Raw genomic sequence first — 56,801 nt, 5'->3', positions numbered from 1 at the left:
GATCTGCTGGCGGTGTCCTATTTCCACGCCCTGCGCTATCGGCCAGAAGACCCGGAATGGGAAGGCAGAGATCGCTTTTATCTGTCCATCGGTCACTACGCGATTGCGCTGTATGCGGCATTGATCGAAGCCGAAATCATTCCGCTGGAAGAACTGGAAACCTACGGATCGGACGACAGCCGCCTACCCATGTCGGGCATGGCCACCTACACCCCGGGAATGGAAATCACCGGAGGCTCACTCGGCCAGGGCTTGGGCATCGCGGTAGGTGCCTGCCTGGGCCTGAAGCGGAAAGGATCGCCCTCCTTCGTCTACAACCTGCTATCGGACGGCGAACTGAATGAAGGTTCGACCTGGGAAGCGGTGATGTCGGCGTCTCACTGGAAGCTCGACAACCTGATCGCGATTGTCGACGTCAACAACCAGCAAGCCGATGGTTACTCAAGTGAAATTCTGTCGTTCGAGCCGATCGTGGATCGCTGGCAGGCATTCGGTTGGTTCACCCAGCGTGTCGATGGCAATGACCTTGATGCATTGGTCAGCGCATTCGACGCCGCCCGCAGCCACCCTGGAACCCAACCACGCGTCATCATCTGCGATACCCGCATGGGCAAGGGCGTGCCGTTTCTGGAAACCCGCGAAAAGACACATTTCATCCGCGTGGAAGAACACGAATGGGATCTGGCGCTGAACAACCTTGAAGAAGGAAAAAACCAATGAGTAACGCAGCCAACACTCCGACCTCGACGGGCGAACCGGCAAAAAAACGCCTCACCACCTCGGCGATGATCGCCTCGATCGCCTCCGAAGGCCAAGCCACCAAGTCGGCACCTTTCGGGCATGCGTTAGCCGCGCTGGCGGATCAGCGTCCGGATATCGTCGGCATGTCCGCCGACTTGTCCAAGTACACCGACCTGCACATCTTCGCCAAGGCACATCCAGATCGCTTCTATCAAATGGGCATGGCTGAGCAACTGCTGATGAGTGCGGCGGCGGGGATGGCTCGGGAGGGCTTCGTTCCCTTCGCCACAACCTACGCGGTTTTCGCCTCCCGTCGCGCCTACGACTTCATCTGCATGGCGATTGCCGAGGAAAACCTCAACGTCAAAATCGTCTGTGGATTGCCTGGCCTCACGACCGGCTATGGCCCAAGCCACCAAGCCACAGACGACTTGGCGATCTTCCGTGCCATGCCCAACCTGATGATCGTCGACCCGTGCGATGCATTGGAAATCGAACAGGCAGTGCCGGCCATTGCCGCGCATCAAGGGCCCGTCTACATGCGTTTGTTACGCGGGAATGTGCCGCTGGTGCTGGATGAATACGGCTACAAATTCGAGATCGGCAAGGCCAAGACCCTTCGCACCGGCAACGATGTTTTGATCATATCCACGGGCTTGATGACGATGCGCGCACTGGAAGCTGCCAAGCAGCTGCAGGCCGACGGAATTGATGTCGCCGTGTTGCACGTGCCGACAATCAAACCACTGGATGAACAGACCATTCTTGCCGAAGCGAGAAAAACCGGTCGATTGGTAGTGACCGCAGAGAACCACTCCATTATCGGTGGGCTAGGTGAAGCCGTTGCCGGGGTATTACTGCGCAATGGGGTGACACCAACCTTCAGGCAAATCGCCTTGCCCGATGCGTTTCTGGATGCGGGTGCATTACCGACGCTGCATGATCGCTACGGCATTTCGACTCAGGCTGTCAGCGCCCAAATCAAAGCCTGGCTTTGACCGCAGACACCGGCAGCACCCACAACATAAGACTCAATCGAACAGTTTGAAAACTTGAATCTGCCCCCAGATAGCGGCCTATGGAGACAGCGGTCGCTATTCATATACGTGCAAGTCCCCTGCCCCGCGAGCATCGACACCGCAGCATCGGTTCCGAGGCCAAGCCTTTAACGGCTGGTAGCGCCCTGCAGAAAAAACTGCATAACCTGCGTCGCCATACCCACCCGGGCAACCCGCCCACGCCGTTCTGCATCGACAAATCCGTAAATGATCGAGGCAAACATCTCCGTCAGCACCTGGGCACTGATGTCGATGCGAAACACCCCTTCGTGCTGACCGCGCAGGAAGAAATTGTCCAGCGCGTCCGAATAAGGCTTCCAGCGACTGCCGCCTGCGCATTCATCCAGCGAATCAGGCCGCCACTGGAAGGCCAGGAAAGTCAGTAGTTCACGATGGGTCAAATGATTTTCGATAAGGCGCTGGAGGGCCTCAAGAGGCGGTGCCTCCTGCAGGTTCGCGTTATCCATGACCTGATTGATCACAATAGAGCCGTAATTGAACAGCATCTCAATGAGATTGTTACGCGTGCCACAGAAGCGATTCAACGTGGCCTTGCTCACGCCTGCGGCTTCGGCGATGTCTTTGAACGTCCCTGCCGGGTGATCGACCATGGCAATCGCCAGGGCCTTCAACAGTTTCTCGTTCGCTGCGGATAAATCCATTAGGTGTTTCTTCGATTATCAGAATGACGTGCGGGCCATTGTCCAGAAATAGCCCAGCTTCTCAAGCACAACGACGAATCCGATCACAAAAGAACCAAATGAGTCAATATTGACTCATTTGACAAAACAAACAATCATTCGCATCTTTAGCAGCTAACGGGCCTGGCCCAGGTGAAAGATGAGTACGTCGCGCAGATGGCAAGTGGTTCCGGTACTCCCTTTATTGGCCGCATTGAGCCTGGCAGGTTGTGAACAGCCGCCGCAGGGTTGGGGCGGACCCGGGGGGCCGCGTGAAGTCGAAGCCATGACAGTTAGCAGCGAACCACTGACCCTGATCGCACAATTGCCGGGACGTGTAGAGCCGGTGCGCGTTGCTGAAGTGCGCGCACGGGTAGCGGGCATCGTGCTGGCTCGGCATTTCGAGGAGGGCGCGGATGTCAAAGCCGGTGATCTGCTGTTTCAGATCGACCCGGCGCCGTTCAAGGCTGCACTCTCGCGGGCTCAGGGCGAGCTGGCCAAGACCGATGCGGCGCTCTTCCAGGCCCAGGCGACCGTCAAGCGTTACGAACCGCTGGTCAAGATCGAGGCGGTAAGCCAGCAGGACTTCGATACCGCCAAAGCGGCCCTGCAAAGCGCCCTGGCGGCCAAGCGCTCGGCCCAGGCCGATATCGAAACAGCCAGGCTGAATCTGAGCTACTCCACAGTCAAAGCCCCGATCACCGGGCGCATCGGCCGAGCCCTGGTCACCGAGGGTGCATTGGTCGGTCAAGGCGACGCGACCATGATGGCGCGCATCCAGCAGCTGGACCCGATCTATGTCGACTTCACCCAACCCGTGGCCGATGCATTGCGCATGCGCGCCGCCATCGAACAGGGAAGCCTTACCGGTAACGCTGAAACCCCGCTGACCCTGAGTGTCGAAGGCTCAGAGCACCAGAGCCAGGGCGAGCTGCTGTTCTCCGATATCGCCGTGGACCGCACCACCAGCCAGATTTCCCTGCGCGGGCGCTTCGCCAACCCGGGAACGGTGCTGCTGCCGGGCATGTACGTGCGCGTCAGTGCGCCACAAGGCCTGGACAAGGCCGCCATCCTGATACCGCAACGTGCCGTGCAGCGCTCCGCGGATGGTCAGGCACGAGTGCTGGTCATCGGCCAGGACCAGACAGTCGAAGCCAAACCGGTGAACACCGGCGCCATGCAGGGCTCCCGCTGGCAGATCACCAAGGGACTGGCCGTGGGCGACCAGATCATCACCGGTGCAATGAACGGCATCAATCCTGGCGACAAAGTCATTGCCAAATCGCTGACTACCCAGCAGGCCAAGGTCCAGTAAGGGCGTAGCGCTCGAGGAAACGACATGTCTCAGTTTTTTATCCGACGCCCGAATTTTGCCTGGGTCGTCGCGTTGTTCATCATGCTCGCCGGTCTGCTAGTCAATCCTTTGCTTCCGGTAGCCCAGTATCCGGTCGTGGCACCACCACAGATCACCATTACCGCCAACTACCCAGGGGCCTCGGCCAAGGTCTTGGTGGACTCGGTCACCAGCGTCATCGAGGAAGAACTCAATGGCGCCAAGGGCCTGCTCTACTACGAGTCCACCAGCAACTCCAACGGTACCGGCGAGATCGTCGTAACCTTCGAGCCCGGAACCAGCCCACCGCTGGCCCAGGTCGACGTCCAGAACCGGATCAAGAAAGCCGAGGCCCGTCTGCCCAAAGCGGTGCTCGATCTGGGCCTGCAGGTCGAGCAAGCCAGTTCCGGCTTCCTGATGATTTACACCCTGAGTTACAAAGGCGACAGCGCAGGCAAAGACACCGTGGCCCTCGCCGACTACGCCGCGCGCAACGTCAACAATGAAATCAGTCGCGTCAACGGTGTCGGTCGGCTGCAGTTTTTCGCGGCTGAAGCCGCCATGCGGGTCTGGATCGACCCGCAGAAACTGATCGGTTACGGGCTGTCCATCGACGATGTGAATGCGGCGATCCGCACGCAGAACGTCCAGGTGCCGGCCGGCAGTTTCGGCAGCACCCCCGGCTCGTCACAACAGGAGCTGACCGCGACCCTGGCGGTCAAGGGCACCCTGGACAACCCGCAGGAGTTCGGCCGTATCGTCCTGCGAGCCAAACAGGACGGCTCGACTGTGCGCCTGGCCGATGTGGCACGCATCGCCGTGGGCAGTCAAAGCTACAACTTCGAGTCGCGCCTCAACGGCAAGCCTGCCGTTGCCGCCGCGGTGCAACTCGCCCCCGGCGCCAATGCCATTGCAACCGTGGCGGCAGTCAAACAACGCCTGAACGAACTGTCAGTCAACCTGCCCAGCGATGCCGAGTTCTCCGTTCCCTACGACACCTCGCGCTTCGTCGACGTGGCCATCGAAAAAGTGATCTACACCCTGATCGAAGCCATGGTCCTGGTGTTTCTGGTGATGTTCCTGTTTCTGCAGAACATCCGCTACACGTTGATCCCGGGCATCGTGGTGCCGGTCTGTCTGCTGGGCACGCTGACCTTCATGTACTTGCTGGGTTTCTCGGTGAACATGATGACCATGTTCGGCATGGTGCTGGCCATCGGCATCCTGGTGGACGACGCCATAGTGGTCGTAGAGAACGTCGAGCGGATCATGGCCGAGGAAGGACTCAGCCCCGCTGCGGCGACGGTCAAGGCGATGGGCCAGGTGTCGGGCGCAATCATCGGTATCACCCTGGTCCTGTCGGCGGTGTTCATGCCGCTGGCCTTCATGTCCGGCTCGGTGGGCGTGATCTACCAGCAGTTTTCATTGTCGCTGGCGGTGTCCATTCTGTTTTCAGGCTTCCTGGCCCTCACCTTCACCCCTGCGCTGTGCGCCACTTTGCTCAAACCCGTTCCGACTGGTCATCACGAAAAGCGCGGTTTCTTCGGCGCGTTCAACCGTGGCTTCAATCGCCTCGCGCAGCGCTATGAGCGGCTCAACACCACGCTGGTCAAACGCACCGGGCGCTACATGTTGATCTATGCGGGCATCGTCGCCCTGCTGGGCTTTTTCTACCTGCGCCTGCCGGAATCCTTCGTCCCGGTGGAGGATCAGGGCTACCTGATCATTGATGTCCAGCTCCCTCCTGGCGCCACTCGAAACCGCACCGACCTGACGGCCCGAGAACTGGAACGCTACATGATGTCCCGGGACACCACAGCCTCGATGACCATGTTGCTGGGTTTCAGCTTTTCCGGTCAGGGCGAAAACGCCGGCATCGCCTTCCCGACGTTGAAGGATTGGTCGGAACGCGGAAAGGGGCAGTCAGCAGCGGATGAGGCGGCAGCCTTCAACCAACGGTTTGCCAGCCTGAATGACGGCACCGTCATGGCCGTGAGCCCGCCGCCGATCGAGGGTATGGGCACTTCCGGCGGATTCGCCCTGCGCCTGCAGGATCGCGCCGGACTCGGCCGAGAAGCCCTGCTGGCAGCGCGTGACCAGTTGCTGGGCAAGGCCAACGGCAATCCGAAGATTCTCTACACGATTATGGAAGGCCTGGCAGAAGCACCGCAGTTGCGCCTGGATATCGATCGGGAGAAGGCCCGAGCGCTAGGAGTGAGTTTCGATTCGATCAACAACGCTCTGTCAACGGCATTCGGCTCCACGGTGATCAATGACTTCGCCAATGCCGGGCGGCTGCAACGCGTGGTGGTGCAAGCCGAACAGGCCGCCCGCATGACGCCCGAAAGCGTGCTCAAGCTGTATGTCCCCAACGACAGCAACGCCTTGGTGCCGCTGAGCGCGTTTGTTTCTACCCGTTGGGAGGAAGGCGCGGTACAGATCGCACGCTACAACGGCTATCCGGCCATCAAGATCGCCGGGGATGCGGCGCCCGGGGTCAGCACCGGTGAAGCCATGGCCGAGCTGGAGCGTCTGGCCGCCGAACTGCCAGCCGGCATAGGTTACGAATGGACGGGCCTGTCCTATCAGGAGAAGGTCGCCAGCGGCCAGGCCTTGATGGTCTTCGCTCTGGCCTTCCTGGTGGTGTTTCTGTTGCTGGTGGCGCTCTATGAGAGTTGGGCCATCCCGTTGACAGTAATGCTGATCGTGCCTGTCGGCGCCCTGGGCGCCGTGCTGGCCGTGACCGCCGTCGGCATGCCCAATGACGTCTACTTCAAGGTCGGCCTGATCACCATCATCGGCCTGGCGGCGAAAAACGCGATCTTGATTGTCGAGTTTGCCAAAGAACTGTGGGAGCAAGGCATGCCCGTACGCGAGGCGGCGATTCAGGCCGCGCGCCTGCGCTTTCGCCCCATCGTGATGACCTCCATGGCCTTTATCCTCGGTGTCGTGCCGCTGACCCTGGCCACCGGAGCCGGCGCTGCCAGTCAGCGGGCCATCGGCACCGGGGTGATTGGCGGCATGCTCAGCGCCACCTTGCTGGGGGTGATTTTCGTCCCGGTGTTTTTCGTCTGGGTGCTGTCCTGGCTGCAACGCAAACCCCAATCATCAGTCTCTGGCGAAACCCGGACCACGGGGTAACCCCATGCAGTCGAATAACTTCCGCTGGTCCACCGTAGCGACACTGAGCGTCGTACTGGGGGGCTGCTCGCTGGCCCCTAATTACCAACGGCCCGAATCACCGGTTGCGGTGCGATGGAGCGACGCTTCAGCACAAACGCCCGGCACCGCAGCCGTCGATGCCGACGCCCTGAATTGGCAAGCCTTTATCGTCGATCCGCAGCTGCGCCTGCTGGTGGTGGCCGCCCTGAACAACAATCGCAGTCTGCGCCAGGCGTTGCTGGACATCGAAGCGGCGCGGGCCCAGTACCGGATCCAGCGCGCCGACCGAGTACCGTCGCTCAACGCGATCGCCAGCGGCAATCGCCAGCGCCTGCCCGGTGACCTTTCAACCACAGGCAACCCGCAGGTCAACAGCACTTATCAGGTCGGCCTTGGGCTGAGCGAGTTCGAGCTCGATCTGTTCGGTCGAGTGCGCAACCTGTCCGACGCGGCGCTGGAACAGTACCTCGCGACCGCAGAAGCAACACGTGGCACACAGATCGCCCTGGTGGCCGAAGTCACCCAGGCCTACTTGACCCGTGACGGCGCACAACGGCGCCTGGCACTTACCCGACAGACCCTGGAGACGCGCATGGCCTCGCTGGAACTGGTGACCCAGCGACGCAAGGCCGGCACCGCCACTGCACTGGATTATCAAGAGGCCCTGGGGCTGACCGAACAGGCCCGGGCCGAACTGGAGAGCACCGATCGAGAGCTGCGCCAGGCCGGGCATGCCCTGCAACTGTTGATCGGGACCCAGGATGCAGCGAGTTACCTTCCCGCCAGACCGCAGGATGAGCTGTTGGTGGTGCAGGACATTGAACCCGGCACCTCGTCGACGCTGATCGAACGGCGCCCGGATATCCTCGCCAGCGAACACCGACTCAGGGCGCGCAATGCCGATATCGGCGCCGCCAGGGCGGCCTTCTTCCCGCGCCTGTCGCTGACCGGCTCGGTCGGCAGCTCCAGCAAGGAGTTGTCCGGCCTGTTCGACGGCGGCTCGAATGCCTGGACCTTTGCCCCGAGCCTGTCACTGCCGATCTTCGCCGGCGGACGTAACCGCGCCGGTCTGGACCTGGCCAAGGTGCGCAAGGATTCGGCAGTGGCCAACTACGAAGGCACTATCCAGAACGCTTTCCGCGAGGTCGCCGACAGCCTCGCCGCCACCGACACGCTGCGCCGCGAGGAAGTCGCCCGCCAGGCACTGGCCGATTCCAGCCAAGAGGCACTGAAACTAGCCAAGGCCCGCTACGAAGGGGGAGTGGATACCCATCTGCGCTACCTGGATGCCCAGCGCAGTGCCTTCAGCGATCAATCCACGCTGATCCAGGTCAGCACCGAACGGCAGATCGCACTGACCAGCCTGTTCAAAAGCCTGGGCGGTGGATGGCGAGCTGATGCAGCCGAAAATCGCAATCAATAACTGAGCCCGGCCACTTATCGTCAACCACCCCAGGAGGGTCAATGCACACTGAAAGTGATTATCTGAAGATCGGTCCCGGCGAGCTCGACGCAACTTCTCTAGCGGAGTTGATCCAGGGGCAGTCCTTGCCCCTCTGGTTCACCGGCGTCGACTTCAGCGGTCAGGATCTGTCGCGGGTCAATCTGCAAGGCGCACGCTTCGAGCGCTGCCTCTTCGCAGGCAGCAATCTGACCGCGGCGAAGCTCGATAGCACCGAGTGGTTGAGTTGCCGAGCAGCACACGCGATGTTTCGCTCGGCAACATTGGTTGATGCCAGGTTCGTCAGCTCCGACCTGAACAATACCCAATGGCAGCACAGCAAGCTGGCTCACGCCTCCTTTGACGGCTGCAAGCTGACGGGCGCCAATTTCATTGACACCTCAACCCTGGGTTTAAGTTTTTCCGACTGCGTGCTGCGCAGCGCCTGCCTGTCCGGCCTTTCATTCTACAAATCGCAACTGCGAGGCCTCGACTTTGCCGACGCCGATCTGAGTTACTGCGACTTTCGTCATGCCGTCTTTCTTGAGGGGGGAAGCTTGTCGTTGGCTCGGGTCAATAATGCTCGCTTTGACCAGGCTGATTTGCGGGAGGCGAGTCTGGATGGACTGCGCCTTGTCGATGCGAAGATGTTCAAGGGCGCGATTATCTCCAAAAGCCAGGCGGCGATGCTGCTATCAGGTTTAGGCCTGACAGTGTTGTAGCGCGGCTCTGTCGTTTACATTGCTCATAGGAATTGAGCCGCTGGCAACCCACAGTCAGGCGGCGATCGAATTGTTCGAGCGTCAGGGTTTCCAAAACACCAAAGAACAGATCGCCAACCAGACCGGGGTCTTGGTGTCCGAGGTCTTCAAGTACTTCGGCAACAAGCAGGAAATCATGCTGGACATCCTGCGCGATGCCGACAAACTTGCACTCCAAGACCTTCGAAACCCTATCCAGTCAATGGACAATTCTAGTTATTAGTTAGCCGTTGAAATTCCGCAACATTCTCGGCTGTGATAAGGCGATAGGGAATAAACACACTTCGTTCAACTGCTTTTTTATCAATCATTTTTATGGCAGCCTCCAGAGCACCTTCTGATTGACCTCTAGCATCCTGGAATACGGATACCGTCATGAGGCCTCGTTGAATCGCGGCCAACCCGTCGGGAGTACCGTCAACCCCTCCAACAAAAACTTCCTTTACGCCTGATTGACGTAGTGCCATGGCCGCCCCAATCGCCATTTCATCGTTATTTGATAAAATCGCGTCAATTTTTTTACCGGCCACCAACCAATTATTTGTAATATCCATACCCTTTTCACGGAGCCAGGAACCACTCTGCTCCTCGACTACATTAATATTCGGATACTTGGCCAGGACCTCCTTAAAACCAGCCGTACGACTGTGAGTTGCATTGTTGGCCAAGTCCCCCAACAAAATGGCCACTCGACCTTTGCCATCCAGCTTCTGAGCCAAGAATTGCGCTTGCATTCTCCCAGACTCCTTGTCATCAGAGGTCACTGTTACTACGCCGTCAGGCAGCTTAGGCTTATCGGGTCTCCGGTTAAGGTAAATCAAAGGAATTCCTGCTTTGACGGCCGATTCAGTAATGGCGTCCGTGGCACCGGTATCCACCGGATTGACTATGACGGCATCGACTTTCTGGCTAATGAAGCTCTGAACCTGGTTTAATTGTTTGACCACGTCATTCCGTGCATCTTCAAACTGTAGATCTACCCCTTCCTTTTGGGCCCGACTGCTTAAATAATTTCGCAAGGCCGTAAGATAAGTATCATCAAATGTCGGCATACTGACACCGATTCTGAGCTCAGCCAGCACAGAAGTACTCATCAGCAGCAACATCGCAGAAGCCAGCACGCGAGACTTGATATGCATATTTACAACTCCTATTTTTATTGTTGGTGTTTGTACGTTATCAAAACAATTAGAGCGCAATAAAAAAGAGGCTATCGGGGGTATTTATCAGATCGCAGTGTCGTGCAAACCCGGGCCATCACGGCGCCGCATCAGTTCCTTGAGGCGTTTGCGCAGTAGCGCCGATTGATACCAGTGGGCCGATACCAGGCTTTTTTCCGCCGCTCGGGCGGCTTCGGGACCGGTCAATCGGTAGTCACGGGATAAAGGCTGGATGACATGTACAAAAGCCAGACTGGGTTCGGACATGTTCTTATTCTCCGCAAGCTTGATGGTTTCAGGCGCTTGCATGGATGTGGAATCACATCGCTGGAGAAAATATAGGGGACCGGGAAATTGCACTCAATCCCTTGCACCGATTCCCTATCAAGCTTTCATCCGGCCCCTATAGAGCTTGATAGTTTTCTATCAAGGCACTCCTGGGGCTCGCCATGAACAGACGCACACGTCCCACCATCACGACCGTCGCCGAGCAGGCCGGCCTGAGTGTCGCGACCGTCGACCGGGTGTTCAACACCCGTGCCCCGGTCAATCCGCAAACCGCCGAGCGAGTGTTCCAGGCAGCCGAGGCAGTTGCGAGAGCGCGCTCCGGCGGCCTTCCTTCAGGCTCAGCCTGCGGAACTCGACCCACTGATTGAACACCGCTTCGAAGGTATGCTCTGCCACGCTACGAACAGCACGGCGTTGCTGTTTACGGTGCTCATAGGGATTGATGCCTTGGGCAACCAAGGCACGTGCCTCATCACGACGGATACGCGCTTCTTTGAGGCTGATTTGCGGCTTGCAGGTGTCTTGTAGCCGCTGCCGAAGGCTGCGCCAAGGTCCGAAGGACCTTCTTGCGAGAGCTCCGAAGGATCTTTCGCAGCCAAAAGCACGACCGCTTCGCGCTCGAGCGCAGCCTGTCGGCAGCGGCTACAGGATTTGCGCAGTCATCTGGTTTTCATGACTGACTAGTATTAGGCCAAAGCCTCTTTTCTCAATGCCAGACACAAATCACGCGCAAACAAAAACGCCACTCTATTGAGTGGCGTTTTTGTGAATCTTGGAGCGGGAAACGAGACTCGAACTCGCGACCCCGACCTTGGCAAGGTCGTGCTCTACCAACTGAGCTATTCCCGCGTCTTGGTGATGCGCATTCTATAGGATCTACGCACCCCGTCAACCCCTTGATTCAAAATAGTTTTATTTCTTTTCAGGATTTTCCGCATTGATCTTCAAATGCGGCCACGCCGCCCGCAGATACTGCAGCATCGACCACAGGGTCAGCACCGCCGCCGCCATCAGCAAGGTATAGCCCACCAGCACCCAGAAGCTGAAGTCCGAGGGGTTGGCCAGCAGGATCACCAACGCCAGCATCTGCGCCGCGGTTTTCCATTTGCCCATGTTGGAAACGGCCACCTGCGCCCGCTCCCCGATTTCAGCCATCCACTCGCGCAGGGCCGAGACCACGATCTCACGACCAATGATCACCGCCGCCGGCAAGGTCAACCACAGGTTGCCATGCTCCTGCACCAGCAAGACCAGCGCCACGGCCACCATCAGCTTGTCCGCCACAGGATCGAGAAACGCGCCGAACGGCGTACTCTGCTCCAGACGACGGGCCAGGTAGCCGTCCAGCCAATCCGTCGCCGCCGCAAAGGCAAACACCGAACTGGCCGCCATGTAACTCCACTGGTAAGGCAGGTAAAACAGCAAAATGAAAATCGGAATGAGTACGACGCGTAGAACGGTGATCAGATTAGGGATATTCATCGGCACAACTGGCTACGAAGTTGAAGGGCATTCTACTCGCTGTGCAGGCTTGCATAAATCAACTCAGCGAGCTTTTTACTGATCCCGGGAGCTTTGGCGATCTCGTCGATGCTGGCACGGGACAGCTCCTGCAATCCACCAAAATGTTTCAATAGTTCACGACGACGCTTCGGCCCAACCCCCGCCACCCCTTCCAGGGTTGAGGTACGACGGGTCTTGCCACGTCGTGCCCGGTGCCCGGTAATGGCAAAACGGTGGGCTTCGTCGCGGATCTGCTGGATCAAATGCAGGGCCGGCGAATCGCCTTTCAAGGTGAACTCATGGGCCGCGTCGTTGAGGTACAAGGTCTCGAAACCGGCCTTGCGCGTCGCGCCCTTGGCCACGCCGAGCAGGATCAGGTCCGGCACCGCCAGCTCATTGAGCACATCGCGAGCCATGGACAACTGACCCTTGCCACCATCCACCAGCAGGATGTCCGGCAGCTTGCCCTCGCCCTCCTTGATCTTGCTGAAGCGCCGGGTCAGGGCCTGGTGCATCGCCGCATAGTCGTCGCCGGCAGTGACGCCTTCGATATTGTAACGGCGATAGTCCGACTTGATCGGGCCTTCCGGGCCAAATACCACGCAAGACGCGACTGTCGCTTCGCCGCTGGAGTGACTGATGTCGTAACACTCCAGGCGCTGCGGCGGCTCGTCCAGGTTCAGCACCTCGGCCAGGGCCTCGAAGCGCGCGGCCATATGCTGACGATCGGCCAGACGGGCGCCCAGGGCCTGCTCGGCATTGGTCACCGCCAATTGTTGCCAGCGTGCCCGCGTACCGCGCACCCGATGGCTGATGGCCAATTCGCGCCCGCGCAGCCCATTGATGGCAGCGATCAGGGTCGGGAAGTCTTCGTGGACCACGTTGACGATCAGCTCACTCGGCAGGTCGCGCTCGGGACTGCCGATAAAGTACTGGCCGAGAAACGCCATCAGCACTTCGGACACGTCCTCCTCGATACCAACCTGCGGGAAGAAATTCTTGCTCCCCAACACTCGCCCGCCGCGCACGCTGATCAGGTGCACGCAGGCGCCGCCCGGGTTGATGAAGGCCGCGACCACATCGACATCACCGGTGCCGCCTTCCATGCTCTGCTGGTCCTGGACCCGGCGCAGCAGCGAGATCTGGTCACGCAACTCCGCGGCACGCTCGAAATCGAGGGTGCTGGCCGCCTGTTCCATGCCGGCGTTCAACTCGTCGGTCAGGGCGTTGCTGCGTCCTTCGAGGAACATCACCGAGTGACGCACATCCTCGGCATACACCTGGGGCTCCACCAGCCCGACACAAGGCCCCTTGCAGCGCTTGATCTGGTATTGCAGACAGGGTCGGGTGCGGTTCTTGTAATAGCTGTCCTCGCACTGGCGGACCAGGAAGGTCTTTTGCAGCAGACTCAGGCTTTCACGAATCGCCCCGGCACTCGGGTAAGGCCCGAAGTATTTGCCCTTGGCTTTCTTGGCCCCACGGTGAATGCTCAGCCGCGGGTAATCGCCATCCGAGAGAAAGACGTAGGGGTAGGATTTGTCGTCGCGCAGGAGGATGTTGTAGGGCGGCCGCCATTCCTTGATCAGCGTCTGCTCCAGTAGCAGCGCTTCGGTTTCATTGGCGGTGATGGTGGTTTCCACCTGGGCGATACGCCCCACCAATGCCGCGGTCTTCGGCGCCAGGCCGGTCTTGCGGAAGTAACTGGCCAGACGCTTCTTCAGGTTCTTGGCTTTGCCGACGTAGAGCAGGCGCGCGTCGCCATCGAACATGCGGTAGACGCCGGGGCGGCCACTGCAGGTCGACAGGAAGGCACTGGAATCGAACAGATCAGTCATTGTCAGCCGGCATCGACCATGCCGTGGCGAACCGCCAGGAGCGTCAACTCGACATCGCTGCTGACCGAAAGCTTCTCGAAAATCCGATAACGGTAGGTGTTCACGGTTTTCGGCGACAGGCACAGCTTGTCGGAGATGATCTGGACTTTCTGGCAACCGACGATCATCAGCGCAATCTGGATCTCGCGCTCGGACAAGGCGTCGAACGGCGAATCACTGGCCGGCTGGAAGGACTTGAGTGCCAGTTGCTGGGCAATCTGCGGGCTGATGTAGCGTTGCCCGGAAAACACCAGGCGAATCGCCTGGACCATTTCCGCCAGGCCCGCGCCCTTGGTCAGGTAGCCGGCCGCGCCGGCTTGCAACAAGCGCGTCGGGAACGGGTCTTCTTCACAGACGGTCACCGCCACCACCTTGATGTCCGGATGACTGCGCAATAGCTTGCGCGTGGCCTCCAGGCCGCCGATGCCAGGCATCTTGACGTCCATCAATACCACATCGGGCTTGAGTTCCCGCGTCTTGAGCAACGCCTCCTCTCCCGACTCAGCCTGTCCCACGACCTGCAGACCGTCGATATCCGCCAACATCCGCGTAATGCCTGTACGCACAAGATCATGGTCATCGACTACTAGCACCCTAATCAAGCAGACACCTCACGAATTTGGTCTTATCAGGTTATTGACCACCTTAGCAAAAAACCACGGGGCTGACCTAGCTGCAAGCGTCACATAAGCGTATCGATGCGCTATAAAGCGCTTGCAGGACAGCAAGCGCGTTTCCTCAGAAATGAACTGACTCAGGAGTCACTGGAGCCGGCTCGCCCGTTTGCCCCATAAGGCCCAGCGGTTTCAGCCAAGGTGGTGGTCAGCCGATGGATCGCGTCCTGATCTTCCTTTTGCAACACTCGATAGTTACCCAGCACTTTTTCTTCCACTTGGCTGAGGTTGTCCAATTGCATCGGGGTCGGTTGCCCCGTCAGTACATAAAGCACATCGACACCCCGTGCGGCGACACGGGACAAATAGTCGGCCTTCGGTGCGCGATCACCGCTTTCATATTTACCCTGTGCGTTGGCCTCAACGCCTCCGATTTCACCAAAAGCCTTCTGCGACAAACCCAGTCGCTCTCTCTCTTGCCGCAATCGCGAACCAATTCCACTCATTTGGATGTAAGATCCCATTTTAAACACCCTTAAGGGTGGTATACTCAACAAGTATTAAACACATTTGAACGGTTTTGAACTATGCCCGGTATTCGCACCGCCGCACAAGCCAAGGCTTGGCTGGAACACCAAGGAAAATCGGTTCAGGAGTTTGCGCGCGAGCATGGCGTCGACCCGGCAACCACCTATCAAGTGCTCGCTGGGCGAAAAAAGGGACGGCGTGGGGAAGCCCATAAGGTCGCGGTCCTATTGGGCATGAAGGACGGAATCATCCCATCCGACACCGACAAGTCGAGTGAGTCATTCCCGACTTGTTAGGCCCAGTATGCGCCTCGTGTAGCGATATATAGGACAATTCTCAAAGTATTGTCAGTAATTACCAGATACCGTATTTAAGGTATTGAGACTCATTTGCAAAAAACACTCATCCTCACCGACTATGCTCAAACCCTGACGCAGATACAACCGCTGGGCCGGGTTGCTCTTGAATACGGTCAGGCGTAACTCCCGACGCCCCTCTCTGAAGGCGATTTCCCGTGCTTGCCCGATCAGCCAACCGCCCAGACCCTGGCCTCGCCCCGCCTCGACCAGTTGTAACTCACGGATGTACAAGGCTCGGGCACTGCGACTGAAACTGACAAAACCCAATACCTGCTCGCCGTCACACAACAACTCGTTCTGCCGTCCGGCCCAGGCCTGGTCAAAAGCCTCATCCAGCCAGAGCAGATCGTACTCACAGTAGTAAGCCATCATGTTCTGCCGCGTGAGTTCCCGAGCGAACGCCAGGTCTGCGTTCAGCGCCGGACGAAAACGCCAGCGCCCATTCACAAGCCCGTCACCGACACCACCTCCCCGGACCATTGGCCGGCGACACGCCGCCCGATCACCAACACATCACCCACACCTTCAGCCACCACCACCCGTTGCCCGCCAGCCGCCCAGAGCGCGCTGCGTCCCGCCGACTGCCAGCCCCCCGTCGTGCCGCCATGGTTGGCCATCAGCACCGCCATCCCGTGCTCCCGGGCATAACCCTGTAACAAAGCCGTATCGGGTGCATAACCGTTCTCAGTGATCAACACACTGGCGGCGTAAAGATTAGCCTCAGATTGCGCCGCCCGTAGCGGATGACTGGCGTGGGAAAAATCAGCACAGACCGCCAGAGCAATGCGTTCGCCAGCGATTGTCAAGGGTTCACCACCGCTTCCCGGACTAAATGTCAGCGCTTCGCCGTCGTGCAAATGTTGCTTGCTGTAGACCTGCAAGGAGCCGTCGGCGCCAAACGTCAGCGCCCCGATCAGCACCGGGCCGTCGCTGGACAGGCGTATTGGCATGCCCACCACGATCACCAGCTTCAGTTCGCCGGCCAGCTCGCGCAGCGGCGCCAGTACCGGGTCGTCCGGGGTAATCGCCAACCCGGCCGCCAGGCTGCGTTCATAGCCGGTCAACGACAACTCGGGGAACAGCAGGAACTCCACGCCCTGCTCCGCGGCCTGGCACATGAACGCCAGGTGTCGGCCGATATTGGCCGACAGGTCTCCGGCAATCGAGACGGTTTGGGCAGCGGCAAGGGTAAACACGCTCATGATTCAGTCCTGACAATCCGATCGGAAATATCTGTCGAGTGTGTCATAAACACCTAGCGCATTTAAGCGATAGAACCTACTCACGGGCCCCCATAGAATTTTCTGATTGAACAGGGCGATACCGCTCTAGTAAGCTCGGCGACATTCCCACGGAGTTGCACCATGCACCTGACTCAATCCCTGCTTCGCCACACCGCCAGCGCCTCGCGCCCGGTCGCGGCTGCCCGGATGAGCACGGTCGGCACCCGCGCGAGCTTTTATTTTGGGTATTGGTTTAGCCACTGGCGCGCCTGATACCCAACCGGCGCCCACTACTACAGGGGTCGCCTACCAGAGAATTCTCAACCCCCGGTCGGCTTCCCGACCGGGGGTTTTGTTTTTCAGGGCCCGAACTTTTTGTAACCGACTTTTTAAATCAAGGAATACCGACATGAACCACAACCTCTATTACCGCAACGACATCAGCAGCGCCTGGCGATTTAGCAAGCTCCGCTCGGGACAGCACGCCGCCTCCGAACGGTCACGCACAGGTGGCACGCACACCCTCACGGCCAATCCGGCTGATTGTCGAACACCCCAATAGGGCCGCGCGCGGGAAGCACCCGCCGCCAGCCCAGGAAGCCCGAACATGAATTCTTCTCTCTCTGCCCTGCCGTCCGCCGTCCTGTCATCAGCCAACGAACCGCTGACCCAGCGCCTGCCCAGCACGCTGCAACTCAAGCAGCACCTGCCCCTCAATGCCAGCCTGGGCGAACAGGTCGAGCGCCACCGCCACGCCGTGCGTGCCATCCTCAACGGTGAAGACCCACGCCTGCTGGTGATCGTCGGCCCCTGCTCGATCCATGACCCGCAATCGGCCCTTGAATACGCAGGCAAGCTGGCCAACCTGGCGAGCGACGTCAGCGACCAGATGCTGCTGGTGATGCGCGCCTACATCGAGAAACCCCGGACCACGGTGGGCTGGAAAGGCCTGGCCTACGACCCGCATCTGGACGGCAGCGACGACATGGCCGGCGGCCTGGCCCTGTCCCGTGAGCTGATGCGCGAGATGTTGCGCCTGGGTCTGCCGATTGCCACCGAACTGCTGCAACCCATGGCGGCCGGTTATGTCGATGACCTGCTGAGTTGGGTTGCGATCGGCGCACGAACCACGGAGTCGCAGATTCATCGGGAAATGGCCAGCGGCCTGCCGATGCCGGTGGGATTCAAGAATGGCACCGACGGCAGTGTCGGCATCGCGGCGGACGCCATGCGTTCGGCGGCCCATGCCCATCGGCATTTCGGCGTCGACAGCCAGGGCCATCCGGCGATCATCCAGACCCCGGGCAACCCGGACACCCATCTGGTGCTGCGTGGCGGTCATCGCGGACCGAACTACGACACCCACAGCGTGGCGCAGGTGCGGGCCGGCCTGGCCAAACAGTCGATTGCCGCGCGGATCATGGTCGATTGCAGTCACGCCAACAGCGGCAAGGACCCACTGCGCCAGCCAGCGGTGTTCGTCGATGTGCTGGAACAGCGTTTGCGCGGTGATCGCTCGTTGGTCGGGATGATGCTTGAGAGTCATTTGTTCGAAGGTTGCCAGGCGCTGAGCGCGAACCTGCGCTACGGCGTTTCGATCACCGATGGCTGTCTGGGCTGGGAAGCGACCGAAAAATTGCTGCGCGAAGCGGCCGGGCAACTGCGTGAGCAGCAGGTGGCTGAGGTTGTCGGCGCCTGAAAGACCGCCATCGCCGGCAAGCCGGCTCCTACAGTGACCGCGTCTGCCGGAATGCACGCGGTCCTCTGTAGGAGCCGGCTTGCCGGCGATGAACGATAACGCGGTTCATCCGACACACCACGCTGCCGGGAACTTTTGCCGGGAAAATCCGGCCTGAATCCGGTAATCTCAACACTTTCTTGAAAGGAGTATTACCTCATGGCCAAAGCCACTGCCCGTCACATCCTGGTTGCCAGCGAAGCCAAGTGCAACGAACTCAAGGCCCAGATCGAAGGCGGCGCCGATTTCGCCGAGATCGCCAAAGCCAACTCTACCTGCCCGTCCAGCCGCGACGGCGGCAACCTGGGCTCGTTCGGCCCAGGCCAGATGGTCAAGGAGTTCGACAGCGTGGTCTTCAGCGCTCCGGTCAATACCGTACAAGGCCCGGTGAAAACCCAGTTCGGTTACCACCTGCTGGAAGTGACCAGTCGCCAGGACTGATCCTGCCCGCCCCTGTAGGAGCGAGCTTGCTCGCGATGGACGTCAACGATAACGCGGGGTATCTGATACCCCACGGCGCCTGGATTACCATCACGAGCAAGCTCGCTCCTACTGATACTTCGAACCGGCTTCTAAGGCTGAAGATGCGACTGGCCCCATCCCTGCTACTCACGGCCCTGACCCTGTTTCCCGGCCTGTCCGCCAACGCCGCCCCCGCGCAGCACGCGCTGACCGTCTACGGCGAACCGGCCAAATACCCCCCTGGCTTCAGCCATTTCAACTACGCCAACCCGCGCGCGCCCAAGGGCGGCAGCCTGCGCCGCTCGGCCATCGAGATCGGCCAGTTCGACCATATCCTGCCCTATGTCGACAAAGGCACCGGCGTCACCCAGATCGACGGCTGGATCTACTCCCCGCTGGCCGTGCGCTCTCTCGACGAGCCCTATACCGTCTATGGCCTGGTGGCGGAAAAAATGCAGCGCGGCGACGACGGCCTGTCCCTGCGGTTCTACCTGAACCCCAAGGCCCGCTTCGCCGACGGCACGCCGATCACCGCCGAAGATGTGCGCTACACCTACAACCTGCTGATGACCCAGGGCAGCCTCAGCTACCGCATGCAGTTCGAAGCGGTAAAAGCTGTTGAAGTCGAGTCGCCGACCCAGGTCCGCTTCGACTTCAAGAACAACGACAACCGCTCACTGCCGCTGGATATCGCCAGCCTGCCGGTGCTGCCGGAGCACTGGTGGAAGACCCGCGATTTCGCCGACGGCGGCGGCTACGAAGCCCCGCTGGGCAGCGGCCCGTACAAGGTGAGCAAGATCGACTCCGGACGCAGCATCACCTTCGAACGCAATGCCGGCTGGTGGGGCAAGGACCTGCCGGTCAGCCGCGGTCTCTACAACTTCGACCGTTTCACCCTCGAATACTTCGGCGACACCGACGTGGCCCGCCAGGTCCTGCGCGGCGGCGCCTATGACTACAACCGCGAGTTTTCCGCCACCGGCTACTCCATCGGCTACGACAGCCCGGCCCTCAGCGATGGCCGCTTGCAAAAGGCCCATCTGGCCCGGGAGGCGCCGCAATCTGCGCAGGGCTATCTATTCAACCTGCAAAAGCCGATGTTCCAGGACCGCCGCGTGCGTGAGGCCCTGGCCATGCTCTGGGACTTCGAGTGGAGCAACCGGCAGATGATGCGCAACATGTACATTCGCCAGCAGAGCTTCTTCTCCAACACCGCCCTGGCCGCGCGGCAGTTGCCCGACAAGGCGGAACTGGCGATCCTCGAACCGCTGCGCGGACAGATTCCCGACGAAGTCTTCAACCAGGTCTTCGAAGCGCCGAAAACCGACGCCAGCGGCAACCTGCGGGACAAACAGCTACAGGCCCTGGCCCTGCTGGAGCAGGCCGGCTGGAAGCCCGACGGCGATCGCCTGGTCAACGCTCTGGGCGAGCCGCTGAGCTTTACCTTCCTCAACGCGCAAAACGGTATGGAGCGGCTGCTGTTACCGTATAAACGCAACCTGGCGCAGATCGGTATCAGCATGGATATCCGCCGCATCGACGCCTCGCAGTACGTCAATCGCCTCAAGGCCCGCGACTACGACATGATCGTCAGTGGCTACCCGGTCACCACCTCGCCAGGCATCGAGCTGTACAACTACTTCGGCTCCGCGGCGGCCAACGACCCAGGTTCGAGCAACTTCATGGTTCTGAAAAACCCGGCCGTGGATACCTTGATCAACGGCCTGATCAAGGCCGATACCCAAGCGCGGATGCTCAGCTACGCCCACGCCCTGGACCGGGTGCTGCAATGGAACTACTACTGGATTCCCAACTATTACCCGCCGGGCACCTCGACGGTCTGGTGGAATCGCTTCGGTTTCCCCCGGGAGCAGGCCAGCAATGACCCCGCTGTCGAAACCTGGTGGGAAGTCAGCCCGACCCCGCTGACCAACGAACAGATGACCGCCGAGCTGATCAAGCGCGGCAGTTCCGGAGGACAGCATTGATGCTGGCGTACACCCTGCGGCGCTTGCTGCTGATCATCCCGACACTGATGATGATCCTGCTGGTCAATTTCATTATCGTCCAGGCCGCCCCCGGCGGCCCGGTGGAACAGGCCATCGCCCGCTTGCAGGGGATCGGCGGCGCGGGTGCCGGCGCCCTCGGTGGTGGTGGCGACACAGTGCAAAGCGCCTCACGGGCCAGCCGTGGCCTGGACCCCAAGCTGATCGCCGACATCGAGCGCCAGTACGGCTTCGACAAACCGGCTCCCGAGCGCTTCTGGCTGATGCTCAAGCACTACGCCAGCCTGGACTTCGGCAAAAGCTTCTTTCGCGGCGCCCAGGTCACCGACCTGATCCTGGAAAAAATGCCGGTGACCATTTCCCTCGGGCTCTGGGCCACGCTGATCACCTACCTGGTGTCGATTCCCCTGGGCATCCGCAAGGCGACCCGCCACGGCAGCCGCTTCGATGTCTGGAGCAGCACCGCCATCGTCATTGGCTACGCCATGCCGGCGTTCCTGTTTGCCATGCTGCTGATCGTCGCCTTCGCCGGCGGCACCTCGCTGAACTGGTTCCCGGTGCGCGGGCTGGTGTCGGAGAACTTCGACCAGCTCTCGACCCTGGGCAAGATCGCCGACTACTTCTGGCACCTGGTGCTGCCGGTCACCTCGCTGGTGATCGGTGGTTTCGCCACCCTGACCATCCTGACCAAGAACTCCTTTCTCAATGAAATCACCCGCCAGTACGTGGTCACCGCCCGGGCCAAGGGCCTGAGCGAACGACGGGTGCTCTACGGCCATGTGTTCCGCAACGCCATGCTGCTGGTGGTCTCGGGCATTCCCCAGGCGTTTATCAGCGTGTTCTTTGCCGGCTCCTTGCTGATCGAGGTGATTTTCTCCCTCGACGGCCTCGGCCGCCTGAGCTACGAAGCGGCGGTGTCGCGGGACTATCCGGTGGTGTTCGGCTCATTGTTCATCTTCACCCTGTTCGGCCTCTTGATAAAACTGGTCGGCGACCTCTGCTACACCCTGGTCGACCCGCGTATCGACTTCGCCGCGAGGAACGCCTGATGTTCAGACTCTCGCCCGTGAGCCGACGCCGGCTCGACCGCTTCAAGGCCAACCGCCGTGGCTGGTGGTCGCTGTGGCTGTTCGCCGCGCTGTTCGTCCTGAGCCTGGGGGGCGAGTTGATCGCCAACGACAAGCCGCTGGTGCTCAGTTACCAGGGCTCGCTGTATTTCCCGGCGTTCAAGCGCTACACCGAGCAGGAATTCGGTGGCCAGCTACCCTTCCAGGCCGACTACCGCAGCGACTACGTGCGCCAGTTGATCACCAAGGATGGCGGCTGGATGCTGTTCCCGCCCATCCCGTTCAGTGCCGACACACCCAACTACGACCTCAACAAACCGGCCCCCAGCCCGCCGACCACAGTGAACTGGCTGGGCACCGACGACCAGGCCCGGGACGTCCTCGCGCGGGTAATCTTCGGCGCCCGGGTGTCGATTCTCTTCGCCCTCGCCCTGACCGCCGTCAGCGCCCTGATCGGTGTTGCCGCCGGCGCCCTGCAGGGCTACTACGGCGGCTGGATCGACCTGCTCGGCCAGCGCCTGCTGGAAGTCTGGTCGGGCCTGCCGGTGCTGTACCTGCTGATCATCCTGTCCGGCTTCGTTGAACCGAACTTCTGGTGGTTGCTGGGCATCATGGCGCTGTTTTCCTGGCTGGCCCTGGTGGACGTGGTCCGCGCCGAGTTCCTCCGTGGGCGCAACCTGGAATACGTCAAGGCCGCCCGGGCCCTGGGCCTGACCGACCGCAAGATCATCCTGCGGCACATCCTGCCCAACGCCATGAACGCCACCCTGAGTTACCTGCCGTTCATTCTCACCGGGGCGATTTCGACCCTGACAGCGCTGGACTTCCTCGGCTTCGGCATGCCCGCCGGCAGCGCTTCCCTGGGCGAACTGATCGGCCAGGGCAAACAGAACCTGCAAGCACCCTGGCTGGGCTTCACCGCCTTCTTCACCCTGGCGCTGATCCTCTCGCTGCTGGTGTTTATCGGCGAGGCGCTGCGCGATGCCTTCGACCCCCGTTCATGAACCAGGCCGCCGCGATGACCCATAACCTGATTGAAATCCGCCAGCTCAACGTCGCCTTCAACGGCCAGCCGGCGGTGCGCGACCTGTGTCTGGATATCCGTGCCGGTGAATGCCTGGCGCTGGTGGGCGAGTCCGGTTCGGGCAAGTCGGTCACCGCGCACTCGATCCTGCAACTGCTGCCACGCAGCGGCTGCCAGGTCGCAGGCAGCGTGCGCTATCGCGGCCAGGAACTGCTGGGAGCCGACGACCGCACCTTGCGCAGCATTCGTGGCGACCGTATCGCGATGATCTTCCAGGAGCCGATGACCTCCCTCAACCCGCTGCACAGCGTGGAAAAGCAGATCGGCGAAACCCTGCTGCTGCACAAGGGCCTCGGCGGCAAGGCGGCCCAGGCACGGATTCTCGAACTGCTCGAACTGGTGGGTATCCAGAAACCCCGGGAGCGTCTCAAGGCTTATCCCCATCAACTGTCCGGCGGCCAACGCCAGCGCGTGATGATCGCCATGGCCCTGGCCTGCGAACCGGAGCTGCTGATCGCCGACGAACCGACCACGGCCCTCGACGTGACAGTGCAGCGCAAGATCCTCCTGCTGCTCAAGTCCCTGCAACAGCGCCTGGGCATGTCGCTGCTGCTGATCAGCCATGACCTCAACCTGGTGCGTAGCATCGCCCAGCGGGTCTGCGTGATGAAGGCCGGGGCGATTGTCGAGCAGGCGGACTGCGAAACCCTGTTCAAGCACCCGGCCCACCCCTACAGCCGCGTGCTGCTGGACGCCGAACCGGCGGGCCAGCCACTGCCGCTGGAGGACAATGAGGTGGTGTTGCAGGCCGAGGACATACACGTGCGTTTTCAGGTCGGTGGCGGGCTGTTCCGACGCAAGGAATACCTGCACGCCGTGGACGGCATCAGTCTCAGCGTGCAGCGCGGCAAGACCCTGGGCATTGTCGGCGAGTCGGGTTCCGGCAAATCCACCCTCGGCCAGGCGATCCTGCGCCTGCTGGACGCCAAGGGCAGCATCCGTTTCCAGGGTGCGGCCCTCGACGGCCTGAACCAGAAACAGCTGCGGCCCTGGCGCAAGCAGATGCAGGTGGTCTTCCAGGACCCGTTCGGCAGCCTCAGCCCACGCATGTCGGTGGCGCAGATCATCAGCGAGGGCCTGGAGGTGCACTGCGCCAACACCCTTGCCGAGCGCGACGCCCTGGTGATTCGCGCACTGGAAGAAGTCGGCCTCGACCCGCAAAGCCGCCACCGCTACCCCCATGAGTTTTCCGGCGGCCAGCGCCAGCGCATCGCCATTGCCCGGGCCCTGGTGCTCAAGCCGGCGCTGATCCTGCTGGACGAACCGACCTCGGCGCTGGACCGCACGGTGCAGAAACAAGTGGTCGCCCTGCTCCGCGATCTGCAGGAAAAACACGGCCTGACCTACCTGTTCATCAGTCACGATCTGTCGGTGGTGCGCGCCCTGGCCCATGACCTGATCGTGATCAGGGACGGCCAGGTGGTCGAGCGCGGCGCCACTGACGCGGTGTTCGATGCGCCGCAGCATCCTTATACTCGGGAACTGCTCGCCGCGACCCTGATAGCCCCCGACTTGATCGCCCCGACTTGATCGATCGCCGCCCGCCGGCAATGGACGAACCTGCCATGACCGACACTGAAAGCCTCAAGGACTACCAGCAGGTTCGCCTGCTGGCGATTCGTTCGCTGTTCGAAATCATCGAGCAATCCAGCGAAGGCACGGTGATCGTCGACCGTGACGCGAATATCGTCTGGATGAACGAGCGTTACGCCCGACGCTTCGGCCTGGCCAATGCCGGCGAAGCCATCGGCCGTGCTTGCGAAAGCGTGATCCCCGGTAGCCTGTTGCGCGAAGTGGTGCGCACCGGCCATCCGATCCTGCTGGATTTGCAGGACACGCCCAAGGAACCCCTGGTGGTCATGCGCCTGCCGATCCACGACGCCGTCGGCACGGTGATCGGCGCCATCGGCTTCGCCCTGTTCGATGAGCTGCGCAGCCTGTCGCCGCTGCTCAAGCGCTACCAGAGCATGCAGGCCGAGCTGGCTTCAACGCGCTCGCTGCTGCGCTCGCGGCAGACCAAATACAACTTCGCCCACTTCATCGGCACCAGTGCCGAGAGCCTGGAGGTCAAGCGCCGGGCCCGGCGTGGCGCCAGCAGCGACTCACCGGTCCTGCTGCTGGGGGAAACCGGCACCGGCAAGGAACTGCTCGCCCAGGCGATACACAGTGCTTCGCCACGGGCGCACAAGGCCTTTGTCAGCATCAACAGCGCGGCGATTCCGGAGACCTTGCTGGAAGCCGAGTTCTTCGGTACCGCGCCGGGGGCCTTTACCGGTGCGGATCGCAAGGGTCGACCCGGCAAGTTGCAGATCGCCCAGGGCGGCACGCTGTTTCTCGATGAGATCGGCGATATGCCGTTGCCCCTGCAAAGCAAGTTGCTGCGCGTGTTGCAGGAGAAGGAGTTCGAGCCGGTAGGTTCCAACGAGGTACTGCGCAGCGATGTGCGGGTGATTGCCGCCACGTCCACCGACCTTGAGGCGGCTATCCGGCGCGGTGAGTTTCGCGCCGACTTGTATTACCGGCTCAATGTTTTGCCGATTCAGGTGCCGCCCTTGCGCGAACGCCTGGAGGATCTGCCGGCGTTGAGCGAAGCGATCCTCGAAGAACTGCGCAGCCATCATGAGCTCGCGGCCGAAGCCCTGGAGCTGCTGGGCCGGCACGCCTGGCCGGGGAATGTCCGCGAACTGCGCAATGTGCTGGAGCGGGCGGCGCTGTTGAGTGATGCGCAGGTGTTGAGTGAGGCGGATATTCGCGGGGCCATTGGTACGTTCAGGCCGCTGGAACGACCGCCGGCGCGAGCCATGGAACCGCTGGGCAATGAGACTTTCAGCGCGGCCCGGGAGCGTTTTGATCGGCAATTGATTGAAGCGACGTTGGCGCAGTGCGCCGGCAAGGTCGTGGAGGCGGCGAAACAATTGGGGCTGGGGCGGTCGACGCTGTACAAGAAGATGGTGGCGCTGGGGATTGCAGAGTCTCAATAAAGAGACTTTAGTCTCAGTATGGAGAGTACCCTGCACTCTTATCGCGAGCAAGCTTGCTCCTACAGGGTTGTGTCGTGCTCCAGATAGGTGTTCGACACCGTCCTGTAGGAGCCTGGCTTGCCAGCGAAGGGGCCCTCGAACACACCGATGTCTCACTACAGAGACAAAAAACCCTCCCCCTCACCAAAAATACTAAAAAAACCATATATTTCAATAACTTAAAAAAATGGCACAAAACTCGCAAACCCTACAGGAGATTCAGACCTAACCTACAAAAATAACAATTTTGGAGACACACCATGAGTGTGATCATCGCCCTCGCGGCGCTGGCGTTGCTGATGCTGGCCGCCTACCGTGGTTACAGCGTTATCCTGTTTGCCCCCATCGCCGCCCTCGGCGCCGTCCTGCTCACCGACCCCTCCGCCGTCGCCCCCGCTTTCACCGGGGTGTTCATGGAAAAAATGGTCGGCTTCGTCAAACTCTACTTCCCGGTATTCCTGCTCGGCGCCGTATTCGGCAAGCTGATCGAGCTGTCCGGTTTCTCGCGCTCCATTGTCGCCGCCGCCATCCGCCTGTTCGGTACCCGCCAGGCAATGTTGGTAATCGTGCTGGTCTGCGCCCTGCTCACCTACGGCGGCGTCTCGTTGTTCGTGGTGGTGTTCGCGGTCTACCCGTTTGCCGCCGAGATGTTCCGCCAGAGCAACATCCCCAAGCGCCTGATGCCGGCGACCATTGCCCTCGGCGCGTTCTCCTTTACCATGGACGCCCTGCCCGGCACGCCGCAGATCCAGAACATCATCCCCAGCACCTTCTTCAATACCACTGCCTGGGCCGCGCCCTGGCTGGGGCTGATCGGTACGATTTTCGTGTTCTGCGCCGGCATGCTGTTCCTGCAACGCCAGCGCAACCGGGCCCAGCGCGCGGGCGAAGGCTACGGCACGGAGCTGCGCAACGAACCGGAAACCGCCGAGGACATCCGCCTGCCCAACCCCTGGGTCGCCCTCTCTCCGCTGTTGCTGGTGGGTATCATGAACCTGCTGTTCACCCACTGGATTCCACTCTGGTACGGCAAGACTCACACCCTCAGCCTGGCGGGCATGACCACGCCGGTACAGACCGATATCGCCAAGCTGACCGCCATCTGGGCGGTGCAGGCCGCCCTGCTGGTGGGCATCATCATGGTCCTGCTCTTTGGCTACCAGGCCATTCGCGGCAAACTGGCCGAAGGCAGCAGGAGCGCGGTGAGCGGCGCCCTGCTGGCGGCGATGAACACCGCCTCGGAATACGGCTTCGGCGCGGTCATCGCCTCGCTGCCGGGTTTCCTGGTGCTGGCCGACTGGCTCAAGAGTATTCCCAATCCGCTGGTCAACGAGGCCATCACCGTTACCCTGCTGGCGGGGATCACCGGTTCCGCCTCCGGCGGCATGAGCATCGCCCTGGCGGCGATGTCCGACAGTTTCATCAGCGCCGCGCATGCCGCGAATATTCCGCTGGAAGTTCTGCACCGGGTCGCGGCCATGGCCAGCGGCGGCATGGACACCCTGCCCCACAACGGCGCGGTGATCACCCTGCTGGCCGTCACCGGGCTGACCCATCGGCAAGCCTATAAAGATATTTTCTGCATTACCCTGATCAAGACCGTGGCGGTCTTCGTGGTGATCGCAACCTTCTATGCCACCGGCATCGTCTGAGGAGTCGACAATGAGTCTCAAAGGTAAAACCGCCCTGGTCACCGGCTCCACCAGCGGCATCGGTCTGGGCATTGCCCTGGGCCTGGCCCGGGCCGGCGCCGATGTGGTGCTCAATGGCTTCGGTGACGCTGGCGCGGTGATCGCCGAGGTCAAGCAGTTTGGTGGCCGGGTCGGCCATCACCCGGCCGATGTCAGCGACCCGGCGCAGATCGCCGAGATGTTCGCCTATGCCGAGCGCGAGTTCGGCGCAGTGGATATCCTGGTCAACAATGCCGGGATCCAGCATGTCGCCACGGTGGAGGCGTTCCCGGTAGAGCGCTGGGATGCGATTATCGCCATCAACCTGTCGTCGGTGTTCCACAGCACGCGCCTGGCGCTGCCGGGGATGCGCGCCAAAGGCTGGGGGCGGATCGTCAATATTGCCTCGGTCCACGGCCAGGTCGGCTCCGTGGGCAAGGCCGCCTATGTCGCGGCCAAGCACGGGGTGATCGGCCTGACCAAGGTGGTGGGCCTGGAAACCGCCACCAGCAACGTCACTTGCAATGCCATCTGCCCGGGCTGGGTGCTCACCCCGCTGGTGCAGAAACAGATCGACGACCGCGCCGCCGGCGGGGTCGATCCGCAACAGGCGCAACACGATCTGCTGGCGGAGAAACAGCCGTCGCTGGAGTTTGTCACCCCGGCGCACCTGGGCGAACTGGTGCTGTTCCTGTGCAGCGAGGCCGGTAGCCAGGTACGCGGCGCGGCGTGGAATATCGACGGTGGCTGGCTGGCACAATAGTTGATTGCCTGATATCGAATCTCGAAAACACCACTACACCTGCGGGAGCCGGCTTGCTGGCGATGAGGCCAGCGAATCCTGCGTTGAACTCGAGGACGCTATCGTCGGCAAGTCAGCTCCCACAGGATTGCGGGTGTCAATAAAGGTGGTGTGCCGTCAAAGATCGGTTAGACAAACAACAAAGGAAAGACCATGACCGAAGTCCTCTGGCGCCCCGACGCCGAGCGTGTCAGCAAGACCCGGATCGAAGCGTTCCGGCGCTTCATCAATCATCGCCACGACCTGCAACTGGGCGACTACCCCGCCCTGCACCGCTTCAGCATCGAGCGCCGGGAGGACTTCTGGCAGGCCATCGTCGACTTCTTCGACGTCGAGTTCCACACCCCGGCCAGCGCGGTACTGCGCGAAGGCCCGCGGATGCCCAGCGCCCACTGGTTCCCGGGCGCCACCCTGAACTTCGCCGAACACTTGCTGCGCCGCCGTGACGATCACCTGGCCGTGGTCGCCGTCAGCGAAGACGGGCGCCGGGAAACCCTGAGCCACAGCGAACTCGCCGGCCAGGTCGCGGGCCTGCAAAAAAGCCTGCGGGCCGCCGGCGTCGGCCTCGGCGACCGGGTCGCGGCCTGCATGCCCAACACCTGGCAAACCCTGGTGGGCATGCTCGCCACCACCAGCCTTGGCGCCATCTGGTCGTGCTCCTCGCCGGACTTCGGTACCCAGGGCGTGATCGATCGCTTCGGCCAGATCGAGCCCAAGGTGCTGATCACCTGCGCCGGCTATCGCTACGCCGGAAAGTTGATCGACCAGACCGCCAAACTCAACGAAATCCTCGAACGCCTGCCCGGCCTGCAGCAACTGGTGATCGTGCCTTACGCCCGTCCCCAGGCGCGCGTCGAGGACTTCCGCAGCCAGGCCCGGGTGACGTTGTGGAACGACTTCTACCAGGCCGGCGGCGATCCCGAATTCACCCCGGTGCCGTTCGCCCATCCGCTGTACATCCTCTATTCCAGCGGCACCACCGGGGTCCCCAAGTGCATCGTCCACAGCACCGGCGGGGTTCTGCTGCAACACCTCAAGGAACACGGCCTGCATGTCGACCTGGGGCGCGACGATTGCCTGTTCTACTACACCACCTGCGGCTGGATGATGTGGAACTGGCTGGTCTCGGGCCTGGCGGTCGGCGCCAGCCTGGTGCTCTATGACGGCTCGCCGTTCCATCCTGGCCCGCAACGCCTGCTGGACCTGATCGACAGCGAAGGCATCAGCGCCTTCGGCACCAGCCCCAAGTACCTCGCCGCCCTGGAAGACGCCGGTCTCGAGCCACGCCAGAGCCATCGGCTGGACAGCCTGAAAACCTTGCTGTGCACCGGTTCGCCGCTGTCGCCCCACAGCTACGACTATGTCTATTGCCAGATCAAGGACGAGGTCTGCCTGACCTCCATGTCCGGCGGCACCGATATCGTCTCCTGCTTCGTCAGCGGCAATCCGGTGCTGCCGGTGGTGCGCGGCCGGATGCAGTGCAAGAGCCTGGGCATGGCGGTGGAAGTCTGGGATGAGCACGGGCGCCCCGTGCTTGAGGCCAAAGGCGAACTGGTCTGCACCCGGCACTTTCCGGCCATGCCGGTGGGTTTGTGGAACGACCCGCAAGGGGAAAAACTCAAGGCCTCCTATTTCAGCCAGTTTCCCGGGGTCTGGGCCCAGGGCGACTATGCCGAGGAATTCACCGACGGCGGGATGATGATTCACGGGCGCTCCGACGCCGTGCTCAACCCCGGAGGGGTACGCATCGGCACGGCGGAAATCTATCGGCAGGTGGAAAAGGTCGAACAGGTGCTGGAGAGCATCGCCATCGGCCAGCAATGGCAGAGCGATGTGCGGGTGGTGTTGTTCGTCCGCCTGCGCGACGGTGTCGAACTGGATGAGGCCCTGGAGCAGCAGATCCGCCAGGTGATCCGCGCCAATACCACGCCTCGCCATGTGCCGGCGAAGATCCTTGCGGTCACGGACATCCCGCGCACCCTCAGCGGCAAGCTGGTCGAGCTCGCGGTACGTAATGTGGTGCATGGGCAGGCGGTAAAAAACACCGATGCCCTGGCCAATCCCGAGGCGCTGGAGCAGTTCCGGGACAGGACCGAGCTACAGTCCTGAAGCATACGGCGGGAGCCGGCTGACCGGCTCCCGCCAGCGCGCTAGATCGACAGGGACTGCAATGTGATGCTGCCAATCGTCGGTGTGGTGCCCGGATCTGGCTCACCGATAGGTACCAATGTCACCGTGGGCGCAGCCTCCAGCCCCCCAGTGGCGAGCAGCTTCTGTATGCGCTCGCCGACCAGGAAGCTGACACGTGTGGAAGAGGCATGATGCCCGCCGTGCATACCCTGCAAGCCAACCCCGAACATGCTGATGCCACCCACCAGATACTCAGGCGTCGGCGCGGCTCCGGCCGGCAACCCCAGATAGACCAGATAGCTGTTGCCGGGCTCTCCGTTCGCTTCGATGGCATCGAACGACAAGGCGTAGACGCTGCTGGAGGGCAGAGCCTTGAGCTGCGCACCAAAGGATTGTTTGAGCGCATTGGCGGCGACGGGAACCTGCAATGCCACGCTGATCGCCTTGCCCCCCAAGGCGATCGCCTTGGCCGTGGCTCCAGGGGCGACACTCTCGGCACGCAGCTGGAAATTTTTCTGAGCGGAGGGAAACGGCAGGCTGCCCTTGGGACGCTCGGCATACTCCGCATAAACGTAGGGATAGGCCAGGGTCGTCGTATCGAGTACTTGCGCCACCTTGACCTTGACGCCCTTGCCCGCTCCGTCGGCAAAGACCCAGGTCTGGTTCAGGAAAGCGCTGTCATTGGGGTTCTTTCCGCCACTCTTGTTCCAACTGGCCCAGATTCGGTCGATATTGGCATGGTGCAGCCAGAAAATCGGGTCGTTCGCCGCCCAAGGGACCTGGCCCATGCCTTTCTGATTGCCGACATCGCCATGCAGGGCGCCGTGGGGGTTGCCATTGATGTTGGAACAGAACCCCGCCACGTTACCCTTGTCGGCGTAGTTAGGCCACTTCATGCAGGACAAGTCGAGCGGGTTGCCCGCATCGACCACGGGTTTCCCGGCATTCGAGCCCGGGTTGCGATCAGGACGATACAGGGGCGCCCAGACAGGGTCCTTCTCCAGCAGAAACTGCTTGGGCATGACGCTGTAGTTGTTACCGCTGGCGCTGTAGGGACCGGTATAGTCCCAGTACGGCAGCGTGAAGTCGGGCCGGCCCGAAACGGCGCGGATAATCTGCTCGAAATACAACACATACATGCGGTGCCACGGTAGAAAGGCATTGGAATTGACGCCCTGGCTGGCGTGGGGTTCGCATGTCCACCACATAGCCTTCGCCAGCTCCTTGTTCGGACTGCTACCTGGGCCATACATCTTCTCGATGGTTTCCGGCTTGGGTCGATCACCAGGCATTGCATGGGTGTACCACTGAAAGGTCCAGGACAGCGGGTCCTTGGGATCCTTGGCCATCATTTTCTTCACGGCATCGGCATAAATCGCCAACATCTTCTGCCCTTCCTGGGACAGCACGTTGTAGCGCATCAGGGTCTTGCCCTGGACCGCCCAGGCATTGTTCATCAGACCGAATGGCAGCATCGCCATCCCACCACCCACTAAACCTGCCTTCAGCACCTTCCTTCGACTGATTGTCATCTTCACTCCTTGAGCCGTACGAATTGATCTCCACAATCAACAGCAAGGTCAGAGTAGCAGTGAAGGACCATTCCCCCATCAACGCGGGAACTTTTACATCAGTCCGATGTCCTGACGATCGAAATATGCTCGACTCGCGGCGAGTAGCCCGGTTCTTCGGGGCGAACGGGAATGAAGGTCAAGGTGGCCGGCTGCGTCAACCGCCCGGCATCGCGCAAGCGGACCAGCGCCTGGTCGAGTAGAAAGCTGAGCCGTTTGGGATGCTCGGCCACGTAGTGGTCAGGGGTGTCATAAAAATTCAACCCCCCCAGATAGCCGGGATCATCAGCGCCGGGAATGCTGTCCCGCGGCAGATCAAGGTAGAGATGATAGGCGACCGCCGGCGCCTCGGACGCCCAGATACCGGATAAAGCCAGGACCAATGGGCCTCGCCCTATCCAGGACGCCAGCCCCTGATCAGTGGGCATCGATGCCTGCAACACGACCTGCGTTCTTCCGACGCCGAGTTCGACCGGTTGCCCTGCGTCATAGAGCATATCGTCCGCCCAAACAGTAGAAGACAACGCCAAGGTCATTCCAAATAATAGGCTGAACCGCCACATACCCACCCTCCGAAACGGAGCGTTCTTACATCCGCTGCTCTTTACTATGGCACCCCCATGCTCGCGTAGCGATCTGCCGGCCCAACGGTCACGCGCCCTGGGCAAGCCGATCAGCCCCGGTAACGCAGCACCACCGCCCTGAAACTGCCGAACAGCGAGTAGCCGGCCACCAGGATTCGCCCATCGTCTTGCAAGGCCAGAGCGGTGGCGGTATCCAGGCTGTGGCCCAGACTGGTGCGCACCCAGCCGCGTCCGTCGGCGAAGTCCCGGTCCAACTGTCCATCGGCCAGGTAGCGCGCCAACACAAAGTCCGAGCCAAAGCCCATTACCGTCGAGCCCGCCAACAAAATCGAGCCATCGGCTTGGACCGCAAGACTGGCCCAAAGGCTGGCCGGGGTATCGATGTCCAGCAGGACGGCCTCGGTCTCATTGAAACCACGGTCCGGAGCACCCTCGCGATTGAACCCTTGCAGGGCACCGCGCATCGGGCCGAAACGGTTGCCGGCACACAGCAGCCGCCCGTTCTCGCCAGCGGCCAGCGCCGTCACCAGGGAACTGGCGCCGGCAAAGCCAAACGAGAGAAAACCCAGGTCGCCAAAGCCATGATCGAGACGACCATCGGCCTCGTAGCGCACCAGCAACCCCAACTGGGGAAAGCCCACCGAGCCACCCACCAGAATCTTGCCGTCGGCCTGGAGCCGGACGCAGCTCAACCAGGAGTTCATCAACAAATGCCGCACCAGGACAAAGCCACGCCCATTGAAGTCCGAATCCAGGCTGCCGTCGGGCTGAAGGCGGATCAATAACCCGACATAGTCGGCAAAGGTGTAGGTGTGATTGGCGATCAGCAGGATCTTGCCGTCGTCCTGGACCGCCCCCGTACAGGCCTCGACACCCGGCAACCCCGGTGGTAACCAGCCGTCCCGCGGGCCCTCGGCGAGCCCGCCGGGCAAACGCAGCACTTTCACGCCCAGGTCGCCAAAACCCGGGTCCAGGTGCCCATTGGCGTCAAATCGTGCCACGCCCGGCAAGGTATGTTCGGCGTCCAGGTAGTGCAGGCCGAACAGCAGGATCCGTCCATCGGCGAGCAACTGCACGCTGCTGGCCATGGCACCGGCACCGGCCTCGAAGCGGCCGCATACAAAACCGCCATCACCGAAGGAAGCGTCCGGCGTGCCGTCCTCATGCAACCGCGCCAGGCCAAAACAACAGCCGTCGGCAAAGCCCATCTTGAGCGCCAGCAGGACCTTGCCATCGGCACAGGCGACCACGTCATTGGCCAGGCTCGACAGACAACCGGGGAACTGCAACCTGAGCGTGCCCGACTGCCCAAACGTCGAATCCGCTTCACCCGCCGAGCTGAGCCGATAGCCTCGCAGTTCCTCCAGCATCATGAGCGGGTCCTCCCTGGGATTGGTGCCCTTGCCTGCCCTGCCGGCCGGCAGGGCTGCCGAGTATTCAATCGCTCATTCCCGCTTCCTACAACTGTTAGAAATGACAGTTGTAGGGTTTTTCCGAGCCAGAATACTGACTTTGCGGTCCTTTTTTATCTCCCAAAGCCTCCGGGCCGTTTTCAGGGCCACGCCAGGCTAGGCGGCGGCTTGTTGCGAGCGGCGCGCTGACAGGGTCACGGCGCGCACCGAAGCCCCGGCCTCAAGTCCCAGTTCCGCGGCGGTCCGCGCCTCGACCACCAGGGTTCCGGCAGCGACCCGGGCCGGCGCGGCGGTAATCCGGCATTCGGCGAACCGGCGATTGTGGATCAGGTACGGCTCGGCGTGATCCCCGGGCGTGCCGATACTCAGCACCAGCACCTGGCTGTCCCGCACGGCGCGAATTTCATCGGTGGCACACTCGATCAACGGCCCACCGTCGAAGATGTCGACGTAGTCCTTGAAGCCGAACCCTTCGGCCTTGAGCATGCCCAGCGCCGGCTCGGTATTGGGATGTACCCGGCCGATCACCGCCTGCGCGGCCTTCGGCAGCAGGCAGGTGGGCAATGGAAATTTTGGCATCAGTTCGGCGATAAAGGTCTTGTTGCCTTGGCCGGTGAGGAAGTCGGCATCGGCGAAATCCATCTTGAAGAAGTGTCGCCCCAGACCTTCCCAGAACGGCGAGATACCCTGCTCGTCAGAGTAGCCGCGCATCTCGGCGATCACCTTGTCGCCGAAACATTCGCGGAATTCGGCAAGGAACAAAAAGCGCGCCTTGGACAACAGCCGGCCGTTCAGGCCCTCGCGATGATTAGCCCCGAGAAACAGCGAGCAGAGCTCGGAATGGCCGGTCATGTCATTGCCCAGGAACAGGGTCGGCAGATGCTGGTTGATCGACAGGTTTTTCGACGCCGCGACCAACAGGCCGACCCGGTAGTTGTACCAGGGTTCGCGCAAGCCGACAGCGCCGGCCAGGGCGCAGATGCCCACGACTTCGCCTTCGGCGGCCTCAAGGACGAACAGGTAGTCGGCATCGCCCCGCTCGGCGATGCCAGCGAAGGTTTTTTGCGCCCATTCCAGGCGATGTTGCAGGCGCTGCGGGTCGGCGGGCAGCGTGGTCAGGCCGGCGCCAGCGCTTTGTGCCAGGGACAGCAGAGCTGGAAGGTCGGACAGGCGGGCGGGACGAACAATCATCGGGCACACTCCACGGCGGTGGGCTGTTTGGGCAGGAACACTTCGGCCAACATGCAGCGCGCACTGCCGCCGCCAATACGCTCGATGGTGTCGATCTTCACCGGCAAGGGCGTGGCATGGCGTTCGACTTGTCGTCGCTGCCCGGCATCGAGCGCCGCCCAGGCCGTGCGCGACATCACCAGCAGCGGTTCGCCCCGGCGGTTGTGCACTTCCAGCATATTGCCGGCGAAGGACTCCAACTGGTTCCAGTCCAGGGTCAGGACGGCTTTGCCGCTGGACTCCAGGCGCTGGCGCAGGCCGTCGCGTTCGCTCGGGTCGCTGACGGCCTGCAGGCAAACTACGGCCAGGTGCCGACCGACACTCATCATCACGTTGGTGTGGTAGATCGGCACCCCGGCCCGGTCCACGGCGTTGAACGCGCAAAGCTGGTAACCGAGGTGATCGAGCACCGGCTGCAAGGCTGCCGCATGGGTGCGGGTGGAATAGCCGGCATAGCAGATCCGCTGTTCGCGGTCGAAGACCATGCTGCCAGTACCTTCGAGAAACAGGCCCTGGGCTTCCAGGCCGGAAAAGTCCGCGCAGTGCAGCACCTGGTGCTGCTCACGCAGCCAATCGAGAACGCCCTTGTTGCGCTCCAGGCGGCGGTTATGCCCCTGCATCGGATAGATCACCAGGGTGCCGTCGGGATGGCTGCTCCAGCAGTTATTGGGAAAGATCGAGTCCGGGGTATGCGGCAAGGCGCGGTCCTGGTGCACCAGGACCTCGACATCGTGGGCGCGCAAGGTCGCGACATACTGGTCGAATTCCTCGAGGGCCTGCTGCTGGACGTTTTCGTCGGCCAGGGCCTGCTGCTGGAAACGGTTGTTGGCGGCGGTATCGGGATTGAAGGCGAAGCTCGCCGGACGAACCATCAAGACGGTGTGGGTGGTTTGCATGGGCACGAATTCAATGAGGGGTTGAGGTGCTCATTGTCTGTTCGAGGCGGGGAAAAACCCGGTTGATAAGCCGTTGGCGAAGGCTGGAAACGGCTGAAAGATTTGCGCGGTGCAGCAGAATCGGCGAGTGGATGAAACAACCTCGCAAGGGGAAAAATCAGCTGTCGACTTCAAGGCCCTCTTCGCGGGCAAGCTCCGCTCCCACCATGTCGGGGCCATGTTCAAAATCGGCGTATAACCGAGCCCCCGTAGGAGCTGGCTTGCCAGCGATGAGGCCCTTGAGCCTTGCAGCGGCCATCCGGACGCCATCGCCGGCAAGCCGGCCCCCACACAGGCAGGCAGTGTTACTCCATCGAGGTTTTGACCATCGCCAGCTCAGGATGGCTGACCAGCTTGTCGATATGCAACTCCGGGTCTTCCAGCCAGGTTTCCGTCAGGACCCGGTAATGCTCCATGTCGCGACAACGCATGCGCAAGCTGTAGTCGAACGCCCCGCTGATCAAGCGACATTCCAGCACCTGGGGGCAGGCCCGGGTCTTGGCCTCGAAGGCCTTCTGCGCCGCCCGCCCGCTCTGGTTCGACAACGCTACCAACACCAGCAACGACAAGCCCGACGAGAGTTTCTTCTCGTCGATAATCGCCCCGTAGCCGCGGATCACGCCCAACTGCTCCAGCTTGCGCACCCGTTCCAGGCAAGGCCGGGGGGTCAGGTGCACACGCTCGGAGAGCTTCTGGTAGGTGATGCGCCCGTCGTGGCGCAGCACCTCGATAATTGCCTGGTCGATGCGATCCAGGACGATCGACAGGTCACGAACATCCGCCATAAATGGCTTGCCTCACTTCAAACGGCCAGAAAGAAACTGTTGTAGACGCTCGCTTTGCGGATCATCGAGCATCTGGGCACTGCCCTGCTCTTCGACCCGACCTTGATGGAGAAACAGCACCTGGCTGGAGACCTGCCGGGCAAAGCCCATCTCGTGCGTTACCATGAGCATTGTACGACCTTCCTCGGCCAGCGCCTGAATCACTTTCAAGACCTCGCCCACCAGCTCCGGATCGAGCGCGGAAGTCGGCTCGTCGAACAGCAGGATCTGCGGCTCCATGGCCAAGGCCCGGGCAATCGCCACGCGCTGCTGCTGGCCGCCGGAGAGAAACGCCGGATGCTGCCCGGCCACCCGCTGGGGCAAGCCGACTTTGTCGAGATAGGCGCGGGCCCGCTCCTCGGCGTCCTTGCGCGCCACGCCCAGCACCCGGCACGGCGCCATGACAATGTTCTCGAGCACCGTCAGATGGCTCCACAGGTTGAAATGCTGGAAGACCATGGCCAGGCGGGTGCGCAGGCGCTGCAACTGCGCCGGACTGGTGACCTTCATCCCGCCCGGGGCCGGATGGGTGGCGATCAGTTCGCCGTCCAGTTCGATGCGGCCTTCGTCGGCCCGCTCAAGGAAATTGATACAGCGCAGCATGGTGCTTTTACCCGAGCCGCTGGCGCCGATCATGCTCACCACATCGCCGGAGCGGGCCTGCAGCGACACGCCCTTGAGGACTTCGTTATCGCCGAAGCGCTTGTAGAGGTTTTCGATATTCAATTTGTACATGGAAGCTCCCGGGGCAAGCCCTGGAAAAAGGGGAGAAACACGCCCCCTGTAGGAGCCGGCTTGCCGGCGATTGCGTCCTCGAATTCAACGCTGGCCTCACCGGCCTCACCGGCCTCATCGCCGGCAAGCCGGCAAGCCGGCACCTACAGGTTGTGCGCTGTTTACAAGATGGATTGGGTTCAGTGCGCCGGGCCGAGGAAGCCCAGCCAGCGTCGTTCCGCCAGGCGGAACATACCCACCAGGCCGAAGGACAGGCCCAGGTAGAGCAACCCGGCAATCCCGAAGGCCTGGAAGGTCATGAAGGTCGCGGAATTGGCATCCCGGGCGACCTTGAGGATGTCCGGGATGGTGGCGGTAAAGGCCACCGATGTGGCATGCAACATCAGGATCACTTCATTGCTGTAGTACGGCAGTGCCCGGCGCAATGCCGAGGGCAGGATCAAGCGCACGGCCAGGCGCCAGCCACTCAGGCCATAGGCGTGAGCCGCCTCGATTTCACCGTAGGGAATGCTGCGAATCGCCCCGGCGAAAATCTCCACGGTGTAGGCACAGGTGTTGAGCACGAACGCCAGCAAGGTGCAGTTCATCGCGTCGCGGAAGAAGGCTTCCAGCAAGGGCTGCTCACGCACCACCGCCATGCCGTAGATCCCGCTGTAGCAGATCAACAACTGGATATAGAGCGGTGTGCCGCGAAAGACATAGGTGAAGAACTGCACCGGCCAGCGCAACAGCAGGTTGCGCGACACCCGCAACAGCGCCAATGGCAGCGACAGGACAAACCCGATGCCGATGCTCGCGCACAACAGCCATAGGGTCATGGCCAGGCCAGTCAGGCCCTCGCCGTCAGTGAACAGGAAGGGTTGCCAGTATTCCCGGAACAACTCGATCATCGCGCCGACTCCCGCACACCGAGGTTGAAACGTCGCTCCAGGCAACGCAACACGTAGTTCGAGGCACTGGTGATCAGCAGGTAGAGCAACGCCGCCAGCACCAGGAAATACATCATGTTGAAGGTACTTTTACCGGCATCCTGGGCAACCTTGACCAGATCGGCGAGGCCGATGATCGACACCAGCGCCGTGGCCTTGAGCAATACCAGCCAGTTATTGCCCAGGCTCGGCAGGGCGAAGCGCATCATCTGCGGGAAGACCACGCAGCGGAACCGCTGCCAGGCGCTCAGCCCATAGGCGGTGGCGGCCTCGGTCTGGCCATGGGGAATGCTCAGGATGGCGCCACGGAAGGTCTCGGTGAAATACGCGCCGTAGATGAAGCCCAGGGTCACGACCCCCGCCACGAAGGGATCGATTTCCACGTAGGGCCAGTCCATGGCCTCGGTCAGATGGCTAAGCCAGCCTTGCAGGCTGTAGAAAATCAGCAGCATCAGCACCAGGTCCGGAATACCGCGAATCAGCGTGGTGTAGAGGGTCGCCGGCAGATTGAACAGCCGCAGCGGCGAAAGCCTGGCCGTGGCGCCAAGCAAGCCCAGGGCCATGCTCACCAACAGCGACAACGCCGAGAGCTTGGCGGTGACCCACACCCCATGCAGCAGCAGTGGGCCATAGCCCTGCAGGCCGGAAGCAGCCAGGCCGAAGAATTCTAGAAAGGTCGTCACATCGATCACCCGTCTTCCAGCGCCACGCCCCGGCGCCGCACGGCCAGGGACCGTACGGGGGGCGTGGGAGCCGGGATCAGTTGTTGTAGAGGTCCAGGTCGCCGAAGTATTTCTTCTGCAGCTGGGCGTAGATGCCCTTCTCATGCAGCGCCTTGATTGCGCTGTTGAGCATGCCCTTGAGCTCGTCATTGCCCTGGCGCACACCGATGGCGATGTCCATCGGGATCAGCGGATCAGTGATCCCCGCGCTGTTCTGGAAGGCCGCGCCCTGGGGCGACTTGAGGAAACTCATTTCTGCCTGCAGCTTGTCCTGGATCGAACCGTCGAGACGCCCGTAGACCAGATCGGCATAGACCTGGTCCTGATTCTGGTAGGCGCGGATCTTCACCCCGCCTGGTGCCAGGCGTGCCTTGGCATAGGCCTCCTGGATGGTCCCCTGCATATAGCCGATGGTCTTGCCCTTCAAGGATTCGGCGGTCGGTTGCAGCCCCGCGTCCTTGCGGGTGACGATGGCGGTCGGGCCGGCGTAGAGCCGATCAGTGAAGTCGATCTGCTTCTTGCGCGGCTCGGTGACGGTCATCGACGACTCGATGGCGTCGAACTTGCCGGCCTTGAGTGCCGGGATCAGGCCGTCGAAGTCATTACTGACCCAGACGCACTTGAGCTTCAGCTCGGCGCAGATGGCATTGCCCAGGTCGATACCGAAACCCTCCACGCCACCGTCGGCGGTGCTGGATTCAAACGGCGGGTAAGACGGATTGGTGCCGAAGCGCAGTTCTTTCCACTCCTTGGCGCTTGCGCCGCCGCAGCAAAGCGCCAATGCCAGTACAGGTAAGGTCAGCCATGTATGAGTCATCTTCAGAGTCCCGGATTTATTTGAAGTTATCGTGTGCGAGCGGATGCCGGCACACTTTTGGACAGGGGCAGAGAATGGGCGGCCAATGCCGCGCTATCGTTCTTATTGTTATTGAATGAGCCCACGCCTTTAAGGATCGGGGCCCGTCCTCTTGCGAGCGTTCGCGGGAACGTCAGCGCAAGGAGGCCAGAATGCCAACTCGAAGAACCGAGCGGGTGTCGTAAGACCGCGCCAAAACAGCCGGAAAAAGCCCGTGACGAAGCGGCCACAGCCGATCCTGTCGCGACACTCCGCGCAGCGCGGCCATAATTCGCTTTGCAGTCCAGGCACGGCTAAGGTCTAGAGACGGCATAGGTGCTCGCAGCGCGCCCAGGCAAAAATGCAGACTCGACCTGCGATTATTCCGGTTGTACAGGGCAAATTTGCACTGTTACGATCGGGCATCGTTCGCCCGCCGAACACACCAAAAAGACAATAAAAGCAGGGAGTTAGTGATGACTGCTCGGGTTTCATCCTCCGCCACCCAGGACCTCGACGTCCCGGACGCCGACGTCCTGGCCGACGTGCGCAACCATATCGGTCACCTGACCCTCAACCGCCCCGCCGGCCTCAACGCCCTCACCCTGGACATGATCCGCGCCCTGCAGCAGCAGCTCGATGCCTGGGCCCACGACCCGCAGGTACACGCGGTGGTCTTGCGCGGGGCCGGCGAGCGGGCCTTCTGTGCCGGCGGCGATATCCGTTCGCTGTATGACAGCTACCAGAGCGGCGGGCGCCTGCACCAAGACTTTTTCGTCGAGGAATACGCCCTGGACCTGGCCATCCACCACTACCGCAAACCGATACTGGCGCTGATGGACGGCTTTGTCCTCGGCGGCGGCATGGGCCTGGTGCAAGGCGCCGACCTGCGAGTGGTCACCGAGCGCAGCCGACTGGCCATGCCGGAAGTTGCCATCGGCTATTTCCCGGATGTCGGCGGTAGTCATTTCCTGCCGCGCATTCCCGGCGAGCTGGGCATCTACCTGGGGGTCAGCGGCGTGCAGATCCGCGCGGCCGATGCCCTCTACTGCGGTCTGGCCGACTGGTACCTGACCAGCGACAAACTGGCGCAACTGGATGAGCGCCTCGACCGGTTGCAATGGCATGAAACGCCGCTCAAGGACCTCCAGGGCCTGCTGGCGAAACTCGCCGTGCAAACCCTGCCCGAGGCGCCGCTGGACGCATTGCGCCCGGCCATCGACCACTTCTTCGCCCTGCCGGATGTCCCGAGCATGGTCGAGCAACTGCGCGAAGTCACCGTCGCCGACAGCCATGAGTGGGCCCGGGAAACCGCCGACCTGCTGGAGACCCGCTCGCCCCTGGCCATGGCCGTGACCCTGGAAATGCTCCGGCGCGGCCGCCATCTGGCCCTGGAAGACTGCTTCGCCCTGGAGCTGCACCTGGATCGCCAGTGGTTCGACCGCGGTGACCTGATGGAAGGCGTGCGCGCCCTGCTGATCGACAAGGACAAGCACCCACGCTGGAACCCCGCGACCCTGCGCGAACTGGATGCCGAGCATGTCGCCAGCTTTTTCCATGGCCTCGACGCGAGCAGGAACTGAACCATGCACGATATCGAACTGAGCGAAGAACAAGTGATGATCCGCGATATGGCCCGGGACTTTGCCCGTGGCGAGATCGCGCCCCACGCCCAGGCCTGGGAAAAGGCCGGTTGGATCGATGACGGCCTGGTCGCCAAGATGGGCGAGTTGGGCCTGCTGGGCATGGTGGTCCCCGAAGAATGGGGCGGCACCTATGTCGATTACGTGGCCTACGCCCTGGCCGTGGAAGAAATTTCCGCCGGTGACGGCGCCACCGGCGCGCTGATGAGCATTCATAACTCGGTCGGCTGCGGGCCGGTCCTCAACTACGGTAGCCAGGCCCAGAAGGAAACCTGGCTGGAACGGCTCGCCACGGGCCAGGCCATCGGCTGCTTCTGCCTGACCGAACCCCAGGCCGGTTCCGAAGCCCACAACCTGCGAACCCGCGCCGAACTGAAGGACGGCGAGTGGATCATCAATGGCGCCAAGCAGTTCGTCAGCAACGGCAAGCGCGCCGAACTGGCGATTGTCTTTGCCGTCACCGATCCCAATCTGGGCAAGAAAGGCCTCTCGGCGTTCCTGGTGCCCACTGATACGCCGGGCTTTATCGTCGACCGTACCGAACACAAGATGGGCATTCGCGCCTCCGACACCTGCGCGGTAACCCTCAACCAGTGCCGCGTGCCCGAGGCCAACCTGCTGGGCGAACGCGGCAAGGGCCTGGCGATTGCCTTGTCGAACCTGGAAGGCGGACGCATCGGGATCGCCGCCCAGGCACTGGGGATCGCCCGTGCGGCGTTCGAAGCGGCGCTGGCCTATGCCCGCGAGCGGGTGCAGTTCGACAAACCGATTATCGAGCACCAGAGCATCGCCAACCTGCTGGCCGACATGCACACCCGGATCAATGCCGCACGCCTGCTGATCCTGCATGCGGCGCGCCTGCGCAGTGCCGGCCAGCCATGCCTGTCGGAAGCTTCACAGGCCAAGCTGTTCGCCTCGGAAATGGCCGAGAAGGTCTGCTCCTCGGCCATGCAGATTCATGGGGGGTACGGCTATCTGGAAGATTATCCGGTGGAGCGGTATTACCGGGATGCGCGGATCACGCAGATCTATGAGGGGTCGAGCGAGATCCAGCGGATGCTGATTGCGCGGGAGTTACGGCATTACCTCGTGTAAGACAGCAAGATTTGTAGCGGGCTTGCGGACGCCATCGCCGGCAAGCCAGCTCCCACAGGGTTGTGGTTGGACCACTGATTAGTGGCCAACCGATACCTTGTGGGAGCCGGCTTGCCGGCGATGGCGATCCAACAATCAACGCAGAACTTACTGATCCTTGAACTGCGCCTCACGCTTGGCAATAAACGCCGCCATGCCTTCCTTCTGATCCAGGGTGGCAAACGCCGCATGGAACACCCGGCGCTCGAAACGCACACCTTCCGACAGGCTGACCTCGAACGCGCGGTTGACGCTTTCCTTGACCATCATGCTGATCGGCACCGATTTACCGGCAATCAACGCCGCGACCTTCAGCGCTTCCTCAAGCAGTTCATCGGTCGGCACAATCCGCGCCACAATCCCGCAACGCTCGGCTTCCACGGCATCGATAAAGCGCCCGGTCAGGCACATTTCCATGGCCTTGGCCTTGCCCACCGCACGGGTCAGGCGCTGGGTGCCGCCCATGCCCGGCAGCACGCCGAGGTTGATTTCCGGCTGGCCGAACTTGGCGTTGTCGCCGGCCAGGATAAAGTCGCACATCAGGGCCAGCTCACAGCCGCCGCCCAAGGCAAAACCGGACACCGCGGCGATAATCGGCTTGCGCCGGTTGGCTACCCGGTCGCTGTCGCTGAACAGATCGTCCAGGTAGATCTGCGGATAAGTCAGCTCGGCCATTTCCTTGATATCAGCGCCCGCCGCAAAGGCTTTTTTCGAGCCGGTCAGCACGATGCAACCAATGTTCGGATCGGCTTCCAGTGCGTCCAGCGCCTGGTTCAATTCGCCGATGATCTGGGCGTTCAGGGCGTTGAGCGCCTGCGGGCGGTTCAGGGTAATCAGGCCGACACGGTCCTTGATGTCCAGCAGAATGGTTTCATAACTCATCGATAGATTCCTTGATCACAGGTTGCGCGAAATGACCATGCGCTGAATGTCGCTGGTGCCTTCGTAAATCTGGCAGACCCGCACGTCGCGATAGATCCGCTCCAGCGGGAAGTCGCTCAAATAGCCATAGCCGCCCAGGGTTTGCAAGGCTTGCGAGCAGACTCGCTCAGCCATTTCCGAAGCGAACAGCTTGGCCATGGAGGCTTCCACCAACGCCGGCTTACCGCTGTCACGCAGCGCCGCCGCGTAGTGCACCATCTGCCGGGCCACGGCGATCTGGGTGGCCATGTCCGCCAGGCGGAAGGCCACGGCCTGGTGCTCGATCAGCGCCTTGCCGAAGCTTTCCCGCTCGCGGGCATAATCGCGGGCAGCCTCGAAGGCGGCCCGGGCCATGCCCACCGATTGCGCGGCGATGCCGACCCGTCCGCCTTCCAGGTTGGCCAAGGCGATGCGGTAGCCCTCGCCCTCCTCGCCCAGACGGTTGGCCACCGGCACCTTCACCTCCTCGAAGAGGATCTGGCAGGTGTCGGAGGCATGCTGGCCGAGCTTGTCCTCAACCCGGGCAACGATGTAGCCCGGCGAGTCGGTGGGCACGATAAAAGCACTGATACCGCGCTTGCCAGCGTCCGGATCGGTCACTGCGAAGACGATCACCACCCCGGCGTTCTGCCCGGAGGTGATGAACTGCTTGCAGCCGTTGAGCACGTAGTGGTCGCCCACGAGCTTTGCCCGGGTCTTCAGGCCGCTGGCATCAGAGCCGGCCTGGGGTTCGGTCAGGGCGAAGGCGCCGAGCATCGCACCGCTGGCCAGTGGCGGCAGGAAACGGGCTTTCTGCTCTTCAGTACCAAACTTGAGGATCGGTACACAACCGACCGAGTTGTGCACGCTCATGATGGTCGAGCAGGCGCCGTCGCCGGCGGCGATTTCCTCCAGGGCCATGGCATAGGCCAGGTAGCCGGTGTCGCAGCCGCCCCACTGCTCCGGGACCAGCATGCCGAAAAAGCCCAGCCCGGCCATTTCGCCGATGGCCTCTTTCGGAAAGCGGTGCTCGCGGTCCCACTCGGCGGCGAAGGGTTTCAAGCGTTCCTGGGCAAAGTCCCGGGCCGCTTCGGCAATCTGTTTTTGCTCATCGCTGGGTAACATGGCAACTCCTAGTACAGGCACTCGACGGCCATGGCCGTGGCTTCACCGCCGCCGATGCAAATGGCCGCGACACCGCGCTTCAGGCCTTTCTGGCGCAGGGCCGAGAGCAGGCTGACCAGAATCCGCGCGCCGGACGCACCGATCGGATGGCCCAGGGCACAGGCGCCGCCGTGGACGTTGACCTTGTCGTGGTGCAGCTCCAGCTTTTGCATGGTCACCAGGGTAACCACGGCGAAGGCTTCATTGATTTCAAAACGGTCGACCTGGTCCAGGGACCAGCCGGTTTTCTTCATCAGTTTCTCGATCGCACCCACCGGGGCCACCGGGAACAGGCCCGGGGTATCGGCAAACGCCGCATGCCCGCGAATCACCGCCAGGGGCGTGAGGCCACGCTTCTGCGCTTCGGACTGGCGCATCAGCACCAGCGCCGCCGCACCGTCGGAAATCGAACTGGAGTTCGCCGCCGTAACCGTGCCCCCCTGGCGGAACGCCGGCTTCAGGCTGGCAATCTTGTCCAGCTTGGCCTTGGGTGGCTGTTCGTCGTCGCTGATCAACCGCTGCTCCTTGCCCACGGTGACCGTCAGCGGCACGATTTCCGCGCGGAAGCGGCCCTCGCGGATAGCTTCCTGGGCACGGGTCAGGGACGCCACGGCAAAGGCATCCTGGGTTTCGCGGCTGAAACCGTGGGTTTCGGCGCAATCCTCGGCGAAGGTGCCCATCAGGCGGCCCTTGTCGTAGGCATCCTCAAGGCCGTCGAGAAACATATGGTCGAGCACCTGGCCATGGCCCATGCGGTAGCCGCTACGAGCGCGGTCCAGCAGGTAGGGCGCGTTGGACATGCTTTCCATGCCGCCGGCCACCACCACTTCGGCGCTGCCGGCCACGAGCATGTCGTGGGCGAGGATGGTCGCTTCCATGCCAGAGCCGCACATCTTGTTCAGGGTGGTGCAGCGGGTGGACTTGTCCAACCCGGCGCCAAGGGCCGCCTGGCGAGCCGGGGCCTGACCGAGGCCGGCGGACAGCACGCAGCCGAACAGCACGTGCTCGACTTCGCCCGGCGCCAGTTCGGCACGCTCGACGGCGGCACGGATCACGGCGGCGCCCAATTGCGGCGCGCTGAGGCTTTTCAGGTCGCCCTGGAAGCCGCCCATGGGGGTGCGCACGGCACTGACGATAACAATGGGGTCGTTGGCAGTCATGATCGATTCTCCTATTTCGCGGCCATGCGCAAGGCGCCGTCGAGACGGATCACCTCGCCGTTGAGCATGCTGTTTTCAATGATATGCCGCACCAGCGCGGCGTACTCGCTGGGTTTGCCCAGGCGCGCAGGGAACGGTACGCCGGCCGCAAGCGAGGCGCGGACTTCCGGGCTCATGCCGGCCATCATCGGGGTTTCGAAAATGCCCGGGGCGATGGTCATCACCCGAATGCCGAAGCGAGCCAGCTCGCGGGCGGCCGGCAGGGTCAGGCTGACGATGGCGCCCTTGGAGGCGGCGTAGGCGGCCTGGCCAATCTGGCCATCATAGGCGGCGGCGGAAGCGGTATTGATGATCACCCCACGCTCGCCGTCGGCATTCGCTTCGGTTTCGGCAATGGCGGCGGCGGCCAGGCGCAGCAGGTTGAAGCTGCCGATCAGGTTGACGTTGATCACCTGGCTGAAGCTTTCCAGCAGGTGCGGGCCGTTCTTGCCGAGGATCTTCTCGCCACGCACGATGCCGGCACAGTTGACCAGGCCGTGGAGACCGCCAAAGGCCTCGACCGCGGCCTGTACCGCCGCCTGGGCCTGGGCTTCCTGGGTGATGTCCGCGACCACGCTGCGGGCTTGCGCGCCGAGCTTTTGCGCCTGGGCGGCGACGGACTCGGCATTGAGGTCCACCAGCATCACCTTGGCGCCGGCAGCCACCAGCATTTCAGCGGTGGCCGCACCGAGGCCGGAAGCCCCACCGCTGACCATGAAAGCCTTGTCTTTAATGTCCATTGCACTGTCCTTCGTTAAAACCGTAAGTGATTCTGATGACCGACGCGATCCCCTGTAGGCGCTCCGCCAAACTGTCTTCGTACCCAGCCTTTGTCAGAGCGGGCTTGCCAGCGATGAGGCCCGCAAGCCTTGCATCGCCTGTCCGGCCGCCATCGCCGGCAAGCCGGCTCCTACAAAGGGTTCGTCTATTCAGGTCGCGGCCTGGGCCTTGGCGATCTCCTGATTACGCAAGATAAAACGTTGCAACTTGCCGCTCGGGGTCTTGGGCAACTCGTCGACGAATTCGATTTCCCGGGGGTAGGCATGGGCCGCCAGGCGCTTGCGCACATACTGGCGCAATTCCTCGGCCAACTGCGGCTCGGCACGGTAGCGCGCACCAAGCACGACAAAGGCCTTCACCACCTCGGTGCGTTCCGGGCAAGGCTTGCCGACCACCGCCGCCTCCACCACCGCCGGATGCTCCACCAGGGCGCTTTCGACATCGAACGGGCCGACCCGATAACCCGAAGTGGTAATCACATCATCGCTACGCCCTACAAAGCTGATGCTGCCGTCGCTATTCAGTTCCACGGTGTCGCCGCTGAGGTAGTACTGGCCGACAAAGGCCGTGGTCTCGAAGCCCTGGTAACCGTTGAACCAGAACATCGGCGACTGGGAGCGATCCAGCGCGAGAATCCCCGGCTGCCCGACCGCCAACTCCCGCTGCTGCTCATCCAGCACCACGATGCGATGCCCCGGCGAGGCGAACCCCGCCGAGCCGACATGCACCGGATGCTCAAGGCCATGGTGGTTGCACAGCACCATGCCCATTTCGGTCTGGCCGTAGTGATCGAGAATGGTCACTCCCAGGTTGTCGGCGAACCAGCGGATCACTTCCGGGTTCAGTGGTTCGCCGGCACTGCTGACCACCCGCAGGCGGCCCTTGACCTTGCTGGCGAAGGCATCGCCGGCGGCAATCAGCAGGCGGTAGGCCGTGGGCGATCCGGTGAGGTTGGTGATGCCGTATTTCTCGATGATCCGGCAGGTGCTTTCCACCGTGAACGGGCCATCGTAGAAGGTGATCGGGTGGCCCGTGCCCAGCGGCCCGGTGATACCGAAGTACAGGCCGTAGGCCCACCCCGGATCGGCAACGTTCCAGAATGCGTCGTCAGGGCGCAGGTCGACCGCGTCGCGGGTGTAATTCTGGAATGCGATGATCGCCTTGAGCGGTACTTCCAGAGGTTTCGCCGGCCCCGTGGTGCCCGAGGTGAACATCAGCAGAAAGGGGTCCTCGCCCGTGAGCAGCACTGGCTCGCAGTAGGCCGGGTAGTTGTCCAGTTCGGCCCAGAAGCTGAAATCGCCGCGTACGATGCCCTGGCCCTTGGCGCCGCCGACCGTGACAATGGCCGGGCAGTCGGCGACTTCGCTGAGTTTTTCCCGATTGACCGCGTCGGTGACCACCAGCTTGGCGCCGGAGCTGCCCAGGCGGTGCTCGATGGCCTTGGGGCCGAAGGCGGTGAACAGTGGCTGGTAGACGGCGCCGATACGCCAGGTGGCGAACAGCGCGATCAAGAGTTCGACATTGCGCGGCAACAGCGCGGCAACCTTGTCGCCACGGCGCACGCCTTGGGCCAGCAGAAAGTTGGCGAAACGCGCGGCCTGGTCCTGCAACTCGCTGAACGTGTAAACCGCGCTACTGCCATCGCGGCCCTCCCAGAACAGCGCGATACGCCCCGGCAAGGCATGCCGGTCGCAGCATTCGACACAGGCGTTGAGCGCCGTCAAAGTCCCTTTGAGGCCCGTTTGGGCTGCTTGCTGATAATCGAAGTCCGCGGTGGCGGTCTGATAGTCGCGCATGTCCAGAATCTCTCGGTCTTGTTATTGGAAGGAACCGTAGAAAAATCCTGGAAATAGTCGCGCTGTCAGGGACTTGGGACAATGGTCAAAGCTTTCAACCTGATTGACTGGTTTGGCCAATAAGCGGCCTCGACCTGTAGGGGCCGGCGTGTGTCGTGGGAGCGGAGCTTGCCCGCGAAGAGGCCCTTGAGCCTTGCGCAGCCCATCCGGACGTCATCGCCAGCAAGCCGGACCAAGAAGGCCTAGTGCGCCTCGTTGAGAATCAGGCTGCGGTAATGCCCCGGGTTGGACCCAGACCATTTGCGAAAGGCCTTGTAGAACGAACTGGCATCGGCAAAGCCCAGCCGGGTGGCGATCTCGGCAAAGCTGATCGACGGCTCCGCCAGCCAGGCAATCGCCCACTCCTTGCGCACGCTGTCCTTGAGACCCTGGTAGGTCTGCCCTTCTTCCGCCAGCCGCCGCCGCAGGGTCGAGGCCGACATGCACAATTGCACGGCCAGTCCTTCGGTTTCCGGCCACTCTTCGGCCGGCAGTTGCCGCAGGTCCAGCTTGATGCGGCTGGCCAGGCTCTGGGCATCGCGGTACTTGACCAGGATATTGGCCGGCGCCAGCGCCAAAAAGCGTTGCAACTCCTCGGCACTGCGCTTGATCGGCAGGTCCAGGCAGTCGGCGGAAAAAATCATCCGCGTGCGTGGCCGGTCGAAGCGCAGGTTCTCGGAAAACATCACCCGATAGTCCTCGCAGTAATCCGGCTCGGCACAGCGCAGCTCGATGGCCAGGATCGGGATACGCCGCCCGGCCAGCCAGCAAGCCACGCCATGCACGATCATCCAGTAGGCGAAGTAGGTAAACGGCCGCCGCCCCTGCCCTTGCGGTTCCAGCAGGACGATTTCCGCCAGGCTTTGCCGGTGCACCAATTGGGCCGGCAGGCGCTCGAGCATCAACGAGAGGAAACCCAGCACCGAGTCCAGCCCGGCCGCCACCGTCGGCTGCGCCATGCCGGCGCGACACAGGTAGGTGAAACTGCCGGAGCGCAGCTTGCGCGGGTCCATGCCAAAGAACTCGTCATCGTTGCGCCGCGCCAACAGTCGCCACAGCCGGGCGTAATCACTGGCCGGTACGCGGGCATCGGGCTGCTCCAGCAAGTGCGTGGCAATCCCGACCTTGTTCAGGACCTCCTCGGTGGCCGCTCCCGGGGCGCAACTCTGCAACAGTGCCTCACGCACCAGCGGGATGGAGATGGTGTCTTTTTCCAACATTGGCTGTCGCTCAAGCCTTGTGCTGATCCTTGTGACGGCCATCTTAGGCAGCGCCGAACAAAAAGCCAGCGTGAACCCCTCATAAAATCCTCAGCAGCACCGATAGCCTTGGCTTTGTTATGATCCGCGGCCAGTGCGGAACCGCCTTTTCAGGGAGCTTTATTCAGTATGGTCGTAGGAATGGCTTTGCACAGTGGCACCCCTCCTGTACCCCTGCCATTTTTGGTGGCTGATCGATGAGTTGCTGGGAAATTCTCAGGCTGTCAGCGGACACCGATACCCGCGGCATCAAGCGCCAATACGCGACCCTGCTCAAACAGACCCGCCCGGACGACGACCCGGAGGGCTTCCAGCGGCTACGCGAAGCCTACGAGCAGGCCCTCGACTGGAACGCGCAGGCGTCGGAGCCGGCAGCTGTCGTCGAACCGGTTCTGTATACCAGCGAAACCGGCCTGTCCCCTGCTCCCGCGGGCCCCAGCGCTGCGCAACGGGTCGCCAGCGAATTGCTCGAAGGCATCACCCCGGCCTTGCTCGACGAGCGTTTTTCCCGGGCGCTCGTCTATTACTGTCAGCGCGAGTTCGAGGAACAACTGCTGCTGCGCTGCCTGGAACCCGGGCAGGACTTCCGGGCCCTCGCCCACTGGGGGTTGGAACATTTCAAGTGGCTGAGCCCCTGGCAACGCAACGACTTGCCGCGACACACGTTGCTTGAACTCGATCGACGGCTGTTCAAAAACTTCGAAGAGCCCCTGGCGGACCTGCTCGGGCGCGGGGATATCGAAGGGTTCTGGCGCGAATACTACAACCTGGAGCAGCTCGATTGGCTCAAGAGCCTGGGGCAGCGGGAGCGCCTCAATGCGCTGCTGGCGAAGTTGCTGCTGGAAAGCCCGTTCTGGTCGGCCAAGCTGTTCAACTCCGTCTGCAAGCTCAATCACTGGAACACCGGCAGCTTCACGCCGAACTGCCCGGAGCCCTACTGGACACGCCTGCTGGAGCGCAGCCGCAGCGAAACCTTCCTGTCCAACCAGCAACACCGTCTCGACCTGCCGCCGGACACCCCCGACAACCGGGTCGCACAGCTGTTGTTTGCCGATATGACCCTGGCCCAGCGCCACGGCTTCTCTCGCCGCTTCCATAAAGAAGACTGGCAGGCCTGCCATCAACTGGCCCGATCGATACAAGCCAGCCATCCACGACTGCAAAGCCTGCTGCCCGGTGCCGATGCCTTTTTCTGGCGCGAATGGGAGTCTCCTGGTACCGGTTGGCTCGGCTTTGCCGCCGTGATGCTGGCCGGCGGCGTGGCGGCGGTGCAGCACAAGCTGCTGCCGGGCAGCGGGCTGAACGAAACCGCCAGCGCCATTGTGCTCTGGTCGCTGCTGCTCTGCGGGCTGAACGGCATCCTGTTGTTGTACTGGCCCGGTATCGCCGACACCCTGTGGACGCTCGACCAACGCCTGAGCCAGCGCCTGTCGGCAAGACTCAGCCCGCGCCGCCCGCCGCCACTGATACTGCGTGAGCTGCTGCCCTGCTGGATGGTGGCCGGTGTCATTGGCGCCTGCTTCGGTATCGTCCCGCTGCTTGCCTACGGTGGCGCGATGCTGGGGATGGCCTGGCTCGACCGCCCCGCTAAAAGCCGCGCCACCCCGAAGACAGCCTCGGCCCGCCCGACTTCCTGGTGGCTGGCCTGGGGTCTGATACTGAGCGTCACCCTGGGCACCCTGGCACTGTATGCCGCTCACGGCCTGACCGTCGCCGGGCGCAACCAGGGCCTGCAACCTTGGCCCGAACGCCTGTGCAGTCGAATACCCGCCAGCGTCGAAGACTGCCGCCCGCCGGCGACCCAGGAACAATGGTACGGCAAGGAGTCCCACTGATGGACAGACGCTGGTTTCTTACCTTCGGCGTGGTGCTGATCGGCCTGATCTATGTGGCCATCGGTACCGAACAGCAGCAGAGCCGCTTCGGCCTTTGGCTCGACCGCCAAAGCAGCGAGGAAATCGCCGAGGCCAATGCACTGCGGCCGTTGATCAAATGCATCAACGTTGCCGATGTGTCCTGGCGGCTCGACCGAGTGCCTCAGACCACCAATAACAGCGGTGACTTCCTCTACTTGCAACGCCATGATCTCAACGCGATACGACATGACATCTGCAAGCCGGCCATCGCCTTAAAGGTCAATCTACTCAAAGGTACGCAGCAGCTAGGGCCGGTGGTGGATCGCTATACCTCGACACTCGCCGATGTACTGGAACGTCACCAGGAACTACAACGCGATTCTCCGGCGAGCGCCAAACTCGGCTGGAACGTCCATGAGAAATACTATGATGGAAAGATCGAAGCGTTTCTACCGGCCTCCAACGCGCTGCGCCACGAACTCGAATGGCTCGATCTCGCACTACGCGCGAAACAGCTCAAACAGTTGGAGCTGCGATTGGGCCATGACCTTCACTGGCACCTGTTGAACTACATGATTCAGGCCCGGCAGAGTGTGAACCGCCTGACCGAAGCCGCCGATAGCCAGCAGTTGGACCTGCCCCTGCTGAGCGCTACCAGCGAGACTGTGCGCCAGGCCAGACAAGCCGGCGAGAGCTATCTCGACAGCCTCCCCAGCAATCACCGCCGAGGCCCGGTTCAGGAGCTGTGGTCCTTGCTGGAACAGCCTGCACAGCGTTACCAGGCGGCCCTCGAGCAACTGGCGACGGACTGGCGTAACCAAGCCGAACCGCAAGTGCTAAGCGACGACTTCTGGAACGTGACCCACCGCTACGATGTCCTGCTGGACCGCTACAACAATCGGGCGGATGTCGATTTCTAGCCCTCGGTTCGAAACCGCCACAGCAACCAGGGCGACGGTCGGCGTGGCGGTTCCTCGGATGAAAGCGTGAAGTCATCGCCGCGCAATGACCTAACCTGTCCAACAACACACTTCATGAACAGGCGCACCACGCTTTGCGCCTTGCCCTGCGCGCTGTGGGTCTTAGGATGTACGCAACAATCATAAGGAGTCATTCCATGTTCGCCGGATTCCAGAAAGACCAGCGCCACGTCAACGGTGTGGACATTGCCTACCGCATCGGCGGCAGCGGGCCGGGCCTGCTCCTGCTGCACGGCCACCCGCAGACGCATGTCATCTGGCACAAGATCGCCGGCGAGCTGGCCAAGCACTTCACCGTGGTCGCCGCCGACCTGCGCGGCTATGGCGACAGCGCCCGGCCAGCGGCCGACGAGCAGCATCTGAACTACTCCAAGCGCGAGATGGGGCGTGACGGCGTGGCCCTGATGAAGGCCCTGGGTTTCAGCGAGTTCTCGGTCCTGGCCCACGACCGCGGGGCCCGCGTGGCCCATCGCCTGGCCCTCGACCACCCGGCGATCGTGCAACGCATGGTGTTGCTGGATATCGCCCCGACCCTGTCGATGTACGCCCAGACCGACGAAGCCTTTGCCCGTGCCTACTGGCACTGGTTCTTCCTGATCCGCCCGGCCCCCTTGCCGGAAACCCTGATCGAAGCCAACCCGGAACAATACCTGCGCAGTGTGATGGGCAGTCGCAGTGCCGGCCTCAAGCCCTTTACCGACGAAGCCTTCAGCGAATACCTGCGCTGCATCAGCCTGCCCGGTAGCGCGCGCGGCATCTGTGAAGACTACCGCGCCAGCGCCAGCGTCGACCTGGAACACGACCGCGCCGACATCGAGGCCGGACGCAAGCTGAATAGGCCGCTGCTGGTGCTCTGGGGCGCCGAAGGCACTGTCGGTCGCTGCTTCGATCCACTGCGCGAATGGCAACAGGTCGCCACCGATGTGCGCGGCAAGGCCCTGCCCGGCGGGCACTACCTGGCCGAAGAGATCCCGGAACAGCTGCTCGGCGAAGTCCTGACCTTCCTGCGCTGAACAGCCTGACTCAAAGGACCTGATCCACCCTTCCCCCAGTGGGCTGGCGCAAGCCGCCCATAACGGGATCGGCTTGCCCAAAAACCGTGACGAGATAATAACAATGACAATCCGCAAACTGCTGGGAACCCTGTATGTCCAGGTGGTCATCGCCATTGTGCTGGGGGTGCTGATCGGCAACCACTGGCCGCAGACCGGCATCGACCTCAAGCCCCTGGGCGACGGTTTTATCAAGCTGATCAAGATGATCATCGGCCCGATCATCTTCTGCACCGTGGTCTCCGGCATCACCAGCATGCACGACGTGAAACAGGTCGGGCGGGTCGGCGGCAAGGCCCTGCTGTACTTCGAAATCGTCTCCACCTTCGCGCTGGCGATCGGCCTGCTGGCGGCCCATGTACTGCATCCGGGTGCGGGTTTCAATGTCGACGTGAAAACCCTCGACAGCGCCGCCATCGCCGGTTTTGTCGGCCAGGCCCAGCATGGCGAAGGCATCACCGGCTTCCTCCTGCATGTGATCCCCACCACCTTCTTCGACGCCTTCTCCCAGGGCGAGATTCTGCCGGTGCTGTTCGTCTCGATCCTGTTCGGCCTGGCGCTGGTGATGGTCGGTGAAAAGGCCCGCCCATTGGTCGGTGTGGTTCACCAGGCCAGCGAAGTATTTTTCCGCATTGTCGGCATGATTGCCCGGGTGGCGCCGATCGGCGCGTTTGGCGCGATGGCCTTTACCATCGGCAAGTACGGCCTGGGCTCGCTGCTGCCGCTGATGAAGCTGGTCGGCACCTTCTACCTGACTGCCTTCATCTTCGTCACCTGCGTCTTGGGCAGCATCGCCCGTTATGCCGGTTTCAGCATCTTCCGCCTGCTGGGCTACATCAAGTCGGAACTGCTGATCGTGCTCGGCACCAGTTCCTCGGAGTCGGCCCTGCCGCAGCTTATCCAAAAGTTGGAAAGCCTGGGCTGTTCCAAAGGCGTGGTGGGCATCGTGGTGCCGACCGGCTACACCTTCAACCTCGACGGCACCAATATCTACATGACCCTGGCGGTGCTGTTCCTGGCCCAGGCAACCAATATCGACCTGACCCTGGAACAGCAGTTGACCTTGCTCGCGGTGACCATGCTCACCTCCAAGGGCGCCGGTGCGGTGGTCGGTGCGGGGTTTGTCGCCCTGGCCGCGAGCCTGGCGGTAGTGCCGACCGTGCCGGTGGCGGCGATGGTGCTGATCCTCGGGGTGGACCGGTTCATGGCCGAGTGTCGCTCCCTGACCAATATCATCGGCAACGCCGTCGCCTCGCTGGTGGTGGCGGCCTGGGAAGGCGAACTGGACCGCAGCAAGATGGCGCCGATTGCCCTCAAGCGTGGGCGCAAGGCCCAGACGGCCGATGCCACACAACCCTAAACACCCTGTAGGAGCGAGCTTGCTCGCGATGGTCAGCAACGATAACGCGGGGAGCCTGATACCCAGCGGTGTCTCGGCCACCATCGCGAGCAAGCTCGCTCCTACAGGAGGGCACGGCAGTGCTTCGCCCTACTCATCCAATGCTATTCTGGCGGCTCCTGCCGCCAATGTTCGTTGCTTCGCCCATGAGCCAAAAGAAAGACACCGTGCCCCTGCCCGAAGACCTGCGCGTATTCCTGACCGTCATCCGCAAGGCCGGCTTTGCCGCTGCCGCCGATGAACTGGGACTATCGCCTGCCTACGTCAGCAAACGTATCCAGATTCTCGAAACCACCCTTGCCACCCGCTTGCTGCACCGCACCAGCCGACGTATCGCCCTGACCGAGGACGGTGAACGGGTACAACGCTGGGCGGTGCGCATTCTCGAAGACTTCCAGCAACTCAACGACGAACTCTGCGAAGCCCACGACAGCCCCAGCGGCCGCCTGCACCTGTGCAGCAGCTTTGGTTTCGGACGCAATCACGTGGCTCCGGCGCTGTCGTTGCTGGCCGAGCGTTACCCGGACCTGGAGATCCGCCTGGACCTGTTCGACCGCGTGGTGGACATCGTCAGCGAGGGTTTCGACCTGGAGATCCGCGTGGGCGACGACATCCCCGGCCAGCATATCGGTCGGCGCCTGGTGAGCAATCGCCGGGTACTGTGCGCGGCACCGGCCTACCTGGAGCGGCGTGGTACGCCTCAGCAACTGAGCGACCTGGAGCAACACGATTGTCTGGTGCTCAAGGAGCGCGACAACGCCTTCGGCATCTGGAACCTGGAGCGCGACGGCAACCAGGACAGTGTGCGGGTGCGCGGACCGTTATCGTCCAACAGCGGTGAGATTGTTTTGCAATGGGCACTGGACGGACGCGGCATCCTGCTGCGCTCACTGTGGGACGTCAAACCGCTGCTGGAACAGGGTCGACTGGTGCGGGTGCTGCACGACTATACCCAGAGTGCGAATGTCTGGGCGGTGTACCCGACACGGCTGGCGTACTCGGGTAAATTGCGGGTCTGCGTGGAGTTTTTGCAGGAGCACTTTCGACAGTTGTCTATCTAGCCAGCTCCGGAACTCACCACATGAACCCCGTGTGGGGGGGGGGGGGGGGGGGGGGGGG

The 56,801-nt window shown here is 62.1% G+C and carries 50 protein-coding genes, 1 tRNA gene and 3 pseudogenes (1 of these 54 only partly in view); 27 read left to right on the top strand and 27 right to left on the bottom strand.

Annotated features, from left to right (window positions below; translation table 11 throughout):
* Positions 1–720, top strand: the 3' portion of a protein-coding gene (locus AC07T0_RS15060; protein ID WP_495001932.1) for a transketolase. It extends 129 nt beyond the left edge of the window; 720 of the gene's 849 nt are visible here — the last part of the coding sequence; its start codon lies off the left edge, out of view; its stop codon occupies positions 718–720.
* Positions 717–1,739, top strand: a complete 1,023-nt coding sequence (locus AC07T0_RS15055; protein ID WP_495001931.1) for a transketolase family protein — start codon at positions 717–719, stop codon at positions 1,737–1,739. Before AC07T0_RS15060 ends, AC07T0_RS15055 begins: the two co-directional genes overlap by 4 nt.
* Before the next feature lie 167 nt (positions 1,740–1,906).
* Here the strand turns inward: AC07T0_RS15055 and AC07T0_RS15050 are convergent, their stop codons facing one another.
* A complete protein-coding gene (locus AC07T0_RS15050; RefSeq protein WP_495001930.1) occupies positions 1,907–2,461 on the bottom strand; it encodes a TetR/AcrR family transcriptional regulator in 555 nt (184 codons plus the stop codon).
* A 178-nt stretch (positions 2,462–2,639) separates the two neighbouring features.
* Between AC07T0_RS15050 and AC07T0_RS15045 the strand changes: the two genes are divergently transcribed.
* The 5 genes from AC07T0_RS15045 (at position 2,640) to AC07T0_RS15025 (ending at position 9,399) form a co-directional block, all read left to right on the top strand.
* Positions 2,640–3,794, top strand: coding sequence for an efflux RND transporter periplasmic adaptor subunit (locus AC07T0_RS15045; RefSeq protein ID WP_495001929.1), 1,155 nt, complete (start codon positions 2,640–2,642; stop codon positions 3,792–3,794).
* A gap of 24 nt (positions 3,795–3,818) precedes the next feature.
* Positions 3,819–6,953: a multidrug efflux RND transporter permease subunit gene (locus tag AC07T0_RS15040; protein WP_495001928.1), complete on the top strand. Its 3,135-nt coding sequence runs from the start codon at positions 3,819–3,821 to the stop codon at positions 6,951–6,953.
* Positions 6,954–6,957: 4 nt separating this feature from the next.
* Entirely contained in the window at positions 6,958–8,397 is a 1,440-nt protein-coding gene (locus AC07T0_RS15035; RefSeq protein ID WP_495001927.1) for an efflux transporter outer membrane subunit, read from the top strand.
* Positions 8,398–8,438: 41 nt separating this feature from the next.
* Positions 8,439–9,137, top strand: coding sequence for a pentapeptide repeat-containing protein (locus tag AC07T0_RS15030; RefSeq protein ID WP_495001926.1), 699 nt, complete (start codon positions 8,439–8,441; stop codon positions 9,135–9,137).
* Between the two features lie 70 nt (positions 9,138–9,207).
* Positions 9,208–9,399, top strand: a complete 192-nt coding sequence (locus tag AC07T0_RS15025) for a TetR/AcrR family transcriptional regulator (RefSeq protein WP_495001925.1) — start codon at positions 9,208–9,210, stop codon at positions 9,397–9,399.
* On the opposite strand, the gene AC07T0_RS15020 is transcribed toward AC07T0_RS15025, so the two are convergent.
* Positions 9,389–10,315, bottom strand: a complete 927-nt coding sequence (locus AC07T0_RS15020; RefSeq protein WP_495001924.1) for a sugar ABC transporter substrate-binding protein — start codon at positions 10,313–10,315, stop codon at positions 9,389–9,391. The two genes, AC07T0_RS15025 and AC07T0_RS15020, sit on opposite strands and share 11 nt — an antisense overlap.
* A 90-nt stretch (positions 10,316–10,405) precedes the next feature.
* Positions 10,406–10,603: pseudogene (locus AC07T0_RS15015) on the bottom strand (fatty acid desaturase); the annotation flags it as partial.
* 182 nt (positions 10,604–10,785) lie between these two features.
* On the opposite strand from AC07T0_RS15015, the pseudogene AC07T0_RS15010 reads away from it, so the two are divergent.
* A pseudogene (locus AC07T0_RS15010) lies at positions 10,786–10,929 on the top strand (LacI family DNA-binding transcriptional regulator); the annotation flags it as partial.
* Here the strand turns inward: AC07T0_RS15010 and AC07T0_RS15005 are convergent.
* The 6 genes and pseudogenes from AC07T0_RS15005 to AC07T0_RS14980 all read right to left on the bottom strand — a co-directional run.
* A pseudogene (locus AC07T0_RS15005) lies at positions 10,916–11,137 on the bottom strand (integrase arm-type DNA-binding domain-containing protein); the annotation flags it as partial. The pseudogenes AC07T0_RS15010 and AC07T0_RS15005 overlap by 14 nt on opposite strands.
* 260 nt (positions 11,138–11,397) lie before the next feature.
* Positions 11,398–11,473 (bottom strand) — tRNA-Gly (locus tag AC07T0_RS15000).
* A 63-nt stretch (positions 11,474–11,536) separates the two neighbouring features.
* On the bottom strand, positions 11,537–12,106 hold the full coding sequence (gene pgsA / locus AC07T0_RS14995) for a CDP-diacylglycerol--glycerol-3-phosphate 3-phosphatidyltransferase (protein WP_218222338.1): 570 nt from the start codon (positions 12,104–12,106) through the stop codon (positions 11,537–11,539).
* 32 nt (positions 12,107–12,138) lie between these two features.
* Complete coding sequence (uvrC, locus tag AC07T0_RS14990; RefSeq protein ID WP_495001923.1) at positions 12,139–13,962, bottom strand: excinuclease ABC subunit UvrC; 1,824 nt, start codon at positions 13,960–13,962, stop codon at positions 12,139–12,141.
* A 2-nt stretch (positions 13,963–13,964) separates the two neighbouring features.
* The gene (gene gacA, locus AC07T0_RS14985) at positions 13,965–14,603 is read right to left on the bottom strand and encodes a response regulator transcription factor GacA (RefSeq protein ID WP_100939313.1); all 639 of its coding nucleotides are present in this window, start codon (positions 14,601–14,603) and stop codon (positions 13,965–13,967) included.
* 152 nt (positions 14,604–14,755) lie between these two features.
* Positions 14,756–15,121: a helix-turn-helix domain-containing protein gene (locus AC07T0_RS14980; protein WP_495001938.1), complete on the bottom strand. Its 366-nt coding sequence runs from the start codon at positions 15,119–15,121 to the stop codon at positions 14,756–14,758.
* An 81-nt stretch (positions 15,122–15,202) separates the two neighbouring features.
* On the opposite strand from AC07T0_RS14980, the gene AC07T0_RS14975 reads away from it, so the two are divergent.
* Positions 15,203–15,439: a DNA-binding protein gene (locus AC07T0_RS14975; protein WP_495001922.1), complete on the top strand. Its 237-nt coding sequence runs from the start codon at positions 15,203–15,205 to the stop codon at positions 15,437–15,439.
* A gap of 51 nt (positions 15,440–15,490) precedes the next feature.
* Here the strand turns inward: AC07T0_RS14975 and AC07T0_RS14970 are convergent, their stop codons facing one another.
* Positions 15,491–15,949 carry a GNAT family N-acetyltransferase gene (locus AC07T0_RS14970; protein ID WP_495001921.1) on the bottom strand — a complete coding sequence of 153 codons (459 nt, stop codon included), beginning with the start codon at positions 15,947–15,949 and terminating at the stop codon, positions 15,491–15,493.
* The gene (locus AC07T0_RS14965; RefSeq protein ID WP_495001920.1) at positions 15,946–16,704 is read right to left on the bottom strand and encodes a carbon-nitrogen hydrolase family protein; all 759 of its coding nucleotides are present in this window, start codon (positions 16,702–16,704) and stop codon (positions 15,946–15,948) included. The genes AC07T0_RS14970 and AC07T0_RS14965 overlap by 4 nt, the downstream gene beginning before the upstream one ends.
* Positions 16,705–16,866: 162 nt before the next feature.
* Between AC07T0_RS14965 and AC07T0_RS14960 the strand changes: the two genes are divergently transcribed.
* The 11 genes from AC07T0_RS14960 to AC07T0_RS14910 all read left to right on the top strand — a co-directional run bounded on the left by AC07T0_RS14960 (position 16,867) and on the right by AC07T0_RS14910 (position 30,683).
* On the top strand, positions 16,867–16,998 hold the full coding sequence (locus AC07T0_RS14960) for a hypothetical protein (protein ID WP_495001919.1): 132 nt from the start codon (positions 16,867–16,869) through the stop codon (positions 16,996–16,998).
* 334 nt (positions 16,999–17,332) lie between these two features.
* On the top strand, positions 17,333–18,424 hold the full coding sequence (locus AC07T0_RS14955) for a 3-deoxy-7-phosphoheptulonate synthase (RefSeq protein WP_495001918.1): 1,092 nt from the start codon (positions 17,333–17,335) through the stop codon (positions 18,422–18,424).
* 198 nt (positions 18,425–18,622) lie between these two features.
* A complete protein-coding gene (locus tag AC07T0_RS14950) occupies positions 18,623–18,904 on the top strand; it encodes a peptidylprolyl isomerase (protein ID WP_248797872.1) in 282 nt (93 codons plus the stop codon).
* 143 nt (positions 18,905–19,047) lie between these two features.
* Positions 19,048–20,913 (top strand): extracellular solute-binding protein, encoded by a 1,866-nt coding sequence (locus tag AC07T0_RS14945; protein WP_495001917.1) that lies wholly within the window; start codon positions 19,048–19,050, stop codon positions 20,911–20,913.
* Complete coding sequence (locus tag AC07T0_RS14940; protein ID WP_495001916.1) at positions 20,913–21,980, top strand: microcin C ABC transporter permease YejB; 1,068 nt, start codon at positions 20,913–20,915, stop codon at positions 21,978–21,980. Before AC07T0_RS14945 ends, AC07T0_RS14940 begins: the two co-directional genes overlap by 1 nt.
* On the top strand, positions 21,980–23,002 hold the full coding sequence (locus tag AC07T0_RS14935) for an ABC transporter permease (protein ID WP_495001915.1): 1,023 nt from the start codon (positions 21,980–21,982) through the stop codon (positions 23,000–23,002). Before AC07T0_RS14940 ends, AC07T0_RS14935 begins: the two co-directional genes overlap by 1 nt.
* 14 nt (positions 23,003–23,016) lie before the next feature.
* Positions 23,017–24,612 (top strand): ABC transporter ATP-binding protein, encoded by a 1,596-nt coding sequence (locus AC07T0_RS14930; RefSeq protein ID WP_495001937.1) that lies wholly within the window; start codon positions 23,017–23,019, stop codon positions 24,610–24,612.
* A gap of 35 nt (positions 24,613–24,647) precedes the next feature.
* Positions 24,648–26,063 carry a sigma-54 interaction domain-containing protein gene (locus AC07T0_RS14925; RefSeq protein WP_495001914.1) on the top strand — a complete coding sequence of 472 codons (1,416 nt, stop codon included), beginning with the start codon at positions 24,648–24,650 and terminating at the stop codon, positions 26,061–26,063.
* A gap of 299 nt (positions 26,064–26,362) precedes the next feature.
* Positions 26,363–27,754 (top strand): GntP family permease, encoded by a 1,392-nt coding sequence (locus tag AC07T0_RS14920; protein WP_495001913.1) that lies wholly within the window; start codon positions 26,363–26,365, stop codon positions 27,752–27,754.
* Between the two features lie 10 nt (positions 27,755–27,764).
* A complete protein-coding gene (hbdH, locus tag AC07T0_RS14915; RefSeq protein ID WP_495001912.1) occupies positions 27,765–28,535 on the top strand; it encodes a 3-hydroxybutyrate dehydrogenase in 771 nt (256 codons plus the stop codon).
* Positions 28,536–28,727: 192 nt separating this feature from the next.
* Positions 28,728–30,683: an acetoacetate--CoA ligase gene (locus tag AC07T0_RS14910; protein ID WP_495001911.1), complete on the top strand. Its 1,956-nt coding sequence runs from the start codon at positions 28,728–28,730 to the stop codon at positions 30,681–30,683.
* Between the two features lie 41 nt (positions 30,684–30,724).
* Here the strand turns inward: AC07T0_RS14910 and AC07T0_RS14905 are convergent, their stop codons facing one another.
* The 10 genes from AC07T0_RS14905 to AC07T0_RS14860 all read right to left on the bottom strand — a co-directional run bounded on the left by AC07T0_RS14905 (position 30,725) and on the right by AC07T0_RS14860 (position 40,463).
* Positions 30,725–32,236, bottom strand: coding sequence for a tyrosinase family protein (locus tag AC07T0_RS14905; RefSeq protein WP_495001910.1), 1,512 nt, complete (start codon positions 32,234–32,236; stop codon positions 30,725–30,727).
* Positions 32,237–32,334: 98 nt separating this feature from the next.
* Complete coding sequence (locus tag AC07T0_RS14900) at positions 32,335–32,838, bottom strand: hypothetical protein (RefSeq protein ID WP_495001909.1); 504 nt, start codon at positions 32,836–32,838, stop codon at positions 32,335–32,337.
* A gap of 110 nt (positions 32,839–32,948) precedes the next feature.
* On the bottom strand, positions 32,949–34,232 hold the full coding sequence (locus AC07T0_RS14895) for a hypothetical protein (protein ID WP_495001908.1): 1,284 nt from the start codon (positions 34,230–34,232) through the stop codon (positions 32,949–32,951).
* 195 nt (positions 34,233–34,427) lie between these two features.
* The gene (astA, locus tag AC07T0_RS14890; RefSeq protein ID WP_495001907.1) at positions 34,428–35,462 is read right to left on the bottom strand and encodes an arginine N-succinyltransferase; all 1,035 of its coding nucleotides are present in this window, start codon (positions 35,460–35,462) and stop codon (positions 34,428–34,430) included.
* Positions 35,459–36,397, bottom strand: coding sequence for a citrulline utilization hydrolase CtlX (gene ctlX, locus AC07T0_RS14885; protein ID WP_495001906.1), 939 nt, complete (start codon positions 36,395–36,397; stop codon positions 35,459–35,461). The genes astA and ctlX overlap by 4 nt, the downstream gene beginning before the upstream one ends.
* Before the next feature lie 344 nt (positions 36,398–36,741).
* Positions 36,742–37,221, bottom strand: coding sequence for an Lrp/AsnC family transcriptional regulator (locus tag AC07T0_RS14880; RefSeq protein WP_495001905.1), 480 nt, complete (start codon positions 37,219–37,221; stop codon positions 36,742–36,744).
* A 12-nt stretch (positions 37,222–37,233) separates the two neighbouring features.
* Positions 37,234–37,995, bottom strand: a complete 762-nt coding sequence (locus tag AC07T0_RS14875; RefSeq protein ID WP_495001904.1) for an ABC transporter ATP-binding protein — start codon at positions 37,993–37,995, stop codon at positions 37,234–37,236.
* A gap of 179 nt (positions 37,996–38,174) precedes the next feature.
* The gene (locus tag AC07T0_RS14870; protein ID WP_495001903.1) at positions 38,175–38,885 is read right to left on the bottom strand and encodes an ABC transporter permease; all 711 of its coding nucleotides are present in this window, start codon (positions 38,883–38,885) and stop codon (positions 38,175–38,177) included.
* Positions 38,882–39,607: an ABC transporter permease gene (locus AC07T0_RS14865; RefSeq protein WP_495001902.1), complete on the bottom strand. Its 726-nt coding sequence runs from the start codon at positions 39,605–39,607 to the stop codon at positions 38,882–38,884. The genes AC07T0_RS14870 and AC07T0_RS14865 overlap by 4 nt, the downstream gene beginning before the upstream one ends.
* Before the next feature lie 76 nt (positions 39,608–39,683).
* Positions 39,684–40,463, bottom strand: a complete 780-nt coding sequence (locus AC07T0_RS14860) for a transporter substrate-binding domain-containing protein (RefSeq protein ID WP_495001901.1) — start codon at positions 40,461–40,463, stop codon at positions 39,684–39,686.
* 494 nt (positions 40,464–40,957) lie between these two features.
* Here AC07T0_RS14860 and AC07T0_RS14855 point away from each other — a divergent pair, with 494 nt between their 5' ends.
* Positions 40,958–42,064: an enoyl-CoA hydratase/isomerase family protein gene (locus tag AC07T0_RS14855; protein WP_495001900.1), complete on the top strand. Its 1,107-nt coding sequence runs from the start codon at positions 40,958–40,960 to the stop codon at positions 42,062–42,064.
* 3 nt (positions 42,065–42,067) lie between these two features.
* A complete protein-coding gene (locus AC07T0_RS14850; RefSeq protein ID WP_495001899.1) occupies positions 42,068–43,219 on the top strand; it encodes an acyl-CoA dehydrogenase family protein in 1,152 nt (383 codons plus the stop codon).
* Positions 43,220–43,366: 147 nt separating this feature from the next.
* On the opposite strand, the gene AC07T0_RS14845 is transcribed toward AC07T0_RS14850, so the two are convergent.
* From AC07T0_RS14845 to AC07T0_RS14820, 6 genes are all read right to left on the bottom strand, one after another.
* The gene (locus tag AC07T0_RS14845; RefSeq protein WP_495001898.1) at positions 43,367–44,140 is read right to left on the bottom strand and encodes an enoyl-CoA hydratase; all 774 of its coding nucleotides are present in this window, start codon (positions 44,138–44,140) and stop codon (positions 43,367–43,369) included.
* A gap of 15 nt (positions 44,141–44,155) precedes the next feature.
* Positions 44,156–45,283, bottom strand: coding sequence for an acyl-CoA dehydrogenase (locus tag AC07T0_RS14840; protein WP_495001897.1), 1,128 nt, complete (start codon positions 45,281–45,283; stop codon positions 44,156–44,158).
* An 8-nt stretch (positions 45,284–45,291) separates the two neighbouring features.
* Positions 45,292–46,482 (bottom strand): acetyl-CoA C-acyltransferase, encoded by a 1,191-nt coding sequence (locus AC07T0_RS14835; protein WP_495001896.1) that lies wholly within the window; start codon positions 46,480–46,482, stop codon positions 45,292–45,294.
* 11 nt (positions 46,483–46,493) lie between these two features.
* Entirely contained in the window at positions 46,494–47,261 is a 768-nt protein-coding gene (locus tag AC07T0_RS14830; RefSeq protein ID WP_495001895.1) for an SDR family NAD(P)-dependent oxidoreductase, read from the bottom strand.
* A 189-nt stretch (positions 47,262–47,450) separates the two neighbouring features.
* Complete coding sequence (locus AC07T0_RS14825; protein WP_495001894.1) at positions 47,451–49,097, bottom strand: AMP-binding protein; 1,647 nt, start codon at positions 49,095–49,097, stop codon at positions 47,451–47,453.
* A gap of 242 nt (positions 49,098–49,339) precedes the next feature.
* Positions 49,340–50,356: an AraC family transcriptional regulator gene (locus AC07T0_RS14820; RefSeq protein ID WP_495001893.1), complete on the bottom strand. Its 1,017-nt coding sequence runs from the start codon at positions 50,354–50,356 to the stop codon at positions 49,340–49,342.
* A gap of 236 nt (positions 50,357–50,592) precedes the next feature.
* On the opposite strand from AC07T0_RS14820, the gene AC07T0_RS14815 reads away from it, so the two are divergent.
* The 5 genes from AC07T0_RS14815 to AC07T0_RS14795 all read left to right on the top strand — a co-directional run bounded on the left by AC07T0_RS14815 (position 50,593) and on the right by AC07T0_RS14795 (position 56,743).
* Entirely contained in the window at positions 50,593–52,230 is a 1,638-nt protein-coding gene (locus tag AC07T0_RS14815; RefSeq protein ID WP_495001892.1) for a J domain-containing protein, read from the top strand.
* Positions 52,230–53,171, top strand: a complete 942-nt coding sequence (locus AC07T0_RS14810; RefSeq protein ID WP_495001891.1) for a DUF3829 domain-containing protein — start codon at positions 52,230–52,232, stop codon at positions 53,169–53,171. Before AC07T0_RS14815 ends, AC07T0_RS14810 begins: the two co-directional genes overlap by 1 nt.
* 197 nt (positions 53,172–53,368) lie before the next feature.
* Entirely contained in the window at positions 53,369–54,244 is an 876-nt protein-coding gene (locus tag AC07T0_RS14805) for an alpha/beta fold hydrolase (protein WP_495001890.1), read from the top strand.
* A 103-nt stretch (positions 54,245–54,347) separates the two neighbouring features.
* Positions 54,348–55,643: a dicarboxylate/amino acid:cation symporter gene (locus tag AC07T0_RS14800; protein ID WP_495001889.1), complete on the top strand. Its 1,296-nt coding sequence runs from the start codon at positions 54,348–54,350 to the stop codon at positions 55,641–55,643.
* A 185-nt stretch (positions 55,644–55,828) separates the two neighbouring features.
* Positions 55,829–56,743 (top strand): LysR substrate-binding domain-containing protein, encoded by a 915-nt coding sequence (locus AC07T0_RS14795; RefSeq protein ID WP_495001888.1) that lies wholly within the window; start codon positions 55,829–55,831, stop codon positions 56,741–56,743.
* Positions 56,744–56,801 lie beyond the last annotated feature (58 nt).

It is taken from the genome of Pseudomonas sp. GW821-FHT04D07, from assembly GCF_059420225.1.
Note: the sequence above shows the minus strand (reverse complement) of the source record. Positions and strands in the feature narration are given on the sequence as shown.

What these genes read in the sequence shown, in the direction of transcription:
- AC07T0_RS15055 (WP_495001931.1), top strand. Translation starts at nt 717, where the DNA reads ATGAGTAACGCAGCCAACACTCCGACCTCGACGGGCGAACCGGCAAAA.
- AC07T0_RS15050 (WP_495001930.1), bottom strand. Translation starts at nt 2,461, where the DNA reads ATGGATTTATCCGCAGCGAACGAGAAACTGTTGAAGGCCCTGGCGATT.
- AC07T0_RS15045 (WP_495001929.1), top strand. Translation starts at nt 2,640, where the DNA reads ATGAGTACGTCGCGCAGATGGCAAGTGGTTCCGGTACTCCCTTTATTG.
- AC07T0_RS15040 (WP_495001928.1), top strand. Translation starts at nt 3,819, where the DNA reads ATGTCTCAGTTTTTTATCCGACGCCCGAATTTTGCCTGGGTCGTCGCG.
- AC07T0_RS15035 (WP_495001927.1), top strand. Translation starts at nt 6,958, where the DNA reads ATGCAGTCGAATAACTTCCGCTGGTCCACCGTAGCGACACTGAGCGTC.
- AC07T0_RS15030 (WP_495001926.1), top strand. Translation starts at nt 8,439, where the DNA reads ATGCACACTGAAAGTGATTATCTGAAGATCGGTCCCGGCGAGCTCGAC.
- AC07T0_RS15020 (WP_495001924.1), bottom strand. Translation starts at nt 10,315, where the DNA reads ATGCATATCAAGTCTCGCGTGCTGGCTTCTGCGATGTTGCTGCTGATG.
- pgsA (WP_218222338.1), bottom strand. Translation starts at nt 12,106, where the DNA reads ATGAATATCCCTAATCTGATCACCGTTCTACGCGTCGTACTCATTCCG.
- uvrC (WP_495001923.1), bottom strand. Translation starts at nt 13,962, where the DNA reads ATGACTGATCTGTTCGATTCCAGTGCCTTCCTGTCGACCTGCAGTGGC.
- AC07T0_RS14980 (WP_495001938.1), bottom strand. Translation starts at nt 15,121, where the DNA reads ATGAGTGGAATTGGTTCGCGATTGCGGCAAGAGAGAGAGCGACTGGGT.
- AC07T0_RS14975 (WP_495001922.1), top strand. Translation starts at nt 15,203, where the DNA reads ATGCCCGGTATTCGCACCGCCGCACAAGCCAAGGCTTGGCTGGAACAC.
- AC07T0_RS14965 (WP_495001920.1), bottom strand. Translation starts at nt 16,704, where the DNA reads ATGAGCGTGTTTACCCTTGCCGCTGCCCAAACCGTCTCGATTGCCGGA.
- AC07T0_RS14960 (WP_495001919.1), top strand. Translation starts at nt 16,867, where the DNA reads ATGCACCTGACTCAATCCCTGCTTCGCCACACCGCCAGCGCCTCGCGC.
- AC07T0_RS14955 (WP_495001918.1), top strand. Translation starts at nt 17,333, where the DNA reads ATGAATTCTTCTCTCTCTGCCCTGCCGTCCGCCGTCCTGTCATCAGCC.
- AC07T0_RS14950 (WP_248797872.1), top strand. Translation starts at nt 18,623, where the DNA reads ATGGCCAAAGCCACTGCCCGTCACATCCTGGTTGCCAGCGAAGCCAAG.
- AC07T0_RS14945 (WP_495001917.1), top strand. Translation starts at nt 19,048, where the DNA reads ATGCGACTGGCCCCATCCCTGCTACTCACGGCCCTGACCCTGTTTCCC.
- AC07T0_RS14940 (WP_495001916.1), top strand. Translation starts at nt 20,913, where the DNA reads ATGCTGGCGTACACCCTGCGGCGCTTGCTGCTGATCATCCCGACACTG.
- AC07T0_RS14935 (WP_495001915.1), top strand. Translation starts at nt 21,980, where the DNA reads ATGTTCAGACTCTCGCCCGTGAGCCGACGCCGGCTCGACCGCTTCAAG.
- AC07T0_RS14930 (WP_495001937.1), top strand. Translation starts at nt 23,017, where the DNA reads ATGACCCATAACCTGATTGAAATCCGCCAGCTCAACGTCGCCTTCAAC.
- AC07T0_RS14925 (WP_495001914.1), top strand. Translation starts at nt 24,648, where the DNA reads ATGACCGACACTGAAAGCCTCAAGGACTACCAGCAGGTTCGCCTGCTG.
- AC07T0_RS14920 (WP_495001913.1), top strand. Translation starts at nt 26,363, where the DNA reads ATGAGTGTGATCATCGCCCTCGCGGCGCTGGCGTTGCTGATGCTGGCC.
- hbdH (WP_495001912.1), top strand. Translation starts at nt 27,765, where the DNA reads ATGAGTCTCAAAGGTAAAACCGCCCTGGTCACCGGCTCCACCAGCGGC.
- AC07T0_RS14910 (WP_495001911.1), top strand. Translation starts at nt 28,728, where the DNA reads ATGACCGAAGTCCTCTGGCGCCCCGACGCCGAGCGTGTCAGCAAGACC.
- AC07T0_RS14905 (WP_495001910.1), bottom strand. Translation starts at nt 32,236, where the DNA reads ATGACAATCAGTCGAAGGAAGGTGCTGAAGGCAGGTTTAGTGGGTGGT.
- AC07T0_RS14900 (WP_495001909.1), bottom strand. Translation starts at nt 32,838, where the DNA reads ATGTGGCGGTTCAGCCTATTATTTGGAATGACCTTGGCGTTGTCTTCT.
- AC07T0_RS14895 (WP_495001908.1), bottom strand. Translation starts at nt 34,232, where the DNA reads ATGATGCTGGAGGAACTGCGAGGCTATCGGCTCAGCTCGGCGGGTGAA.
- astA (WP_495001907.1), bottom strand. Translation starts at nt 35,462, where the DNA reads ATGATTGTTCGTCCCGCCCGCCTGTCCGACCTTCCAGCTCTGCTGTCC.
- ctlX (WP_495001906.1), bottom strand. Translation starts at nt 36,397, where the DNA reads ATGCAAACCACCCACACCGTCTTGATGGTTCGTCCGGCGAGCTTCGCC.
- AC07T0_RS14880 (WP_495001905.1), bottom strand. Translation starts at nt 37,221, where the DNA reads ATGGCGGATGTTCGTGACCTGTCGATCGTCCTGGATCGCATCGACCAG.
- AC07T0_RS14875 (WP_495001904.1), bottom strand. Translation starts at nt 37,995, where the DNA reads ATGTACAAATTGAATATCGAAAACCTCTACAAGCGCTTCGGCGATAAC.
- AC07T0_RS14870 (WP_495001903.1), bottom strand. Translation starts at nt 38,885, where the DNA reads ATGATCGAGTTGTTCCGGGAATACTGGCAACCCTTCCTGTTCACTGAC.
- AC07T0_RS14860 (WP_495001901.1), bottom strand. Translation starts at nt 40,463, where the DNA reads ATGACTCATACATGGCTGACCTTACCTGTACTGGCATTGGCGCTTTGC.
- AC07T0_RS14855 (WP_495001900.1), top strand. Translation starts at nt 40,958, where the DNA reads ATGACTGCTCGGGTTTCATCCTCCGCCACCCAGGACCTCGACGTCCCG.
- AC07T0_RS14850 (WP_495001899.1), top strand. Translation starts at nt 42,068, where the DNA reads ATGCACGATATCGAACTGAGCGAAGAACAAGTGATGATCCGCGATATG.
- AC07T0_RS14845 (WP_495001898.1), bottom strand. Translation starts at nt 44,140, where the DNA reads ATGAGTTATGAAACCATTCTGCTGGACATCAAGGACCGTGTCGGCCTG.
- AC07T0_RS14840 (WP_495001897.1), bottom strand. Translation starts at nt 45,283, where the DNA reads ATGTTACCCAGCGATGAGCAAAAACAGATTGCCGAAGCGGCCCGGGAC.
- AC07T0_RS14835 (WP_495001896.1), bottom strand. Translation starts at nt 46,482, where the DNA reads ATGACTGCCAACGACCCCATTGTTATCGTCAGTGCCGTGCGCACCCCC.
- AC07T0_RS14830 (WP_495001895.1), bottom strand. Translation starts at nt 47,261, where the DNA reads ATGGACATTAAAGACAAGGCTTTCATGGTCAGCGGTGGGGCTTCCGGC.
- AC07T0_RS14825 (WP_495001894.1), bottom strand. Translation starts at nt 49,097, where the DNA reads ATGCGCGACTATCAGACCGCCACCGCGGACTTCGATTATCAGCAAGCA.
- AC07T0_RS14820 (WP_495001893.1), bottom strand. Translation starts at nt 50,356, where the DNA reads ATGTTGGAAAAAGACACCATCTCCATCCCGCTGGTGCGTGAGGCACTG.
- AC07T0_RS14815 (WP_495001892.1), top strand. Translation starts at nt 50,593, where the DNA reads ATGAGTTGCTGGGAAATTCTCAGGCTGTCAGCGGACACCGATACCCGC.
- AC07T0_RS14810 (WP_495001891.1), top strand. Translation starts at nt 52,230, where the DNA reads ATGGACAGACGCTGGTTTCTTACCTTCGGCGTGGTGCTGATCGGCCTG.
- AC07T0_RS14805 (WP_495001890.1), top strand. Translation starts at nt 53,369, where the DNA reads ATGTTCGCCGGATTCCAGAAAGACCAGCGCCACGTCAACGGTGTGGAC.
- AC07T0_RS14800 (WP_495001889.1), top strand. Translation starts at nt 54,348, where the DNA reads ATGACAATCCGCAAACTGCTGGGAACCCTGTATGTCCAGGTGGTCATC.
- AC07T0_RS14795 (WP_495001888.1), top strand. Translation starts at nt 55,829, where the DNA reads ATGAGCCAAAAGAAAGACACCGTGCCCCTGCCCGAAGACCTGCGCGTA.